The sequence below is a fragment of the Allobosea sp. 05L423 genome (genome assembly GCF_056397745.1).
This window is the reverse complement of sequence record NZ_JBFTOA010000019.1, coordinates 1-55796: the sequence shown is the minus strand read 5'-3', so window position 1 is coordinate 55796 and position 55796 is coordinate 1. Positions and strand designations below refer to the sequence as shown.

52 protein-coding genes and 6 pseudogenes are annotated in these 55796 nt (G+C 62.7%); 30 read left to right on the top strand and 28 right to left on the bottom strand.

The annotated features are described in order from the left end of the window. Positions 1-558: 558 nt before the first annotated feature. From AC1DNE_RS25740 to AC1DNE_RS25725, 4 genes and pseudogenes are all read left to right on the top strand, one after another. Positions 559-709 (top strand): annotated as a pseudogene (locus AC1DNE_RS25740) (IS3 family transposase); the annotation flags it as partial. A gap of 717 nt (positions 710-1426) precedes the next feature. Further along, on the top strand, positions 1427-2962 hold the full coding sequence (locus tag AC1DNE_RS25735; RefSeq protein WP_476766499.1) for an OpgD/OpgG family glucan biosynthesis protein: 1536 nt from the start codon (positions 1427-1429) through the stop codon (positions 2960-2962). A 67-nt stretch (positions 2963-3029) separates the two neighbouring features. Then, complete coding sequence (locus tag AC1DNE_RS25730; protein ID WP_476766491.1) at positions 3030-4955, top strand: AI-2E family transporter; 1926 nt, start codon at positions 3030-3032, stop codon at positions 4953-4955. A gap of 90 nt (positions 4956-5045) precedes the next feature. Then, on the top strand, positions 5046-6302 hold the full coding sequence (locus AC1DNE_RS25725) for a phospholipase D-like domain-containing protein (protein ID WP_441473560.1): 1257 nt from the start codon (positions 5046-5048) through the stop codon (positions 6300-6302). A 143-nt stretch (positions 6303-6445) separates the two neighbouring features. Here the strand turns inward: AC1DNE_RS25725 and AC1DNE_RS25720 are convergent, their stop codons facing one another. Next, positions 6446-6781 carry a type II toxin-antitoxin system RelE/ParE family toxin gene (locus AC1DNE_RS25720; RefSeq protein WP_441473561.1) on the bottom strand — a complete coding sequence of 112 codons (336 nt, stop codon included), beginning with the start codon at positions 6779-6781 and terminating at the stop codon, positions 6446-6448. Then, complete coding sequence (locus tag AC1DNE_RS25715; RefSeq protein WP_441473605.1) at positions 6778-7056, bottom strand: type II toxin-antitoxin system Phd/YefM family antitoxin; 279 nt, start codon at positions 7054-7056, stop codon at positions 6778-6780. The genes AC1DNE_RS25720 and AC1DNE_RS25715 overlap by 4 nt, the downstream gene beginning before the upstream one ends. A 901-nt stretch (positions 7057-7957) precedes the next feature. Here AC1DNE_RS25715 and AC1DNE_RS25710 point away from each other — a divergent pair. Beyond that, complete coding sequence (locus AC1DNE_RS25710) at positions 7958-9655, top strand: FAD-dependent oxidoreductase (protein WP_441473562.1); 1698 nt, start codon at positions 7958-7960, stop codon at positions 9653-9655. Further along, positions 9655-9954 (top strand): annotated as a pseudogene (locus AC1DNE_RS25705) (UBP-type zinc finger domain-containing protein); the annotation flags it as partial. The gene AC1DNE_RS25710 and the pseudogene AC1DNE_RS25705, both read left to right, overlap by 1 nt. Positions 9955-10214: 260 nt before the next feature. On the opposite strand, the gene AC1DNE_RS25700 reads toward AC1DNE_RS25705, so the two are convergent. Further along, a complete protein-coding gene (locus AC1DNE_RS25700; RefSeq protein ID WP_441473563.1) occupies positions 10215-11147 on the bottom strand; it encodes a helix-turn-helix domain-containing protein in 933 nt (310 codons plus the stop codon). 152 nt (positions 11148-11299) lie between these two features. On the opposite strand from AC1DNE_RS25700, the gene glcF reads away from it, so the two are divergent. From glcF to AC1DNE_RS25685, 3 genes are read left to right on the top strand one after another with little or no spacing between them, the layout of a single operon-like run. Beyond that, positions 11300-12679 (top strand): glycolate oxidase subunit GlcF, encoded by a 1380-nt coding sequence (gene glcF / locus AC1DNE_RS25695; protein ID WP_441473564.1) that lies wholly within the window; start codon positions 11300-11302, stop codon positions 12677-12679. A gap of 38 nt (positions 12680-12717) precedes the next feature. After that, complete coding sequence (locus AC1DNE_RS25690) at positions 12718-14226, top strand: FAD-binding oxidoreductase (protein ID WP_441473565.1); 1509 nt, start codon at positions 12718-12720, stop codon at positions 14224-14226. A 29-nt stretch (positions 14227-14255) separates the two neighbouring features. Beyond that, a complete protein-coding gene (locus AC1DNE_RS25685) occupies positions 14256-15434 on the top strand; it encodes an ABC transporter substrate-binding protein (protein ID WP_441473566.1) in 1179 nt (392 codons plus the stop codon). A 65-nt stretch (positions 15435-15499) separates the two neighbouring features. Here the strand turns inward: AC1DNE_RS25685 and AC1DNE_RS25680 are convergent, their stop codons facing one another. The 3 genes from AC1DNE_RS25680 to AC1DNE_RS25670 are packed head-to-tail and all read right to left on the bottom strand — an operon-like array spanning position 15500 to position 17318. Then, a complete protein-coding gene (locus AC1DNE_RS25680; protein ID WP_441473606.1) occupies positions 15500-16114 on the bottom strand; it encodes an NADPH-dependent F420 reductase in 615 nt (204 codons plus the stop codon). Between the two features lie 53 nt (positions 16115-16167). Continuing rightward, the gene (locus AC1DNE_RS25675) at positions 16168-16599 is read right to left on the bottom strand and encodes an ester cyclase (protein WP_441473567.1); all 432 of its coding nucleotides are present in this window, start codon (positions 16597-16599) and stop codon (positions 16168-16170) included. Between the two features lie 53 nt (positions 16600-16652). Continuing rightward, positions 16653-17318 carry a hydrolase gene (locus tag AC1DNE_RS25670; RefSeq protein WP_441473568.1) on the bottom strand — a complete coding sequence of 222 codons (666 nt, stop codon included), beginning with the start codon at positions 17316-17318 and terminating at the stop codon, positions 16653-16655. 116 nt (positions 17319-17434) lie between these two features. Here AC1DNE_RS25670 and AC1DNE_RS25665 point away from each other — a divergent pair, with 116 nt between their 5' ends. Continuing rightward, positions 17435-18364 carry a LysR family transcriptional regulator gene (locus AC1DNE_RS25665; protein ID WP_476766489.1) on the top strand — a complete coding sequence of 310 codons (930 nt, stop codon included), beginning with the start codon at positions 17435-17437 and terminating at the stop codon, positions 18362-18364. A 133-nt stretch (positions 18365-18497) separates the two neighbouring features. Here AC1DNE_RS25665 and AC1DNE_RS25660 read toward each other — a convergent pair whose 3' ends face one another. Beyond that, positions 18498-19013, bottom strand: coding sequence for a MarR family winged helix-turn-helix transcriptional regulator (locus AC1DNE_RS25660; protein ID WP_441473570.1), 516 nt, complete (start codon positions 19011-19013; stop codon positions 18498-18500). Positions 19014-19159: 146 nt separating this feature from the next. Between AC1DNE_RS25660 and AC1DNE_RS25655 the strand changes: the two genes are divergently transcribed. Continuing rightward, entirely contained in the window at positions 19160-19918 is a 759-nt protein-coding gene (locus AC1DNE_RS25655) for an alpha/beta hydrolase (protein WP_476766488.1), read from the top strand. Between the two features lie 99 nt (positions 19919-20017). Here the strand turns inward: AC1DNE_RS25655 and AC1DNE_RS25650 are convergent, their stop codons facing one another. Together AC1DNE_RS25650 and AC1DNE_RS25645 are read right to left on the bottom strand one after the other, a co-directional pair. Continuing rightward, complete coding sequence (locus tag AC1DNE_RS25650) at positions 20018-21220, bottom strand: CynX/NimT family MFS transporter (protein ID WP_441473572.1); 1203 nt, start codon at positions 21218-21220, stop codon at positions 20018-20020. After that, positions 21217-21894 carry a FadR/GntR family transcriptional regulator gene (locus AC1DNE_RS25645; RefSeq protein ID WP_441473573.1) on the bottom strand — a complete coding sequence of 226 codons (678 nt, stop codon included), beginning with the start codon at positions 21892-21894 and terminating at the stop codon, positions 21217-21219. Before AC1DNE_RS25645 ends, AC1DNE_RS25650 begins: the two co-directional genes overlap by 4 nt. Before the next feature lie 462 nt (positions 21895-22356). On the opposite strand from AC1DNE_RS25645, the gene AC1DNE_RS25640 reads away from it, so the two are divergent. Further along, a complete protein-coding gene (locus tag AC1DNE_RS25640) occupies positions 22357-22962 on the top strand; it encodes a peptidase S14 (RefSeq protein ID WP_476841266.1) in 606 nt (201 codons plus the stop codon). Between the two features lie 403 nt (positions 22963-23365). After that, positions 23366-23575, top strand: coding sequence for a hypothetical protein (locus tag AC1DNE_RS25635; protein WP_441473575.1), 210 nt, complete (start codon positions 23366-23368; stop codon positions 23573-23575). Positions 23576-24411: 836 nt separating this feature from the next. Here the strand turns inward: AC1DNE_RS25635 and AC1DNE_RS25630 are convergent. From AC1DNE_RS25630 to AC1DNE_RS25610, 5 genes and pseudogenes are all read right to left on the bottom strand, one after another. After that, positions 24412-24618, bottom strand: a complete 207-nt coding sequence (locus tag AC1DNE_RS25630) for a hypothetical protein (protein WP_441473576.1) — start codon at positions 24616-24618, stop codon at positions 24412-24414. Between the two features lie 686 nt (positions 24619-25304). Continuing rightward, positions 25305-26786 carry a sensor histidine kinase gene (locus AC1DNE_RS25625; protein WP_441473577.1) on the bottom strand — a complete coding sequence of 494 codons (1482 nt, stop codon included), beginning with the start codon at positions 26784-26786 and terminating at the stop codon, positions 25305-25307. A gap of 668 nt (positions 26787-27454) precedes the next feature. Continuing rightward, positions 27455-27607, bottom strand: a complete 153-nt coding sequence (locus AC1DNE_RS25620; protein ID WP_476766498.1) for a LuxR C-terminal-related transcriptional regulator — start codon at positions 27605-27607, stop codon at positions 27455-27457. A 47-nt stretch (positions 27608-27654) separates the two neighbouring features. Further along, a pseudogene (locus AC1DNE_RS25615) lies at positions 27655-27927 on the bottom strand (integrase core domain-containing protein); the annotation flags it as partial. Positions 27928-28127: 200 nt separating this feature from the next. Further along, positions 28128-28622 carry a YciE/YciF ferroxidase family protein gene (locus AC1DNE_RS25610; RefSeq protein WP_441473578.1) on the bottom strand — a complete coding sequence of 165 codons (495 nt, stop codon included), beginning with the start codon at positions 28620-28622 and terminating at the stop codon, positions 28128-28130. A 178-nt stretch (positions 28623-28800) separates the two neighbouring features. Here AC1DNE_RS25610 and AC1DNE_RS25605 point away from each other — a divergent pair. Next, a pseudogene (locus AC1DNE_RS25605) lies at positions 28801-28917 on the top strand (IS3 family transposase); the annotation flags it as partial. 391 nt (positions 28918-29308) lie between these two features. Here AC1DNE_RS25605 and AC1DNE_RS25600 read toward each other — a convergent pair. Then, positions 29309-30622, bottom strand: a complete 1314-nt coding sequence (locus AC1DNE_RS25600; protein WP_441473579.1) for an NRAMP family divalent metal transporter — start codon at positions 30620-30622, stop codon at positions 29309-29311. Between the two features lie 159 nt (positions 30623-30781). On the opposite strand from AC1DNE_RS25600, the gene AC1DNE_RS25595 reads away from it, so the two are divergent. Together AC1DNE_RS25595 and AC1DNE_RS25590 are read left to right on the top strand one after the other, a co-directional pair. Then, positions 30782-31069: a PepSY domain-containing protein gene (locus AC1DNE_RS25595; protein WP_441473580.1), complete on the top strand. Its 288-nt coding sequence runs from the start codon at positions 30782-30784 to the stop codon at positions 31067-31069. Positions 31070-31086: 17 nt separating this feature from the next. Beyond that, positions 31087-31623 carry a hypothetical protein gene (locus tag AC1DNE_RS25590; protein WP_441473581.1) on the top strand — a complete coding sequence of 179 codons (537 nt, stop codon included), beginning with the start codon at positions 31087-31089 and terminating at the stop codon, positions 31621-31623. A 419-nt stretch (positions 31624-32042) separates the two neighbouring features. On the opposite strand, the gene AC1DNE_RS25585 is transcribed toward AC1DNE_RS25590, so the two are convergent. The 4 genes from AC1DNE_RS25585 to AC1DNE_RS25570 all read right to left on the bottom strand — a co-directional run bounded on the left by AC1DNE_RS25585 (position 32043) and on the right by AC1DNE_RS25570 (position 35558). Then, entirely contained in the window at positions 32043-32711 is a 669-nt protein-coding gene (locus tag AC1DNE_RS25585) for a trimeric intracellular cation channel family protein (protein ID WP_441473582.1), read from the bottom strand. A gap of 94 nt (positions 32712-32805) precedes the next feature. Then, positions 32806-34086: a M20 family metallopeptidase gene (locus AC1DNE_RS25580; protein ID WP_476766487.1), complete on the bottom strand. Its 1281-nt coding sequence runs from the start codon at positions 34084-34086 to the stop codon at positions 32806-32808. A 36-nt stretch (positions 34087-34122) separates the two neighbouring features. Then, the gene (locus tag AC1DNE_RS25575; protein ID WP_441473584.1) at positions 34123-34728 is read right to left on the bottom strand and encodes a lipocalin-like domain-containing protein; all 606 of its coding nucleotides are present in this window, start codon (positions 34726-34728) and stop codon (positions 34123-34125) included. A gap of 74 nt (positions 34729-34802) precedes the next feature. Further along, the gene (locus AC1DNE_RS25570) at positions 34803-35558 is read right to left on the bottom strand and encodes an SDR family oxidoreductase (RefSeq protein ID WP_441473585.1); all 756 of its coding nucleotides are present in this window, start codon (positions 35556-35558) and stop codon (positions 34803-34805) included. A 177-nt stretch (positions 35559-35735) separates the two neighbouring features. Between AC1DNE_RS25570 and AC1DNE_RS25565 the strand changes: the two genes are divergently transcribed. Both AC1DNE_RS25565 and AC1DNE_RS25560 read left to right on the top strand, forming a co-directional pair. Then, positions 35736-36485 carry a helix-turn-helix transcriptional regulator gene (locus tag AC1DNE_RS25565; RefSeq protein ID WP_476841265.1) on the top strand — a complete coding sequence of 250 codons (750 nt, stop codon included), beginning with the start codon at positions 35736-35738 and terminating at the stop codon, positions 36483-36485. 330 nt (positions 36486-36815) lie between these two features. Next, on the top strand, positions 36816-38345 hold the full coding sequence (locus tag AC1DNE_RS25560) for a PAS domain-containing protein (RefSeq protein WP_441473587.1): 1530 nt from the start codon (positions 36816-36818) through the stop codon (positions 38343-38345). Here AC1DNE_RS25560 and AC1DNE_RS25555 read toward each other — a convergent pair. Together AC1DNE_RS25555 and AC1DNE_RS25550 are read right to left on the bottom strand one after the other, a co-directional pair. Beyond that, positions 38342-38698 (bottom strand): response regulator, encoded by a 357-nt coding sequence (locus AC1DNE_RS25555; protein ID WP_441473588.1) that lies wholly within the window; start codon positions 38696-38698, stop codon positions 38342-38344. The two genes, AC1DNE_RS25560 and AC1DNE_RS25555, sit on opposite strands and share 4 nt — an antisense overlap. A 20-nt stretch (positions 38699-38718) precedes the next feature. After that, positions 38719-39069: a DUF6894 family protein gene (locus tag AC1DNE_RS25550; protein WP_441473589.1), complete on the bottom strand. Its 351-nt coding sequence runs from the start codon at positions 39067-39069 to the stop codon at positions 38719-38721. 823 nt (positions 39070-39892) lie between these two features. Between AC1DNE_RS25550 and paoA the strand changes: the two genes are divergently transcribed. The 3 genes from paoA to paoC are packed head-to-tail and all read left to right on the top strand — an operon-like array spanning position 39893 to position 43687. Further along, entirely contained in the window at positions 39893-40528 is a 636-nt protein-coding gene (paoA, locus tag AC1DNE_RS25545) for an aldehyde dehydrogenase iron-sulfur subunit PaoA (protein WP_441473608.1), read from the top strand. Next, positions 40525-41475 carry an FAD binding domain-containing protein gene (locus tag AC1DNE_RS25540; RefSeq protein WP_441473590.1) on the top strand — a complete coding sequence of 317 codons (951 nt, stop codon included), beginning with the start codon at positions 40525-40527 and terminating at the stop codon, positions 41473-41475. The genes paoA and AC1DNE_RS25540 overlap by 4 nt, the downstream gene beginning before the upstream one ends. Before the next feature lie 4 nt (positions 41476-41479). Then, positions 41480-43687: an aldehyde oxidoreductase molybdenum-binding subunit PaoC gene (gene paoC / locus AC1DNE_RS25535; RefSeq protein ID WP_441473591.1), complete on the top strand. Its 2208-nt coding sequence runs from the start codon at positions 41480-41482 to the stop codon at positions 43685-43687. Between the two features lie 167 nt (positions 43688-43854). Here the strand turns inward: paoC and AC1DNE_RS25530 are convergent, their stop codons facing one another. Together AC1DNE_RS25530 and AC1DNE_RS25525 are read right to left on the bottom strand one after the other, a co-directional pair. Beyond that, complete coding sequence (locus tag AC1DNE_RS25530; RefSeq protein ID WP_476766483.1) at positions 43855-44379, bottom strand: putative immunity protein; 525 nt, start codon at positions 44377-44379, stop codon at positions 43855-43857. A gap of 146 nt (positions 44380-44525) precedes the next feature. Then, positions 44526-45452 carry a LysR family transcriptional regulator gene (locus tag AC1DNE_RS25525; RefSeq protein ID WP_441473593.1) on the bottom strand — a complete coding sequence of 309 codons (927 nt, stop codon included), beginning with the start codon at positions 45450-45452 and terminating at the stop codon, positions 44526-44528. A gap of 131 nt (positions 45453-45583) precedes the next feature. Between AC1DNE_RS25525 and AC1DNE_RS25520 the strand changes: the two genes are divergently transcribed. The 3 genes from AC1DNE_RS25520 (at position 45584) to AC1DNE_RS25510 (ending at position 48425) form a co-directional block, all read left to right on the top strand. Beyond that, entirely contained in the window at positions 45584-46771 is a 1188-nt protein-coding gene (locus tag AC1DNE_RS25520) for an MFS transporter (RefSeq protein WP_441473594.1), read from the top strand. Between the two features lie 23 nt (positions 46772-46794). Beyond that, positions 46795-47886, top strand: a complete 1092-nt coding sequence (locus tag AC1DNE_RS25515) for an alpha/beta hydrolase (RefSeq protein ID WP_441473595.1) — start codon at positions 46795-46797, stop codon at positions 47884-47886. A gap of 125 nt (positions 47887-48011) precedes the next feature. Continuing rightward, the gene (locus AC1DNE_RS25510) at positions 48012-48425 is read left to right on the top strand and encodes a cyclophilin-like fold protein (RefSeq protein ID WP_441473596.1); all 414 of its coding nucleotides are present in this window, start codon (positions 48012-48014) and stop codon (positions 48423-48425) included. 325 nt (positions 48426-48750) lie between these two features. On the opposite strand, the gene AC1DNE_RS25505 is transcribed toward AC1DNE_RS25510, so the two are convergent. Beyond that, on the bottom strand, positions 48751-49455 hold the full coding sequence (locus AC1DNE_RS25505) for an IS6 family transposase (RefSeq protein ID WP_441473597.1): 705 nt from the start codon (positions 49453-49455) through the stop codon (positions 48751-48753). Between the two features lie 498 nt (positions 49456-49953). Between AC1DNE_RS25505 and AC1DNE_RS25500 the strand changes: the two are divergent. Beyond that, positions 49954-50154 (top strand): annotated as a pseudogene (locus AC1DNE_RS25500) (P-loop NTPase fold protein); the annotation flags it as partial. 132 nt (positions 50155-50286) lie between these two features. Next, the gene (locus AC1DNE_RS25495; protein WP_441473609.1) at positions 50287-50496 is read left to right on the top strand and encodes a cold-shock protein; all 210 of its coding nucleotides are present in this window, start codon (positions 50287-50289) and stop codon (positions 50494-50496) included. A gap of 30 nt (positions 50497-50526) precedes the next feature. On the opposite strand, the pseudogene AC1DNE_RS25490 reads toward AC1DNE_RS25495, so the two are convergent. Together AC1DNE_RS25490 and AC1DNE_RS25485 are read right to left on the bottom strand one after the other, a co-directional pair. Further along, positions 50527-50751, bottom strand: a pseudogene (locus tag AC1DNE_RS25490) (SMC-Scp complex subunit ScpB); the annotation flags it as partial. A gap of 48 nt (positions 50752-50799) precedes the next feature. Beyond that, the gene (locus AC1DNE_RS25485; RefSeq protein ID WP_441473598.1) at positions 50800-51369 is read right to left on the bottom strand and encodes an inorganic diphosphatase; all 570 of its coding nucleotides are present in this window, start codon (positions 51367-51369) and stop codon (positions 50800-50802) included. A 744-nt stretch (positions 51370-52113) separates the two neighbouring features. Here AC1DNE_RS25485 and AC1DNE_RS25480 point away from each other — a divergent pair. After that, positions 52114-52506 carry a hypothetical protein gene (locus tag AC1DNE_RS25480; RefSeq protein WP_441473599.1) on the top strand — a complete coding sequence of 131 codons (393 nt, stop codon included), beginning with the start codon at positions 52114-52116 and terminating at the stop codon, positions 52504-52506. 239 nt (positions 52507-52745) lie between these two features. On the opposite strand, the gene AC1DNE_RS25475 is transcribed toward AC1DNE_RS25480, so the two are convergent. Further along, a complete protein-coding gene (locus AC1DNE_RS25475; RefSeq protein WP_476766480.1) occupies positions 52746-53042 on the bottom strand; it encodes a PRC-barrel domain containing protein in 297 nt (98 codons plus the stop codon). Between the two features lie 84 nt (positions 53043-53126). On the opposite strand from AC1DNE_RS25475, the gene AC1DNE_RS25470 reads away from it, so the two are divergent. Then, the gene (locus AC1DNE_RS25470) at positions 53127-53294 is read left to right on the top strand and encodes a hypothetical protein (RefSeq protein ID WP_441473601.1); all 168 of its coding nucleotides are present in this window, start codon (positions 53127-53129) and stop codon (positions 53292-53294) included. 608 nt (positions 53295-53902) lie between these two features. Here the strand turns inward: AC1DNE_RS25470 and AC1DNE_RS25465 are convergent. Next, on the bottom strand, positions 53903-54031 hold the full coding sequence (locus tag AC1DNE_RS25465; RefSeq protein WP_441473602.1) for a MucR family transcriptional regulator: 129 nt from the start codon (positions 54029-54031) through the stop codon (positions 53903-53905). 184 nt (positions 54032-54215) lie between these two features. On the opposite strand from AC1DNE_RS25465, the gene AC1DNE_RS25460 reads away from it, so the two are divergent. Together AC1DNE_RS25460 and AC1DNE_RS25455 are read left to right on the top strand one after the other, a co-directional pair. Next, positions 54216-55145: a helix-turn-helix transcriptional regulator gene (locus AC1DNE_RS25460; RefSeq protein ID WP_441473603.1), complete on the top strand. Its 930-nt coding sequence runs from the start codon at positions 54216-54218 to the stop codon at positions 55143-55145. 445 nt (positions 55146-55590) lie between these two features. Beyond that, a partial coding sequence (locus AC1DNE_RS25455; RefSeq protein WP_441473985.1) for a hypothetical protein occupies positions 55591-55796 on the top strand: 206 nt, incomplete at its 3' end.

The following is a 55796-nucleotide window of genomic DNA, read 5'->3' as shown; positions in this document are numbered from 1 at the left end:
AAGCCGGAGACATTGTTCGCGAGGAAGCAACGCCGGCAATGATGCAGAGGATCGCCCTTCTGAGCTTTCCACCCCGAGATCCGGTACTCGGCGATGACGGACCAGTGCGCCGGCTTTGGGCTGACGCCAGCGTCTCCTCATGATCGCAAATCTCCCGGCGGTAGACTCTCATCGCGAGCTCTCGCGCAATTGCGAAGCACAGCAGTTGATGTTGAACGCAAATGATCGACAGGAACCTTGTGCCCTAGCCAGCCGCGTGAATGGACAGTGTAAACCGGCGCCATGAAATGACCCTACCATGTTATTGAATTTCCATGGCTGCCACGCCGGTCGGCACTGAAACCCCACGCCGATTCACACGCAAGGTAAGATCGAGCCCATTGATGCAGCGGACGTTGCCGCACATCTAGCGCCGAAGGGCCACTCTGTTGTTTTTCATCCGCCGACAAACCGGGACATGCTCCGATACCCCGGCCAAACCTCAAAGGCAACTGCCGGGAAAGCGGCTCAAGCTCCCTTCAGACGAGCATTGCATTGGCTGTAGTAGCCGCCACCCTTCTGGATCCACTTCAGGCTAACCCCGAAGAGATAGTCGCGAAGCTGCGACAAGTCTATGTACTGGTCTCTCAGGTCCAGTCCGTCGCAGACGCGACCCTCGTCAATCGGCGTGACAGAGGTTAACTACCACCGTTGGCGCCATGAGTTTGGCGTTTACTTTGCGGGCCCGAACACTGGCAACCCCATTAAAACCGTCGAAAAATAGACATCCGATTTGACGTAGGTCATGTCTTTTGACGGGCCATCGGCCTTTATTTTATGCTTCTATTCCCTCCTACGACTACGCCGGCCCGTCTTGAACCACTTTTAGTTGCGTGGGGCCACCATGAGGTCAGACCTAAGTCGCGAAAATCTCACTTCGAGCTATGACCAATGTATGGTTTTCTTGAAAAGTGCATTCCTTTGCGCAATCGGCGAAAAGGAAGAAGATCTACGTCTGAGAGATTCCATTCGGAACGCATTTGACAATCTAGATGCGGCACGAAGCGCCGCCAATTCTTCGAATATCGTCCCATTTCGCCGCAACGCAGTGAAGGCCCTCGATTAACAGTGTGTCGCGCGCGCATGAGTCCTCATAGGATTTTTGGGTGATAGGGACGTGCTCGATTTTTCGCTTCGTGGCCCCTTGAGGCTCCGATTGCCGACTGATCAGACCACCTGCTGGAAGCTTGCTATGACTTTGTTGGCCGGCACGACGACGTGAAATCCAGTTGATGGTGCCGCTACCGATGATGCGGGAACCCCGACACTTTACCGGCGTTCTAAATCTGCTCGACCGAAGCCAGATCGGCAGCGGTTCTTCGGCTTGGGGGCAGCATTGTACGAACCGTCTCGCCGTGCGATTCTCGCTCTGCTCTCCAGCACCTGCGTGCTTGCGAGCCGCGCCCAGGCTCAGGCGCCCGCAGGCCCAGCGAAGAGCTTCGACTATGAGGATGTCATCGAGCGGGCGACGGCCTTGGCAAAGCAGCCTTTCGATGCCGAAAGCGCCAAAATTCCAGCCGAACTGTCGAAGCTGACCTATGACGGCTATCGCGAGATCCGATTTCGCCGCGACAAGGCTGTTTGGCGCGACGGCGGGTCGGATTTCCGCCTGCTGCCCTTCCATCTCGGCTTTCTGCACGACAAGCCAGTCCAAGTTCACATCATCAACCACGGCAACGCGATCCCGATCCCTTTCACGACCGGCCTCTTCGAATACGGCAAGGTCCCCGTCCCGAAAGGCCTCTCGCCGGCGCTGGGCTTCGCGGGTTTCGCCGTAACGACCAACCTGAACAGCCCGAAGGTGCAGGACGAGGTCATTTCGTTCCTGGGCGCGAGCTATTTCCGGTTGATCGGGCGAGGACATCGCTACGGGCTTTCGGCGCGTTCGCTGGCGTTGGATGTTGGCGGCAAGCAGCCCGAGGAGTTCCCGTTCATGCGGGCGCTCTGGGTGGAGGAGCCGTCGCGCGACACGACCGAGCTCGTCATCTACGCCCTGCTCGACTCTCCATCGGTCGCCGGAGCCTATCGCTACGTCGTCAGCCCGGGCCGCGACACCTATGTGGACGTCACCGCGACGATCCTCCCGCGCAAGGAGATCGAGCGGATCGGCATCGCACCGCTGACGTCAATGTTTCAGGCCGGTGAAGGCGATCTCGGTCAGCGGACCGATTTCCGCCCGGAAATCCATGATTCGGACGGGCTGATGATGCAGTCCGGCAGCGGAGAATGGATCTGGCGACCCATTCGAAATCCTAAGGCGCTGCGCATATCGAGCTTCAGCGACAAGAACCCGCGCGGCTTCGGTTTGATGCAACGCGACCGTAACTTCGGCAGCTATCAGGATCTCGAAGCACGCTACGATGCCAGGCCTGGCTACTGGGTTCAGCCTCAGGGCGACTGGGGAGAGGGCCGGATCGACCTGATCGAAATCCCGACGGTGAACGAGGCGTTCGACAACATCGTCGCATGCTGGACCCCGAACGCGCCGTTGCCCGCCGGAAAAGCGGCAGAGTTCCGCTACCGAATCTCGGCGATCTCGACGACCTGGCACCTGCATCCCTACGCGCAGGTGCAACAGACCTTCAACGGCTCGGACATCGAAGACGGCGTCGTCGATGGGAACGGCACGAAGCGCTTCATCGTCGATTTCGCCGGTGGCGATCTCGCCTATTACCAAAGCGAGCTCGATCGCCTGGAGCTGGTCGCGACCACAACAAGCGGCACGATCTCGTCCAAAATCCTCGCGTTCAATTCCCCCTTGAAAGGCGTGCGCGCCATCGTCGATGCGACGCTCCCCGACGGTCAGTCGGCCGAGCTTCGCATGTTTCTTAGAGCGCGAAATCGAATCCTGAGCGAGACCTGGACGGCGACCTGGTCGGTTCCGTCCGGCGATTCCACCCGCCCGCAGCCGTCAAAGAAATGACTTCCGACGACGGCCGATCTTCCGTCGACGGATTAACGCCGGCGTCAAGATTGAAGGAAACCGAAAGATGCCCGCGATCGAGGCTTCATCCACTGTCGCGAGTCCAGCGGTAAGATCACCTATCGACGGCGTCGCGAATGCGGCGCTCGGAGCTTTCATTGTCGCCGCGCTATATTTCGGGCGTGAGGTTTTCGTCCCCGGGGCACTCGCAATCCTGCTCAGCTTCGTGTTGGCGCCGCTGGTCAAAGGACTGCAGAAGGTACGTGTGCCGCGAGCACTGGCGGTTTTTACGGTTGTCCTGATTGCATTCGCGACGTTGGCTGCCTTGGCGATGGCTATGGTTGGACAGGCGACACAATTGGCAAGTGAGCTGCCAACCTATCAGAGCACCATGCGGGCCAAGATTGCCGCGTTGAAGGGTTCGGAGGCCGGGAGCGGGGTTTTGAGCCGCGCTGCGGATATCCTGCAAGACCTGGGCAAAGAACTCGACCGCCCCAAGGCAGAGCCTCATGCTCCGAGTGAAACGCCCGGCGTTGCGCGAGAGGGACGCCCGATACCGGTTGAAGTCCATCAACCGGAACCTGGCGCGATCGAAACGCTGCAGGCGTTTCTGTCGCCGCTGATCCATCCTCTGACTACGACGGGTATCGTGCTGATCTTCGTGGTTTTCATCCTGCTAAAGCGCGAAGATCTTCGAAACCGGTTCATCCGATTGACCGGCACTTACGACCTGCAGAAGACAACGGCTGCGTTCGATGATGCGGCCAGACGTCTCAGCCGCCTATTCCTCACGCAGCTCATCGTCAACGCCGGCTTCGGAGTGGTGATTGGTTGCGGTCTCTGGGCCATTGGCGTTCCCAGCGCGCTGCTTTGGGGCATCCTGGCCGCAATCCTGCGGTTCATACCCTATCTCGGAGCCTTGCTGTCAGCCGTCTTTCCGATGGTGATCGCCGCATCGGTCGATCCCGGTTGGATGATGCTCGCATTGACAGCCGGTTTGTTCGTGATCGCAGAACCGCTTGCCGGGCATGTGATCGAGCCGTTGGCCTATGGCCGCTCTACCGGGCTATCGCCTGTCGCCATTGTGGTCGCCGCAACATTCTGGACCTGGCTATGGGGCCCCATCGGGCTGGTCTTGGCGACACCGTTGACTGTGTGCCTCGTAGTTCTCGGTCGGCACGTCGAAAGACTCGAATTTCTGGACGTCATGCTGGGGGATCGACCTCCACTTTCGGCTCCGGAAATATTCTATCAGCGGATTCTCGCGGGAGATCCCGCGGAGGCAGCCGACAAGGCCGAGGAAGTACTGAAGGAACGCTCCCTATCCGCCTATTACGACGAGGTCGCGCTCGAAGGTTTGCGGCTCGCCGCAGCGGATGAGGCGCGCGGTGTTCTCGATGCACCTCGGCGAAACCAAATCCTCGCGACGATCCGCGAGGTCGTCGAGGATTTGTCCGACCGTGACGACGGCCGCCCCTCGCTCGGCGCAGCAACGACGGATCCCGAGTCCGAGGCTGCCGTTGAACAGACCAACGAAAGTGAAGGCACCTCCGATCTGCCGGTGCTCGCCGAGGCTGAGCTGAGCGAGAGGTTTCGGGGCCGAGATCGCGTGGTCTGCATAGGCGCGCGATCGCAGCTCGATGAGGCGGCCGCGCTGATGCTGAGCCAGATCTTGGAAAAGCATGGATTGGCGGCGGATGCGTTACCGCCGACCACGCTGTCGACCACCGGAATGGAGCGCCTTGCCGAGCGAGGCCCGGCTCTGATCTGTCTTTGCTATATCGGCCCGCACAATGCTGCTCACGTGAAGTATGCCCTGAGGCGCCTTCGTCGCCGCGTGCCGATGGCGATCCTCGTCTTTGGGCAGCTGTCGGAAGTCTCCAGTTCCCTGGCGGATATCCAGGGCCCCTTGCTTGCTGACGAAGTGGAAACTTGTTTTCGCAGCATCTGCCGGGTCTGTCTGAAATTTGCGGAGAAAGGGGACTCGGCATGATCGGAGACCGAAGATACTCGCGCCGGATCCTCTCCACAGCCGCAAGCCCCTATTTCTAAGTTGGCAATGAACCTCCAACGACATCCCTTCATGATCGGATTAATCTCGGCCGCCCTTGGCGTCGCAGGCTGCCTCCTGGTAGGCAACCTGCTGCCGGAGCCGCAGGAGCTAAGGCAACCGCTTCCGCATAATCTGGCCTCGTCGGATCGCCAGCTCAAGACGTCCATGGGCGCGCTTTTCGGGTCGAACTATGTGCCCGGAAACCGAGTGGAGACGCTCGTAAACGGCGTACAGATTTTCCCTTCGATGCTGCGCGCCATCCGCGAGGCGCGGCAGACGATCAGTTTCGAGACCTACATCTATTGGCGCGGCGCCATCGCCGAGGAGTTCGCCAATGCGCTCTCGATCAAGTCCCAAGAGGGGCTGAGCGTGAAGGTGCTGCTCGACTGGGCGGGCAGCCTCCCGATGGACGAGCGGCTGATCAAGCGGATGCAGGATGCGGGCGTCGAGGTCGTGCGGTTCCGTCCGGTCGCCTGGTACACGATCGATCGGGTGAACAACCGAACCCATCGGAAACTGCTAATCGTCGATGGGCGCGTGGGCTTCACCGGTGGTGTCGGCATCGCCGATGAGTGGAAGGGCGATGCGCGCTCGCCAAACGAATGGCGTGACAATCACTACCGCGTGGAAGGGCCGGCTGCAGCGGAGTTCCAGGCGGCGTTCGCGGAGCACTGGATCGAGGCGACCGGCGAACTGCTGCTCGGCGATCGTTTCTTCCCCGAGATTGGGCCGGCGGGTGATCGCGCCACTCAGGTCGTGATCAGTTCGAACCTCCAGCGCAATGTCATGCATCTGATGCTGATGACCGCGCTCGCCGCCGCGCAGAAAAACATCCGCATCGCTACACCCTACTTCGTTCCCGACGAACTGACGCGCCAGCAACTTCTTGAGGCTCGCAAGCGTGGCGTCGACATTCAGATCATTGTCCCCGGCCCCCAGACCGACGCGCGCATTGTCAGAAAGGCGTCCCGGCATCTGTGGGGGGAGCTGCTTCAGGCAGGCGTGAAGATCAGCGAGTATCAGCCCACGTTCTTCCACTGCAAGCTGGTGATCGTAGACGATATCTGGACCTCGGTGGGCTCGACGAACATCGACGACCGCGCCTTACGACTTAACGACGAAGCCAACATCAATCTGTTCGATCAGAAATTTGCCAGCACCCAAATGGCCCTGTTCGAGAAGGATGCGGCAGCCTCTCGGCCCTACAGTTTTTCGGATTGGCAAAACCGCTCAGCCAGCGAAAAGGTCTCGGACTGGGTATCCAGTCTCGCTCGGTCGCAGATTTGACCACCGAACAAAAAAGGCGAGATACTGCACCGCCCCCGCTCCAACTCGTCCGTCGCTTCGGCGGACGACGTCAGCGCACTTAAAGGTTCGTCCGTTCGCGCTCAGCGCAACAGCGGTCGAGAACCTGCGGAGCAGGCCTGTGATCACCGGCCAAGTAGCCGGCGTTCAAGCAAAGCCTGCATGTCGCGGCGGCCATCGGCGATGACGAAGATGACGACTCTACTGCCAATGACGCGGTAGATTAGGCGATACGGATCGAGCAGAATCTGCCGGAATTCCCGAACACCTAACGCCTCAAGCTCCTTGGGAAAGCTGCCCCGTTCCGGGTAACGCTCCAGTGTGGAGATCTTCTCGATGAATGCATCGAGCAAAGACTCGGCCGCTTTCATCGAACGGTGCTGCGCAAGGTAGGCGTGAATGGCTTCGAGATCGTCCTCCGCGCCTTGCGTCAGCTCGACCTCAAAGCGGCCCTCCTTCACCGGCGATCGGCCGCTTTTCCGCGCAGTCTTTCGACGACAGCGCGAGCTGGCTTGGTCTTGCCTGCCTCGACGTCCTGATTTCCGAGGGCCAGCAGCTTCAACAGCGCGAGCATCTCTTGCGTCTGCTCAAAGGAGGCAACATCCTGCAGCACCGCCTTGGCCTCGCCATTCTGCGTGATCACCAGAGGCTCTCGCCTTTCGGCGAGGTTGAGGAGGATTTCCGCTGCGTTGGCCTTCAGATAACTGATCGGCTTGACTTGGGCAGAATACCGCAAAGCGACCTCCCGAACTAAATTCGGCCCTAATATAGTCCAGGCGTCAGCGCGGTGCAAACTGCCTAGGCAGCAGCCTCTAACGAAGCCGACCATTGAGCGAGACGAACGTATCGGATACCCGCCATGAAGGGCGAGGCTCGGCGGATGAGATCCAGCGCGCGCTCGCGTTGAGCTCTGTGCTTGGCCGGTTCCGATACGTCACTGTCAGTGAAAGACCGCCATCGACGCTGCCGCGATGCCATTACCAGCGTTGCACTCCAGCCCAGGAGGCGCACGAACCTGTTCGTCACGAAGCGGCCCATATTGTCGCACTGAGACCCAACCCACATCATCGCAGCCATCACCGGCACGGCCACGAAGCCATTCACGACTGCGCTAATTCCCAGCTTGCTCGTGCTGCCAAGCGAAGCCGAGGACATACTCTCGATCTCCTCCCGCGAGCGGCAAAAGTGGATAGGCGACGGTCGACTCCAAAGCGCCGGAACGAGAACAGTGAAGCTTCGTGGGCGCTCCAAGCCAGTGACCTTCCAAGTATTCGGACCACGACATATCGAACGGACAGCAATCTGCCCGAAATCTGGCGCGCGGAGGTGTTGCCACTTCCGCCGAGCTTCGCCGGCGCGCCGCGAGCAAGGCCGCCCTGAGGCGTGCGGGAAATCGGCGGGCAAAATCGACAGCCGATCCTGCCGCCCGGAATGAGATATCCGAAGCCCAACTCGAAGATTGTGAGGAATACGCCGCGGAAGGGCTGCTGAGTGAGCGGCGCCCCGACGGTTTTCGGCACGACCAATAACCTTATCCGGCTGGCTCGCCTCCTGTGCTTGCATGCGGCCAGATAGATGGCGGCGCGACGATCAACGAACCACTTCAAACCTCTGGTTGACGGGGATACGATCAACCGATGGCTCCGATCGTCAGCTCGACCCTGACCGCACGCCGCGATCAGATGTTTCCGATCCTCGCAGAGACGGATATCGAGCGCATGCGGCGCTTCGGCGAAGAGCGCGACTATGCCGCCGGCGACCTGATCGTCCAGGCCGGCGAGATCTCGCCGGGCCTAGTCGTCATCCTCTCGGGTGAGGTCGACATCACGCAGTCCGGCGTTCTCGGCCAAAGGGAAGCGATCACCACTCACGGCCCCGGACATTTCATCGGCGAGCTGGCGCAACTGTCGAGCAGGCCTTCCCTGGTCAATGCGGAGGCGATCGAGCCGGTGCGGGCGATCATCGTCGCCTCGCCGCGGCTCCGGGACCTGATGGTGCAGGAGGCAAACCTCGGCGAGCGCGTGATGCGCGCCCTGATCCTGCGGCGCGTCGGCCTCCTGGAAAGCGGCGTAAGCGGGCCGATCATCATCGGCCCCTCCGGCAACGGCGACGTCCTGCGGCTGCAGGGGCTCCTCGCCCGAAACGGCATCCCGCACCGCGCGCTCGATTCCGATACAGACCCTTGCGCCAAAACCCTGATCGGGCGCTTCCAGATCGATCCGCACCACCTGCCGATCGTCCTGTGCCCGAGCGGCAAGTTGTTGCACAATCCCGGAGATAGCGAGGTCGCGCGCTGCGTCGGCCTGCTGCGGCCCGTCGACGGCGATAAGATCTATGATGTGGCGATCGTTGGCGCCGGTCCGGCGGGGCTGGCTGCGGCGGTCTATGCGGCATCGGAGGGGCTTTCGACGATCGTGCTCGATTGCCGGGCCTTCGGCGGGCAGGCCGGGGCCTCCTCGCGCATCGAGAACTATCTCGGCTTCCCGACCGGCATTTCGGGAATGGCGCTGATGGCGAGAGCCTATAATCAGGCGCAGAAGTTCGGCGTCGACATGGCAATCCCCGACGAAGTAAAGCTGCTTGCCGCCGCCGACGACGGATCCGATGCCCGCTACGCGCTGGCCGTCGGCGACGGCGAGACCGTGCGGACGCGCACGGTCGTGATCGCCAGCGGTGCACGCTATCGTCGCCTTGATCTCGCGAACCTCGCGGAATTCGAGGGGACATCGGTGCATTACTGGGCCTCCCCGATCGAGGCGCGGCTGTGCCAGGATCAGGAGGTGGCGCTGGTCGGCGCCGGCAATTCGGCCGGCCAGGCGGCAGTCTACCTGGCCACGCAGGTGAAGAAGGTCACGCTGCTGGCGCGACGCGACAGTCTCGATGCGACGATGTCACGTTATCTGGTCGAGCGCATCAAGGCCCAGCCGAACATCGAGGTGCTGACCGAAACCGAGATCACGGCGCTGGAAGGCAACGACGGCAAGCTCGAACAGGTCCGCTGGTGTAACCGTTCGACCGATGCCGAAACCCGGCGTCCCATCCGGCACGTCTTCCTGTTCATCGGTGCCGACCCCAATACGGACTGGCTTGCGAATTGCGACATCGCGCTCGACGGCAAGGGCTTCGTGCGCACCGGGCCGGATCTCGCGCCGAACCGTGGCTTGTTGGAAACCAACCACAGCGGGGTCTTTGCGATCGGCGATGTTCGCCGCGGCTCGGTCAAGCGTGTCGCCGCCGCCGTCGGCGAAGGTGCTCAGGTGGTGGCGGCGCTGCATGCCTGCCTGGCTGAGAATAGCGACCACGCCGCCACCTCCGAACCGGCGAGGAGACCGTGATGGACGAATGCCGGCACACCAGGGGCATCCGCGACGTCACGCCGAGCGCGCTCGGCTGCGAGGAATGCCTGAAGACCGGATCGCCGTGGGTGCATCTTCGGCTTGGCCGGACCTGCGGCCATGTCGGCTGCTGCGACGATTCACCCAATCGCCACGCCACTAGGCATTTTCATGCGACCGGCCATCCGATCATCGAGGGCTACGACCCGCCGGAAGGCTGGGGATGGTGCTATGTCGACGAGGTATTCATCGATCTCGGCGACCGCACGACGCCGCAGAACGGACCGATCCCACGCTTCGTCGAATTTGACCGGCAGGTACGAAGCGGAGCACCTCATTTGCTCTTACCGCCCCGTTCAAACGAGACATGGCATTTCCTCAAACCAAGGGGGCGAGCCCCCCGTAAATCGCCAAGGGGCGGCCGCCATTGCCCTATCGTTGGTGGGTTCAGCGGTGTGGTGTACACTGAGCACCTGCTCGGATCCTGATTGCAGACATTCGCCGATCCCGCTCCCACGTACGGAGGAAGCCAGCGATCTGTGGTTCGGATTTGAATTGCCTAAGTGTCGCATCTACCCCGATGCTGGCGCGGGGCGGCACCGAACCGATTGCGAAAGGCCCGGTTGAATACCGACAGGTCGCCGAACCCGACTGAGTAGGCGATGGAGGCGATGCTCTCGCCGGTGCGGCGGGGATCGAGCAGTGCGCGCCGGCTCTCCTCCAGCCGCGTGGCCAAGAGCCAGCGGCCGAAGCTCTGACCGGTTGCGGCGAAGCGCGCATGCAACGTACGCAGCGAGATGTTGAAATGCGCCGCGACGGTGCCTGGCGAGAGCGTCTCGTCGCCGAGGCGCCCGCGACAGAAAGCGAGGATCGCCTCATGGAGGTTGTCTCGGCTGTGGCCGGCGGCGTCGCTGGAAAGCCCAATTAGATTGCACAGATTGTCGGTAAGCAGGCTCGCCGACATGTCGTCGAGGACCTCGCCGTGCCGGGCCAGTTCCAGGATGTGCTGCCGCGCGAGCGAGATGAACCGGGATGCGAGCGGAATTCGGTGCGGGCGGCCGCGCACAAGCCAGGGCGCCTTGAGCAAAAGCGTCCGACGCGGCAGCACGGCAACGACGCGCCGAACTTCCTCCGAGAATGACAAGCGAAATGGCCGCGCGCCGTCTACAAGTCCGATCTCGCCGGGCTGGAGCAGCAGCCGCTCGTCGCCCTGAGAGAGCCGGCATTCGCCACATTCCTGCAGGCTGACCAGAACGCTGTCATCGCCTTGGGCAACATGGCGCGGGGTGCGCACGACGTCGTGCCGCGAGGAGCGGAAGCTCGCGATCCTGACATCGCCGAAACTGCGCCCGACGAGGGAACCGTGGAATGCCTCCTGCGGGTCGGGCGCTTCGGTCGAAACGCCGAGCACAGCGCGGCACACGGTTTCGCGCCAGTAGTCGAAACCGGAATCGGGCTCCAGGCCTTCTGTGCGCCAGACGATGGTCCCCATGCCCCTCTCCACCCCGCAGCCGACAGAACATCCCGAGGCGCGGCCAGCTTTTCATAAGAATGGTTTGCACTCAAAGCCGGATTTTTCTGCACGCAGCGCCGAGACCTCGCGCGGCCTGGGTCCCTAGCTTTCCAGTCGGAGGGCAGACGGGAATGCAGACGAATTTCAGCGCCGACCAGTTGCGCGATCCAGCGATCCGGGAAGCCGCCGACATCCTCGGCACCTGCGTGCATTACGGCTTCTGCACCAATACCTGCCCGACCTATGTGCTCAGCCGCGACGAAAACGAATCCCCGCGCGGCCGCATCGACCTGATCCGCGAGATGCTGGAGAGCACGGCGCCGCCGAAGGCGCAGACCGTCGCGCATCTCGACAGCTGCCTCTCCTGCCTGTCCTGCATGACGACCTGCGCGGCGAAGGTCGATTACGCGCATCTGATCGACCGGGCCCGGATCCATGTCGAGCGCCATCATCGCCGGCCCGCCGCCGATCGCGCCCTGCGAGCCCTGCTCGCCTTCGTCCTGCCGCGCCCGCGATTGTTCCGTGCGGCGCTGGGGTTCGGTCGTCTCGGGCGATCGATGCAGCGGATGCTGCCGCAGCAGCTCCGGCCCCTGCTCGCGATGATCCCGGAGCGCACGCAGGCCGAGATCCTGACGCCGCAGGTCTTCCCCGCGCAGGGCGAAAGGCGCGCGCGCGTGGCGCTGCTCGCCGGCTGCGCCCAGCAGGCTCTCGACGGCAACATCAACGCCGCGACGATCCGCTTGCTGACCCGGCATGGCTGCGAGGTCGTCGTCGCCGCCGGAGCCGGCTGCTGCGGTTCGCTGACGCTGCATATGGGCCGCGAGGCGCAGGCCGCTAAGGCCGCTGCCGCCAATGTCCGGGCCTGGATGCGCGAGCGCCGCGGCGAGGGGCTCGACGCGGTGATCGTCAACGCTTCCGGTTGCGGCACCACGGTCAAGAATTACGGCCATCTCCTCGCCGGGGCCGAACGCGCGGCCGAAGCGAAGGAGATTGCCGGCATCGCGCGCGACGTCACCGAATTCATCGCCGGTATCGGGCTGCTGCCGCCGGCGGCCGAGCGTCCCCGCCTGCGTATCGCCTATCACGACGCCTGCTCGATGCAGCACGGCCAGCGCGTAACGCGGCCGCCGCGGGACCTGCTGCGCGCCGCCGGGTTCGAGGTCGCGGACGTGCCGGAGAAGCATTTCTGCTGTGGCTCCGCCGGAACCTACAACCTGCTCCAGCCCGCCACGGCCGAAATCTTGGGCCGGCGAAAGGCGGGTCATATCGATAGCACCGCGCCGGACGTCGTGGCGGCCGGTAATATCGGCTGCCTCACGCAGCTCAGGCGCTATGTCGCGGCGCCGATGGCGCACACCGCCGAGCTTCTGGACTGGGCGACGGGCGGTCCTCTGCCGCCGGCCGTGGCCGGTGCGGCGCTAACGAGCCGGCCCGCCCCGGAGCGGGAGGAGGCGCCGGCCAATCTCGTGTCGACCGCCCCACCGGCGAGCGACGATGCGGGCTTCTGGTGAGACGAATGCAGGAACGGATGGCAGAAGGGAGAGCCGGCATGGCGGAAGCATTCTTCAACGAGGTCGCGGCAGCGATCGGGGCCGAATGGATCAACCGCAGCGAGGAGACGCTACGCCGCTACGGAGAGAACACGATGCCGGGTGGCGATCGGCGCCCGCTCGGCGTGGTCTATCCCGGCAGCACGGCCGAATTGCAGGCGATCGTGAAGGCGGCGAACCGCCATGGCGTCGCGCTCTACCCGGTCAGCACCGGCAACAACATCGGCCTCGGCAGCCGCTCCGCGGTGCATGCGGGCCAGGTCGTCGTCGACCTCGGACGCAGGATGAACCGCATCCTCGACATTGACGAAACGCTGGCCTTCGCCGTGGTCGAGCCGGGCGTCAGCTATCAGGCGATGTATGACGAGCTCGTCCGGCGCGGCGACAAGCTCATGGTCGACGTCACCTCAGGTCCGCCCCAGGGCGGCATGCTCGGCAATGCGCTCGACAAGGGCGCCGGCTACGGCCCCTACTTCGACCATTTCGGCTTCTCCTGCGGCATGGAGATCGTGCTCGGCAATGGCGAGGTGCTGCGCACCGGCGACGGTGCCTTGCAAGGCTCCGAACTGCCGAACTGGCATGTCAGCAAATACAGCTTCGGCCCGATCCTCGACGGTCTGTTCGCCCAGTCGAATTTCGGCATCGTCACCCGCATGGGCATCTGGCTGCTGCCACGTCCACCGGCGATCCGCAGCTTCCACTTCACCTATCCGGACGAGGACGATCTTGCCGAGATCGTCGACATCTGCCGCGCGCTCAAGCTCTCGAACTTCGTGCCGACATTGCTGCGCGTCGCCAACGACACCTATCTGTGCGGCTCCGAGCATCCGAGCCCGGATTATCGCCCGGGCAGCCGCGCCTCGATCTCCGATGAGGCCCGACGCGCGTTGCGGGAGAAGGACGGGCTCGGCGCCTGGACGGTCTCGGGCGCCTTCTACGGCCCCAGCATGGCCGCGCTCGAACCGCAGATCGAGCGCGTGCGCGCCGCCTTCGGCGAGTCAGGCAAGGCGACCTACATCCCGCATGAGGAGGCATCGTCCTTCCACGCCCTACGAGTAGCCATGGACGCCTGCTCGGGCGTTCCCGGCGTCGGCGAGCTCGGCTTGCTGAAATGGCGCCCTGGCGGCGGCAATCTCTGGTTCCTGCCGGGCACGCCGATGGTCGGCAGCGTCGCCAATGACTGCCAGCGCATGGCGCGCCGCATCTATGCCGAGCACGGCATGGACTACATGATCATGAACGTCTGCAGCGCCCGCTTTGCGCGCGGGCTGCACGTCATCGCCTTCGATCGCGAGAACCCCGACGAGAACGCCCGTGCCAATGCCTGCTACGAGGCGCTGGCGCGTGCCTATGCCGAGCGGGGCATCTTCGTCGGCCGCGCGCCGCTCGATTATCACGCGCTGCATATGGGCCAGGCCATGCCGGCCTTTCGCGAGAGCTGCACGGCAATCAAGGCCACGCTCGATCCGGCCGGCGTCATCGCGCCCGGACGCTACGGCATCGGCTGATTTCGAACGAAGCAATGAGGGGAAGCAGCATGCACAGGACCACAAGGATTGCTCCGACGGCGCTTGCGCTGCTCGCAGCACTATCAGCCCCAGCCTCGGCCGAGCCGGTCAAATCAGTGAAAATCGGCCTGGTCAGCACCCTGACCGGCCCGCCCGCCGTACTCGGCCAGCACACCCGCGACGGCTTCCAGCTCGCGATCAAGCAGCTCGGCGGCAAGATCGGCGGCATTCCGGCAGAAGTCGTGGTTGTCGATGACGAACTGAAGCCCGAGATCGGCATCCAGCGCGTGGAATACCTGATCGAGCGCGAAAAGGTCGACGCCATCGTCGGCATTGTCTTCTCCAACATCCTGATGGCGACGGCCCGGCGCATGGTCGACAGCAAGACCGTCTTCATCGGCACCAATGCCGGCCCCTCGCCGCTGGCCGGCCGGAACTGCAGCCCGTATCTCTTCTCGGCCGCGTATCAGAACGACCAGAACGCTGAGGCGATGGGGCGCCACGCCACCAGCAGGGGCTACCGCAAGATCGTGGTCGTCGCCCCCAACTACCAGGCTGGCAAGGACGTCGTCGCAGGCTTCAAACGGGAATACAAAGGCGAGATCGTCGACGAGATCTTTGTGCCGCTGGCGCAGCCAGATTTTTCCAGCGACCTCGCCAAGGTCGTGTCGTCGGGCGCAGATGCCGCCTTCGTCTTCATGCCCGGCGGCCTCGGCGTCACCTTCGTCAAGCAGTGGAGGCAAGCGGGCGTCGCGCTGCCGATGCTGTCTGCCCACACCATCGACGAGACCAACCTACCCGCGCTGCAGGAAGCGGCGGTCGGAACTTCGGGCGTGACCAACTGGTCACCTGCGCTGGATGTGCCGGCAAGCCGCGCCTTCGTCGAGGCCTTCAGGGCCGAGTACAAATACACGCCCGCCAACTATGCAGCGCACGCCTACGATGCCGCGATGTGGCTGAACGCTGCGGTAACCGCATCGAGAGGCGAGATCGCCGACCGGGCGAAGCTGATCGACGCCCTGCGCAAGACAAAATTCGAATCCGTGCGCGGGCGCTTCGAGATCGGCACAAACCAGTTCCCGATCCAGGATTATTACCTCGTCGCGGTGACGAAGCGCGATGACGGCAGCTACGCCACCGAGATCGATCGCAAGATTGTCGAGGGCCTCCCCGACGCCTATGGCAAGGATTGTAAGATGCCGTTCTGACAGACTCCGTTGTGCACCGGCCCGGATCGGCACCACGTGCTCGGTGACGGCACTCGTCCTGGCTCTCACCCGACCTTGATGAGGTTCTGGTTCGGCAGAGGACCGCCGGGGAACTGCGCGAGCTTGCCGCCGACCGCGAGCGAACCGAGGTCGATTCCGGCGAACCCGAGGCGCTCGATCAGGGCAGCAACCTCGGATTTAGCTGCGGCGTCGTTGCCGGAGTAGAACAGCACGCGCCGCCCGCCATCCGAGCGGGGATCGGTGGCCAGCAGCTCCGCGCGAAGATGGTTGAAAGCCTTCACGACGCGGGCTTCCGGAACGAGATCGGCAACGACCTCGCTCGATGCACGGCCATCAAGGTCCACAGGCTTGAACAGCGGCGCTTCGATCGCATTGTTGGCGTCGATGACGATCCGCCCGTTCCAGGCAGGAAGTCTCGCCAGCGCGGCCGGAAGTTTTGTCCAGTTCACGGCAACGAAGACGATGTCGGCGCGCGCGGCTTCCTCGCGGCTGACCGCCGTGATGGATGGTCCGAGCTCGCGGACCAGATCTACGAGAGAATCCGGACCGCGGCTGTTCGAGATGCCGGCCTCGATACCTGCGCGTGCCAGCGTCCGGGCGAAGGCCGTGCCGATGGCGCCCGAGCCGATGATGCCAATGGTCATGTGATGTTCCTTCAGGGTCGGCGCCGGCGGCAGTCAGCGTGCCGGCGCGCTTGATGTCACGATCGGTGTCAGACGGCTGGTGCAGCTCCGAGTTGCTGCATCAGCGAGAAGAGGTTGGCGACGCCCCAGTGCTCCGCGATCTTCCCTTCACGGACGCGCATGACGTCGACGGTCTCGAACTGGATTTTTCGGCCCGTCGGCTTGATCCCGAAGAGCTCTCCCCGATGCGTGCCGTGATAGGTCTTGTAGGTCGTCACACGGTCGCCATCGGCGAGCTGCCAATGGATCTCGGCGTGGAAATCGGGAAAGGCGGTGCGAAGCACCTTGTACAATTCCCTCGCACCGGCCTTGTCCGGGGTGCGACCCGGCTGCGGCGTGTGGTCGAGGAAATCGTCGGCGAACAATTCCTCGAACACCGCGAAATTGCCTCCGCCCTGTACTTCTTCGGTATTGCGGCGAACGACCGCCTTGGCGGCTTCGCTTGGGTTGCTGCTGGTCATGACACGCTCCGATGAGTTGAGAGGTCTGGGCTACGGTTGCTCGCGAGGGCGGCTCACGCCTTGCCGCCGGCCGCCTGCCCCAGCAGTTGCAGTTCCCAGGCGAGCGCGATGCCGGTGCCGCCGCCATGCTCTATGAAGATCTCCCCGCCCTTCCCGGCCGTCTCTTCGCGAGCCCAGTCGCGCTGCAGCTCGCCGGCGACCGCCATCCAGGTGATCGGAACGACGCCCGCCATCACCATGCGGCGCACCGCCATGTCGTGCGCTTCTGCGCTCACGCCGCCCGACGCATCGGTGACCGCATAGACCTCGTAGCCTTCGCCCGCCGCCTGGATGGCCGGCATGGCCAGGCAGATCTCGGACCAGAGCGCCGCGATGATGAGCTTCTTGCGTCCCGTCTTCTTCACCGCATCGACGACGCGGGCATCCTCCCAGGTGTTGATGAAGGTGCGGTCGATCGGCTTCTGATCGGGGAAGACATCCTGCAGGCCCTTGATCAGCTTGCCGCCGCGGTCCTCGAGGACGGTGGTCAGGATCGTCGGCACGCCGAAGAGCTTGGCCGTCTTGGCCAACGCGATGACGTTGTTCACGATCATTGTGGGTTCGTGGCTGTGCAGATTGGCGAACTGGAAGGGCTGGTGGTCGATCAGCACCAGCACCGACTCTTCAGGGGTCAGCAGGGCGTTGAGGCCGTTCTTCGGGGCGGTGGACTGGGTAGCCATGGGCGTTTCTCCGATTGGTTCTGCGTTGTCCGCCCCACAGCAATCGCCCGTTTATTCGGCTATGATTAGTCGGTAATGGCTGATAATTCTTACAAGTATTGCTTGAAGGAAGGCGCTTGGAGACACTGGCCAACCTCGAATCCTTCACACGCAGCGCCGAAGCCAGCAGCTTCTCGGTCGCGGCGCGGAGGCTCTCCCTGACGCCGGCGGCGGTCAGCCGCAACGTCGCGACGCTCGAACGCAATCTCGGTGTCCGGCTGTTTCACCGCAGCACGCGAAAGCTGACGCTGACCGACGCAGGGGAGCGTTTCCTGCTGGAGATCAGGGACAACCTCGAAGGGCTCCAGCAGGCCATTGCGAGCGTGGCGACGAATAGCGGAGAACCGGCCGGCGTGCTCAAGGTCAGCATGGGCCTCAATTTCGGGGCCGACTACATTCTGCCGATGCTGCCCGCGTTCCTGGCCCGCTATCCCGGCATCCGGCCCGATTGGCAGTTCACGACGCGGCAGACCGACCTGATCGCCGAGGGTTTCGATGCCGCGATCGGCGGCGGCATCGAATGGGGGCCCGGCGTCGTCTCGCGCACGCTCGCACCGCTGCATCTGATCGCGGTCGCGTCGCCCGCATACATGAAGAAGCACAGGCCGCCGACCGATCCCACACAGCTTTCCGCGTTCGATGGGATCGCGTGGCGCTCATCAAGGACGGGCCGGATCCGGGAACGCATCATGCGCGACGTCGAAGGCACCGCGATTCCGGTCAAGCTCAAGGAGACCATTGTCCTTGACGACCCCGAAGCGACCTGTCGCGCGGCGCTGCTCGGGCTCGGCGTGACACTGAACGCCGTGTGCCATGTGCTGCCGCATCTGGAGAGCGGCGCGCTCGTCCGCCTGCTGCCGCAGTGGTACATCGACGAAGGGCCGATCTCGATCTACTACGCAAGCCGCACCCTGCTCCCATCAAAGACCCGTGTCTTTGTCGATTTCGTCGCTGACGCGTTTCGGCGCCAGCGGCTCGCCGAGAAATTTGCCGGCAGTCTTGGCTAGCCATAGATATGCCTCAAGGAGCACATGATCCGAGCTTCTAGCGGCGTCATCATAGGCCTCGTACCAATGTCGAGACCATTGAAGACACCGTCATAACCAACAATGGCGGACTTCCATCGCGGCCAACCCGGTTTCACTCAGTAGCGTCGGCTTTTGTGGGGTCGTCCGGGCTCACGGCGTTCCGCATGCCCCGTCTCAGCGCCTGGACAAGCTGGTTGAGTTCGATCATCTGAGGCACTTCGAAACCGGAATGGCGCAATAGCGCGTCGGTGAGGCAGCCGGTTTGGGGATGGAGCTCCCTACCCTTCTCGGTAAGATGCACCTCGACCAGGCGCTCGTCCGTGGTACTGCGCCGGCGACTAAGAAATCCTGCCGCCTCCAGTCGCTTGACGGCGGGCGTGATCGTGCTCGGCTCCAGCGCGAGCCGTTCAGCGATGGCCCCGATCGTCAGCCCGTCCTTTTCCCAAAGCGTGCTTAGGGCGAGATACTGCGTATAGGTCACGCCGAGCCCGTCGAGCATCGGCTTGTAGACCCGCTGGATCGCCAGCGAGGCCGAATAGATTGAGAAACAGAGCTGGCCGTCGAGCGGCAAGGTCGGCCCCGCAGGCGCAGGCGCAGGCGCGGCGGAAGGCTTCTGGGCGTCGGTCATGTTGAACTCCGGAATCGGCTGGCGGGTCGATGTCGAGAAAAACGATATCGCGATAAAGAAAGCGCTTTACAAGCTCCGAGGGGGTGAGTATGAAGTACTTATCGCGATAATAATTGCCGCGAACATGTTAACCCAAGGAGCCCGCCATGACCAAGTCCATCCTCGCCGCTGCCGCCCTTGCCCTCTCCACCACCGTCTCGCTGACCTCCGCCCAAGCCGCCCCCGCCGTCAAGAACGTCGTCCTCGTCCATGGCGGCTTCGTCGACGGCTCGGGTTGGCAGGGTGTCTACAACGCCCTCAGGGCCAAGGGCTACCACGTCACCATCATCCAGAATCCGACCACCTCGCTCTCCGACGACGTCGCCTTCACCAAGCGCGCCATTGCGCAGCAGGACGGCCCGGTCGTGCTCGTCGGCCATTCCTATGGCGGCGTCGTGGTCAGCGAGGCCGGCACCGATCCTAAGGTGAAGTCGGTGGTCTACATCGCCGCCTTCGCGCCGGATGCCGGTGAATCGGTGATGTCGCTGATCGCCAACCCGCCTGCAGGCGCGCCCGTCCCGCCGATCCTGCCGCCAGTCGAGGGCTTCCTAGCGCTTGACAAGACCAAGTTCGCAGCTGCCTTCGCTGCCGATGTCGACGCGAAGACCGCCACCTTCATGGCCGACTCGCAGGTGCCCTGGGGCGTCGCGGCTGCCGGCGGCACCGTCACCAGCCCGGCCTGGAAGACAAAGCCGAGCTATTATCTCGTCGCCACCGACGACCACATGATTCCGCCCCCCGCCCAGCGCCAGATGGCCAAGCGCGCCGGTGCGACCGTAGCCGAGACCAAGGGCAGCCATGCCGTTTACGTCTCCAAGCCCAAGGTCGTCGCGGAATTCATCGAACAGGCCGCTCGCCAGAAGTGAACGGCGCGGCCGGCAAGCTCGCACCGCCGCATCGATCAGACAGGCCGGGTTCGATCAGAGCCCGGCTCTGGCACGAACGCTCCCATCAAAGCCGCGCCATTACGGTTCGACATGAACGGCCCGGCCGGCAAACCAGCCATTGACTGCGGTGCCCACCCCCAGAAGCACGAAGAGCACCGCGCTCCAGGCGAAGCTGCCGGTCCAGCTATGGATCAGGCCGACGACGAGCGGGCCGATGGCGGCCAGCAGATAACCGACGCATTGCGCCATGCTGGAAAGCTGGGCCGCGACATGCGCGTCGTGAGCGCGCAGGACGATCACCGTCAGTGCCACGGCGATCAGGCCGCCCTGCCCGATGCCTTGCAGCACCGCCCAGAACCAGATCGACCAGAGCGGCGCGAACAGGAGACCGAGGAGAGCCACGACGGCCAATCCGCTGAGCGCGACGTTGATGGCCCGCTGGTCCCGGCCGCGCACGGCGATATGCGGCGCGATCAGGCAGGCAGCTGCCTGCATCATCACCGACACGGAGACGATCGCCCCGGCTGTGAAGCCTTCCAGGCCGCGTTCGCGCAGGATCGGCACCAGCCAGCCGAAGACGCAATAGGCTAGCGCCGACTGCAGCCCCATGAACAAGGTGACGTGCCAGGCCAGCCTGTTCCGCCACAAGCCCTGCACGTTCGGCCGAGCCCCCGTGACCTGGAAGCGGCTCGAAAGCACCTGGGGCAGCCAGAGCAGGCCCGCCACCAAGGCAAGAAGCGCCCAGACCGCGAGCGCCCCGCCCAGCGACAACTGGAGCGACTGTTTGAGGGGCAAGGTCAGGCCGGCAGCACCGGCCGCCCCCGCACAGAGCGCCATCGTGTACCAGCCCGTCATCAGCGCCGCTCGATCGGGGAAGTCCCGCTTCACGACACCCGGAAGCAGCACGTTGCCGATGGCGATGCATGCTCCGGCAAGGGCCGTGCCCAGGAAAAGCAGCGGAATCGATCCAAAGCCGCGCAGTGCTGTGCCGCAAGCGAGCAGTAGCACGGCCACGAGCAGGGTCCGCTCCGTGCCGATCCAGCGCGACAGGCGCGGCGCCAAGGGCGAGAACAACCCGAGACAGACCACGGGAAGCGTCGTCAGGACGCTGGCTCCCAGCGAGGAAAGGCCCAGCGTGCTGCTGATCTCCGGCAGCAAGGTCGAAGCGCTGGAGAACACTGGCCGCAGATTGAACGCGATGAGCACCAGGCTCGCGCCGAGGAGAAATCGCGAAAGCGCGGTCGAGGTCGTGCCCGAGGCAATGGCGGCTGGCTGGCTCATGACAGCAGCGCCTTGTCGAGTGCAGCCAGAACGGGCGCCATGAAGCGACGCACGGCCGCGTCAGCTCGGTCGGGATCGCCGGCTTCGATGGCGTCCACGATTGCGCGATGCGCCGCCATGTCCGGCTCGGGCAGATCGTCTTCCAGCGTCGCCGCGATCGTTTCCGCGATCAGCCGCGAGGAGAAATCGTACAGTCCCGTCAGCACGCTGTTGCGGGATGCCGCGATCACCGCCCGGTGGAAGGCGAAGTCGCGGGCGACGAAAGCGGCCTTCTCACCACCGGCATACTCTCCGCGTTCCGCCAGGAGCGTACGAAGCCGCTCCACATCGACAGGGGAACAGCGCAATGCCGCCAGGCGCGCCGCCTCGACATCGAGCGCCAGCCGCGCCTCGAACTGCTCTCGAAGACCGGCTCGCTTCGCCGTGGCGAGCGACAGGCTCGTTCCGGTCGTCGACAGCACATAGGTGCCGGAACCCTGCCGGGTTTCGAGGATGCCCTGCGACGCGAGGACCCGCACGGCCTCGCGCACGGTGCCGCGGCTGACCGCAAGCGCGGTCGACAAGGCCGCCTCGTTCGGCAATTTCTCACCGATTTCCCATCGCCGAGCGAGGATTTCGCCACGGATCGCTTCGACGGCCGTTTCGGCCAGGCTCGGCCTGCTCAGCGCACGCATGCAAATTCACCAAATCATTAGATGACTTGGCGAATACCGCATCGTGCCTGCTACGTCAAAACTGGGCGGCTCGACGCAGCGCGAGTGCGAAGCCTGCTCCGGGAGACCCCACCGGCAATCGCGGGATAGCCCGACTACATTCGCGATGTGGGCGTTTTCGAAGCGGGTCGTGATGGCTGTTCGGGCGTATCGATCAGTGGCTCGGCTTTGACGCCGCAATCGGCTTGAATCCAGCGTCGAACGTTTTCCCGAACCAGCCGCTGCTCGCTAGGTTCCCCCGCTTGGGCTGCTCGGCGCGATCGATGCTGGGCAGCGGGATGGATGTGGCTCGCACTGTCGAGGGCCGCATCTCATCGAGAGCTAAGGACCGACCGCGAGACATCTCACGCGCGGTCCGCCGTTCAGGAACCGCCATATCGCCCGTGAGTTTTGCCGCCAGACCCACCCGACTGATGGATGCCCATGAACCTGCCCTCGCCCGCCGACGGCGCCCAGCCCGATCTTTTTCGCGCCTTGCAAGCCAGCGATTTCCTGAACCCGCCGATTCTGCTGGCAGGGGTTGTCGATAATATGATGTACGCCTTCTTCCGGGACCGCCCCATGACGGCTCCTCTGGAGGGCGTCGTCGTCATCGAGCTCAGCACCCTGGGAGGCGATCCCGAAGTGGCGCGGATGATGGGCGAGGACGTTCGGTTTCACAGCGAGCAGGAACCGGGCCGGCGCTTCGTCTTCCTCGGCAAGACCGCCATTTACTCCGCCGGCGCGACCTTCATGAGCTTCTTCGCTCGCCCGAACCGCTATCTGACGCGCGGTACGCGGCTCATGATCCACGAGCGCAAGCTCCAGGCCAATGTCATCCTCGATGGCCCCTTGACCATGTGCATCGCCAATCTGAAAGCCAAGCTGAACGAGATCGAGCATTCGATCCAGATCCAGAACGAGGGGTTCCAGAATCTTATCGCCGGCTCGGCGGTGACCATGGAGCAGGTGCTGAGGCTGGCGCCGGAAAATTGGTACATAGAAGCCAATGAGGCCCATAATCTCGGGCTTATCGAAGGCGTGATATAGCTCTGTCTGCCTTGACCGGCAGGCTGACTGGCAAAGCGTGCTGCCGGCGGCAACCAAGACGCAGCGCTGCTGTTCGCTTCGCTGCAGACGCCACCTCCGGCTTCATGAAACACGTCATCACGGTGTCCACAAAACCGGCAGCAGGACAGATGGCGAAAAACCTTGACCCAACTCCCTTTGAGCTGCGCAGATGTTAATTGGCGATGCATTTGAAACGGCAAACCCCGCCATGGGGTGGCGGGGTTCACTTGGGCCTCCAGCCCATTGCTCGACCTGAGATCGAGCACTTCTCTGAAATCCGGCCTGGAAACCCGACCTAGCGACATTAGTTCCGAAATGGAAAGCCTAGCCCCCGCCGAAGCGGGATCGGGCCTGATGGACAATACGCTGAGAGAGTCAAGTGATGTCCGAAAAGCCAACCATTGAGAACCCGGTGATTCAGCCGACAATGATCCAGTTGAGCAGCGACGTGCGCGGCGATGCCGCAGTGAAATTTGAGACGGCGGGCGATTCCGACGTGCTGCTCGTCCTTCCCATGACTGCGCTCGCCCAGCTTGAGGCGATGCTAGCCCGCGCCAGCCTGGAGCAGGCGAAACACCAGCCGAATCAGTGAAATGCAACTCCCTATAAAATTGACCGGCAGGCAAGCGCTGCTACGGTAGACCCCTCAAACGGCCTCGTGGCGGCCATCGCCCCGCGCGCGCCTAGCGAACTCGATGCTCGCAGCCTGCGAGATAGCGACAAATACTGAGCTCAAGCTCTGCCCTCTCGCGCCCTCTGGGAGAGTCTTCAGCCTCGCATTCTAGGAACCGCAAGCGCTCAAGAGCCTCGCGGAACTGTTCGGGAGTTTCGATAAGTTCTGCGGTCGGGAATGTGCGGCTTTTTGTCAGGTACGGCATCGTCATCCTCCAGCGAGGACTCGGCATTTGGCGGTCCGGCGAGCTTACGACTGCCCCAGGCCAAGAACTGGTTCTCGTTAAAGAAGTTCCAGCTTGCGACACGTTCGGCACTTCGAAAGCTAACCTCGGCTGATCCTGCTACCTGCACATGGCGAACTAGTCAGCGCCTCCACGAGGTCCCATGAACGCTAACTTTGACCGCGCCATCACAGCGCAGGGCGATGCGGTCAGAGTGGGGCCAGAACGTTGCGCTACCGCCGCAGATCAGCAAGGCTGGTCTGCGGGAGGGCTTGTTATGCGTGCGCCCAATACCTCAGAGGCCTCAATGGCCCGCATTCACGGCGTTTTGATCCGGACGGCTATCGTGGTTGCTCTAGCCGCGGTTGTGGTGCTGCCCCTGGCCCTTCGTTGAGAGCTATCTGCCGTCCGCGGCACACGAAAAAAGGCCCGCCCGCCGAAGCCAGCGGGCCTAAATCATTTGGCGGATGGTCGTCGGTATCGTTCGGCCGCGGGGCGTCCTTGTCTTCCGCGATGCAAGAGGCATAATGGTTCAGCGCGTCGCCCGCCGCGTCTCCCGCACGACCGTTGGCGCTGTAACAGCACCTGCTGCTCCGCCGACAACCGCGCCAACCGGGCCGCCCACTGCGGCGCCCGTGCCGGCTCCGACCGCGGCTCCGCCGACGCGCTGCTCGGTCGTGCTACAGGCTGTCGTGGCGATCGCGACTGCGAAGAGCAGAGCTAAAGTCAGTGCATTCATGGCGTATCCTCCTTGGGCCATGAACACACGCCGAGGGGCGCAGTTCCTCAAATGACAGATGGCCCGATCGCCTTCGGAGATCGGGCCGATCATCGTTGTCGCACGCAGGGGAACGGTCGCTTCCAAATTCGTTGGTCCCGGCCGATCGGCCGCCGCTGGCACATCCGCGGCGTGCTCCTGATCGGCGGTATAAGAAGGGAACCGGGCGGCTGGGGGGCTGCACCGGCTCCCTTCGATGGTCATCTTAGCAGAGTAACCATCGTCACTATCGCGGCTGACGGAGCGGTAGTGGCGCAGCGAGAACGTTCAGACCGTTGTTTGGTTCCGCTCCGTGCGCCTGTTACACATCAGCTTATTGTCGGTATCGATCGAGGGCCTTTTCCTTCAGGTCTACCTCATCTTCTGCGGCCGTGAACAAGGCCGCCACTAGGTAGGCCAACCTGGTCCTCTCCTTCTCAGCAATCGCATTGGGAATGGCCGATCTGACATCGTTCTACGCGGCATCCAAAGCCGCCTGTGCCCGAGCGAGGTCAATGGGTCATTCCACGAGGAGAATGGCATCGCTCCTTCCTTCGCCAGGATTCTGCGGTAAAAAATCTAGCTCGCTGGCGGGTCGCTTCAAGAGCCTTTGCATAACGAAAAAGGCCCCGCCAGCGGGAGCGACGGCTGGCATCGGCGCCCGAGTGTCAAGAGCCGGCTTCACTGGCTCCCCCGTCGAGCGAGTGGAGGGGCGCGTCGAGCGTGAAGATCAACCCAGCGGGCAGATAGACGCTGGCGGTGCCGGTCCGCACGGCCGGGAAGGAGCGTTCGATAAGCCGGGTGCCGAACCCCTTGCGCGATGGCGGTGTCACGGGCGGACCGCCGCTCTCCTGCCAGCGCAGCCGGAACTGCTTGACGCCCTCCATATCATCCACGCCCCAGTTGAGCGTGACGATGCCGGTCTGATTGGAGAGCGCGCCGTACTTCACGGCGTTCGTCGTCAGCTCGTGCAGGATCAGCGTCAGCGCGAGAGCGGCTTTCGGCCCGAGCACAACTTCGCCTCCCTGGATCCGGAAGCGCGCCGCATCGCCCTGAAGCGCTATGACGCTCCGCGCAATGTCGGCCACCCTCGCATCGGCGCGCCGGCCACCGACCAGGAGATCATGGGCGCGCGCAAGCGCCGCCAGGCGGGCGCCGAAGATCTCGCGCGCCGCTTCGAGCGAGTGCGCATCACGGAAGGTCTGGGAAGCCAGCGCCTGGATCATGGCCAGGGTATTCTTAACGCGATGCGCCAGCTCCTGCATGAGCAGGCGCTGCTCGGCCTCCGCCTCCTTGCGCTGGGTGACGTCGAGATGCGCTCCGACGAGACGTATCGCCTTGTCGTCTGCATCGCGCTCGATCTGCGCGGTCGCCGAGATCCAGCGCACCGCCCCATCGGAAGGCCGGATGATGCGATACTCCGCCTGATATTCGGTGTCTGTCCCTTGCACCGCCGCGCGGAAATGGCTTTCGACCGCCTGCCGTTCCTCGGGATGGATGCGCCGGACCCAATCTTCATGCGTTTCCTGGGCCGCCTCGGGCGGCAGGCCATGGATCAGCAGATATTCCGGCGAGCGGCGGTTGCGGAAGCCCGAGCGCAGATCCACCTCGAGCCCACCCACACGGCCGATTTTCTGGACCTGCGCCAGTTCCTGCTCGCGCCGCCGCAGCGCCTGCTCTGCGTGCACGCGCTCCGTCGTCTCGGTGACGAGCGCAAGCACGCCCGCGACCTTGCCTGTCTCATCCAGCACAGGGCTGTAATCGACGTTCAGCCACACTTCTTCGGCCGCGCCGGTCCTGTAGAATACAAAGGGCAGGTCGCGATAGGAGGACGATTGCCCGGCGAAAACCTCCGCCATCACTGCCCGGTTGAATGCCTCGACCTCGGGCCAGGCTTCGAAGACGCTCATCCCGAGCGTGGCCGGGTGCCTGGCACCGGCAATGACCGAATAGGCGTCATTGTAGAACATCAGCCCCCGCTCTCCCCAGAGCAGCGTTATCGCCGATGGCGACAGCAGGATCAGTTGCAGGGCATCGCGCAGATGAGGCGGCCAGCCGGATGGCGCCCCGAGCTCGGTTTCCTGGCCTGTCCAGCGCCGCAGCATTGCCACGATCTCGCCCTGTCCGACCGGCCAGGCTCGCTGCTCCATGGTCGTATCCCCCAACCGACCAGAAATGCGACGTCGCAAACCCTATCCGGCCCGCAGCCGGTTGTGGCGGACATTCCAAGCCGCCACAAGCGGCCTTCGAGCCCTCTCCAGAACGAGTAACAGGCACGACGGTTCCCGAGCGTGTCAAAAGACATTCCGGCCTGTCGATCTAGGGACCTCCGCGGCAAAAGCACTGGCGGCGACGGGCATCGAGGAGGTCGCTCGCTCGGCGCTGAGCAAGATCTGCGTCTGGTAGTCCCGGGCGAGCTCGGTTCGCTCGCGCCGGCCACACAACAGGTCATCGCGCGTAAACGTCTGCTTCCGGGCGATCATACAATGTCTGGAGTTGGCGCATTCACGCGGAAGCTAGCGAGCAGATTTCCCGGAACTTGCTCACATTAGTAAGGTTTTAAGGTCGGCCTACTGAGAGTCGTTCGCAATCCGGGGGACTATCTGTGTATGCACACTTCGCAGAAGGACGCTCTGCAGGGCCGGAATATGTCCGCACCGTCCCTGATGGATCACGACAGCCGCGTCTGATCGAGCTCCAGATGAAGATAGCCAATACGGCAATACGGGACGGGCACCTGAACCGGCCATCATTTCCAAACTAGGTCGCTATTCCGGTAGGGTGCGTATTGAGATCGACCTCACTCGGAGCTTCAGGCCTATAAATGGCCTGCCGAGGCAGCCAGCAGCGCAGCTTCCGATAGAGTCTCAGCGCCCAGCCGCTCCATGACATGTGCGCGGTGATTTTCCACTGTGCGGGGGCTAATGCCAAGCCGTCGTGCGATTTCCTTGTTCGTCTCGCCCGCGACCAGGCCAAGCAGGAACTGATCCGCCCCCGCCGAGAGGTCCGGCTTGATCGTTAGTGCACGGTTGGCCTCGGCGCTAGCGCGGGCGGCGTAGCCGGTCTGGTTTGCGCAGCCGCCCGCGCGGTCATGGCTGGGATGAAGACCTCTGGCGCGCGAGGCTTGTAGCCGAGCGAGCCGTGTGGGCGCAGCGTGTTGAAGTGGCGCCGCCAGCTTTCGACGACGGTCTTCGCCTCCGCGAGTGAGTAGAAGATCTCGCCGTCGAGGAGTTCGTCGCGCAACCGGGCATTGAACGACTCGATGAAGCCGTTCTCCCAGGGACTCGATGGCCCTTCTCGTCGGCTCGGCCATGTGAGTGACCGTGTCGCCGTCATCGAGCGCCCACTGCGCTCCCAAACGGCGAATTTCGAGCGCTGCTGTCATCTCCCGATCCTGGCGAGGTCCGCCCTGATTTCAGGGCGGACGATGATGTGAGGGGGATCGCTTGGCGTCGCCGGGGGAAAAGCCGCCGAGAGGCCGCGGGCGCGGCTCAAGCCGCTTTCTTGTTCGCCGCCGAGACGCCGATCTTCGAGAGAAGCTGATCCGTCTTGGTTTCCTCGCTTAGCGTCTGGTCGAGCAACGTCACTGCGTCCTTCAGTCCCAATTGAGCGGCCCAGGCTTTGAGCGTGCCATAGCGGGCGATCTCGTAATGCTCGACCGCTTGCGCTGCGGCAACCAGACCTGCGTCGAGGGCTGGGCTACCCTCGAACTCCTCGATGATGCTCTTGCCCTCGTCGATGATACCTAGGATGGCGTCGCAGGTCTTGCCGCGCGGGGCCTTGCCCAGGATTTCGAAGATTTCAGCGAGCCGCTCGACGTGGGTTTCGGTTTCGTCGCGGTGGGTCTCGAAGGCCTTCTTGACCTCGGAGGACGTCGCCGCGCGCGCCATCTTGGGCAACGCCTTCAGGATCTGCTTTTCGGCATAGAAAATGTCCCTAAGGGTATCGAGGAACAGATCGTCGAGCTTCTTGGGTTCGGTCGCCATTGGAGCCTCCTTAAGTGGGTGAGACTCTCTCAACAGAAGGAGGATGCGTAGGTTCCTCCATCGACACGAAGTCAAAACCGGAACGATCCTCTCGAAGAATTGCTCGCCAGCATTCTGATCCACCCCCGTTGAATTGGTCCACCCTGAAGTATGTCTTTTGGCAGACAGGAGGACCGAGATGCCGAAGAAGCGCCACAAGCCCGAAGAGATCGTCGCGAAGCTACGCCAGGTCGATGTGTTGGTCTCGCAGGGGCAATCCGTTGCCGACGCGATCCGCTCGATTGGCGTGACGGAGGTTTAGCCCTGGTGGGCGAGGCGATAGCGCCTACTGAGATCGGACGGATCAGGAGGCGTTTTGGCGGGGGCGTTTCGGTTCCCGCGGATCGAGCTCTTGCGGGCGGGCGACGCTACTAAAATCTGACTTCGCCGTACCTTTTTTTTTGGGAGGAAGACATGCCGTTTTCGACCCTGAGCGACTCGGCCGATCCGCTCGTGCCTATGCGGCGCTGGACGCGATTTGGAAAGAAATTAGAGATGCGCGTCCGGAAGAACAGCGGGATGCTGAGGGAACCAAGATTGCTTACCTGGTCGGAGCATTCGCTCCAATGGCCTTGGATTAAGAGGATCTGAAGCGAAACGTCCTGCTGCACTACCGACAATCGCGAACTGCATGATCGCGACCAACGTCAGTGAAAGACAGCCATCGATGCGGCGGCGGCAGCCATCACCAACGTGGCGCCCCACCCTAGGACGCGCACGAAACCGTTGGTGACGAAGCGTCCCATGCTGTCGCGTTGCGAGCCAACCCACATCATAGCTGCCATCACCGGAACGGCGACGTAGCCATTTACGACAGCGCTCCAGAACAGCGCCTTCATCGGATCGAAGGGGGTGAAGTCGAGACCAACGCCGAGGACAGTCGCGACCGCGATGACCGAATAAAACCCTACCGCTTCCCACGGCTTGTTTTCGAGACCGCATTTCCACCCTTGGGCCTCACCCAGCGCGTAAGCAGCCGATCCCGCGAGCACCGGGAGCGAGAGCAAGCCAGTTCCGATGATGCCGAGGCTGAACAGTTCGAAGGCAAAATCGCCCGCGACGGGGCGTAGCGCCTCGGCGGCATCCGATGCGCTTCCGATTTCGGTCTTGCCGCTGGCATGGAGCGTCGCCGCGGTACTGATGATGATCGCAATCGCGACCAGGTTGGAGACGGCCATTCCGACGAAGGTGTCCAGCCGGATCCGCTGCAGTTGCCGATCTGCTTGCTCCGGCGCCTTACGCAACGGTTCGTCTTCGTCCTTTCGCTCGATCTCCTCAACCTCCTGGCTGCTTTGCCAGAAAAGGAGATAGGGGCTGATGGTAGTGCCGAAGATCGCGACGATCATCGTGACCGTGTCTCCGGAGAGCGTCAGCTTTGGCGCGACGAAGCCGGAACCGACTGCGGCCCAGTCGATCTTCACGACGAAGACCACCGCGACATAGGCCAGCAGTACCAACGTCAGCCATTTGAGATAGTTGGCGTAGGTTTCATAGGAGATGAAGAGCTGCAGGGTCAGCGAAACGCCTGCCAGAGCGACGGTGTAGAGCAAGCTGGGCCCGCCGATTGCCAGCGAGCCGGCTGCGCCCATTGCTGCCAGGTTGGCGCCGATGTTGATGGTGTTGGCAATGAACAGCAGCCCGACTAAGCCGAGCAATGCCCACTTTGGCAGCACGTTCTTGAGATTCCGAGCCAGGCCGGAGCCGGTTACCCGGCCGATCTGGGCGCTGACAAGTTGTACCGCCGACATCAGGGGATAGGTCAGCGCCATAGACCAAAGCATGTTGTAGCCGAACTGGGCGCCGGCTTGCGAATAAGTCGCGATGCCGGACGGATCGTCGTCTGCGGCGCCAGTGATCAGCCCGGGGCCGAGCTGCTTAAAGACTGCGGCGCCGCGCCATCCTCTCCATGTGATCGGCCTCGGCGTCGGGGGCGAAGAAGTCAGGTCGGAGATATTTGACATTGCGACATTCCCGGAGGGCGCGGGAACAACGGCCCGCCGGGATCTTCGTTCCGCCGTAGGCTGACGACGGGAACAGAATCATCGTGCAAGCGGTTCGAGAGGCATTCCAGCGGCACATGCCGCGTCAAGTTAAGGGCCTCTCCGATGAGAAAACACCTGATGGTGCTCAGCGTCCTGGCGGCGATTACGTCGTTCGGCGCGCACGCTCAAACGTCGACCACCTCCCCCATGCCGGCGCCGAAGGCGGATGCCGACAGGAATGCGCCGCTCCCGGGCGCCAACAGCTTCACCGAAGGCCAGGCCAAGAGCCGCCTCGAGGCGAACGGCTACACGAACATCGGCGAGCTCAAGAAGGACAACAATGGCGTCTGGAAGGGCACTGCGACACACAGTGGCGCGACGGTCACCGTCTCTGTCGACTATCGCGGCAACATTACCCGTAACTGATCCGAGGAGCGACTATCATGACCCAGACCCTGACCCGTTCCTACGAAAGCTACGAGACCGCTCGCTCGGTTGTCGAAGCCCTTGAAGCCGGGGGCGTGAGTTCCGCGGACATCAGCGTAGTTGGCCGCCATGCCGAGGCCGATGACAGCAACGCGGGCGAAGGAGCTGGCATCGGTGCTGCCTTGGGTGGCGCGGCTGGCCTCTTAGCCGGCATCGGGCTGCTGGCCATTCCCGGCATAGGTCCCGTCGTCGCGGCCGGGTGGCTGGCGTCCACAGCCGCAGGTGCGGCCGCCGGCGGCGTCGCAGGGGGCATCGTTGGCGCCCTGACCAGCGCCGGCCATAGCGAGGAAGATGCAAACTACTACGCCGAAACCGTTCGCCGCGGCGGCACCGTGGTTTCGGTTCGCGTCGCCGACGACCAGGTGCCGGCCGTCGAGGCCATTCTCGACGGTGCCACGCCCATCAATCGCGATCAGCGCCTTGCCGAGTATCGTGCCGGCGGGTGGAACCGATTCGACGAAGCAGCGGATCCCTATCGCCACCCCGTGATCTGATTTTGGATTGATATCCTGACTTCGAGCAGGTCGGCTGGGTATCTGCCGGCCTGCTCCACCGTTCCGAGAGATTTTGCAACCGCGTGCGCCAGCGATGGCGGCGCCTCTGAATTCCATTGTGTTACGCATCCGCCGATGTCCTCGATGTCATCGAGGTTGAACCGGACGGCGCGCGGCTTGTTCGCGTCATGGGCTGAAAAGCACGATCTTCTCGCGCCCGACGTCGTTGCGTTAATCGGAAGCCGAAGGGAAGGTTCACGGGTCACGTCTGAAGTGAGCCCGGCTCCGCACAAGCGGACCGGGCCACATTTTCAGACCAATCATGGAGGCAACTCGCGGAAGTACCTATAGTGGCGGCCCGGTTGTGGGCGGGCAACTACCTGAAAATGGGAAGATGATTGTGCACTAAATTGGGGTGTTCATCGCCGTCGATCGTCGTCCGAATTATCTCTTTCGGCGCGCCGCTGCGCGGAGAGATGCGCGATCGGAAGATGCCAACCACGCGTGATCGCCATGAAGCGAAGGCCGAAGCACACGGCGGCTCCAGCCAGCGCTGAAACGCCATAGGAAAGGCCGAGCACATGGCCGGTAACAACGAAAGTCGCGGCGGTCAGCGCTGCGACGGCGTATAAATCGGAACGCAATACCTGTGGAATCTCCGCAAGCAGAACATCGCGCGTCATGCCGCCGCCGATTCCGGTCAGCATGCCCAGAAGCGCTGACATCACCGGGTTTAGTCCGAACACAAGCGCCTTCTGTGCACCGACCACCGCGAAAAACGAAAGGCCCACCGCGTCGAACAGGAGGACGGGGCTACGCAGCTTATCGACGCCGGCATACCAGAAGAAGGTGATGAGCCCGGCCAGGACTGAGACCAGCAGATACCGCCAATCCGTCAGAGCGGCAGGCGGGATGGCGCCGATGAGGACGTCACGAGTGATGCCGCCAAAATTGCCGGTAACGAACGATAGGACGAGGATACCGAAGATGTCGAGGCGGCGATTGACTGCGGCAACCGCCCCGCTGATCGCGAAAACGAAGGTGCCGCCCAGGTCGAGAATTCGCACAAAGGTTTCGATGGCGATCATGACGAATCCGCCCGCGAAATCCTAGCGCATCCGGACGAAAGGACCGAACAGCATTCAAATGAGACTGATCTCCGACGCAATCGGTTAGAGCAGTTCATTTTGTGTTCGCGCCCAGCCAAGCGAGCGCTCCGACGACCAGCGCCTCGACGCCCGTTTCCAGCGTGGGATGCAGAACCGGCGCGAATTGCGGGCTGTGATTGACTGGCAGTTCGTTCAACCTGCCGGCCGCTTTAGCCTCGGCATAGACCTTGGGATCGTTGCCACCCACGAACCAGAATACCGAAGGCGCCTGCCATGCGGTGCCGAAACAACCAAAATCCTCGCTCGCAGGGGCGGGACCAGTATGCTTCACCCGATCGGGCGAAAAATAGCCGCGAAACGCTGCGGCGATGCGGTTGCTGGCGGTTTCGTCGTTGACGTTCAAAGGGTAGCGATCGAGCGGCGTGATCTCCGGTTTGCGCGGCGCGCCGGAGGCTTCGGCCTCAGCATTGACGATCCGCTCGATGGCGGCGAGCACATGCTTGCGCACGCCTTCGTCGAATGTGCGCACATTGAGCTTGATGACGGCGTCGTCAGGGATGACGTTTTCCTTGGTGCCAGCCTGTAGCACGCCCACAGTGACGACTGCCGCGTCGTTTGCGGCAACCTCGCGGGACACGATAGTCTGGAGCCGCAGGACCACGGATGCCGCCATGACGACGGGATCGATGCTGGCCTGCGGCATCGACCCGTGCGCGCCGCGCCCGAACAGGCGGATTTGCAGGCTGTCCGCAGCGGACGTGATCGGTCCAGCGCTTCCGGCAACGCTGCCGGCGGGGCCGACCATGACATGCTGGCCAAGTACGACATCGGGCGTTGGGAAACGTTGAAGCAGACCGTCATCGATCATCGCCTGAGCGCCTTGCGCGGTTTCCTCGCCCGGCTGGAAGACGGCCATCAAGGTGCCCTTCCAGGCATCGCGCTTCTGCGACAGCAACGTCGCCGCGCCAACGAGCCAGGCGACGTGCACGTCATGGCCGCACATATGGCCCACTGGGACGGTGCTGCCTTCGGCGTCCTTCCCTGTGACCTTGCTGGCATAGTCCAGGCCAGTGTTCTCGGCGATCGGCAACGCGTCCATGTCGGCGCGCAGCATGACCGTCGGCCCCTCGCCGTTGCGAAGCAATCCGACCACGCCCGTCTTTCCCACGCCAGTTGTCACCTCGAAACCGGCTTTCCTGAGCTTGTTCGCGGCGAGACTCGCCGTTCGCGTCTCCTGCATCGACAGTTCGGGGTGTGCGTGGACGTCCTTATAGAGCGCCTCGAGATCGGGCATCAGCTTGTTCAGATCCGTCAAGACAACGGATGCGGTTTCGGAAGAGGCGTGCTCAGCCATGATGATCTCCTTGCTGTGCTTTCCCTCGGCAGTCATTCAGACCCGGACGATCCCCGAAGTTTGGGCAGTGGTCATGAGAACGCGCTGAAGGCTCAAATCGATCCGGCGGAGATCAGGAGTGGGATGTTTGGTGCAGGTTCGGCTAATGCCGTGCAGGCTCGGTCTCCAGCTTGACATTTGCATGGTCGAGATATCGGCTCGCCGCCAGGCGAGGTACGAATTGACGGTCCTACCCACCGACGAGATCGGGCTCGCCGTGCTGAGAAACAATCGATCACCCTCGATCCGGACGAGGCGGGGCTGGGTCTGGCCGGCCCAGTTCGGTAACAGAGAAATGAACATCGAATGGGTGAGTTGCTCCCTTTCCTCATCGACCTGGAATGGGCCGGTATAGGCGATGTAGCTGGACGCCTCGTCCCTGAATTCAGTATCCGAGGCCTGGAACCAGTCGCCGGAGGAGAACGGCTTGCGGTCGGGCTTGGACAATTGCGCCGACATGAAGCCATCCGGCGTGTACATGATGATCCCCTTCGGCGAAGTGCCCATGGGATAAAACGATGGCGAACCGTCGACCGGCCGTTCTTCGTAGGATACCAGGCTCCAGGCGCCGATCAGGCGCTCGCGCAGACTTCTGCTCCGCATGGTCATTCTCCTTACGCCAATGGAGCGCATCCGCTTCAAGGTGAGTGATTGCGCCGATAGAGGCGGCGCCGAGTTCAGTTTCGTTGCATGTCGCCGTCGATCGGCACGATCTGGCCGGAGATCGACCTGGCGGCGTCCGAGGCAAGAAAGACAGCCAAAGCCGCAATGTCCTTCGGATCCACCAGATATTGGAGCGACTGGTTGGACATGGCTTCTGCCTTGATTGTGTCGAGCGATTTTCCGGTTGCCTCAGCCCGGCCCTGGAATACCTTTTGGATCCGCTCGCCATCGACAGCGCCAGGCAGGATGGCGTTCACCCGGATACTGTGGACACCGAGTTCCATCGAAAGCGTTTTCATAAAGCCGATCAGGCCCCACTTGACCGTCGAGTACGGGCTTCGGTTGGGATATCCGAAACGTCCGGCCGCCGACGACATGATCAAGATGACGCCATCCCTCGACGCGATCAGATGCGGAATTGCGGCCTTTGTGACGAGGAATGTTCCCGTCAGATCGACCTTCAGGACCGCTTCCCACTGGTCGGGATCGACATCCTGTACCCGCGCGGTCGGCCCGGCGATCCCGGCATTGTTGATGAGGATATCTATGCCGCCGAGTTGCGAGACCGCGTCCGCCACCATCGCTCCGATTTGGTTGCGGTCGCCCACATCGCATAACCCGTGCTTTAGACCCGGTAGCTCGCGTACCGCAGCTTCCAGCACGGTCCGGTTGATGTCACAGGTGTAGACGCTGTCGCCGGCCGACAGGAAGGCCGCGGCTATCTCCTTGCCGATGCCCGAGGCACCCGCCGTGACCAAAACCCTGCGCATGACGTGTTCTCCAAATCCTGCGGACGCAGAGTATCGGAGCCAGCCGGTCGACAGGCCACCGACCTGATCAGAGGAGAAACAGACGGAGAAGCGGCGGCAGGACAATGTCGGGCTCAAATTCGCTCTTTTCGACTGCCTTAGATGGGGATGATTGACGCTTTTACGGGGAAATGACCGATGTTAGCGTCTCCCGCACTTCCGCTAGATGCGTTCAAGGTCGCGGCGCAAGGAATCGCGTCCGCGCTGTCCGAAGCCGGGAACTGTGCCGAACTCGACCTCATTTTCGCGGGCCGGATCGAGAGGCTGGGGTACCATAGCGCCGGGTATCTTAGAGTCTTCGGCGAGGGCCAGTTCCACGGGGCCGGGTATCTATTTGGGCAGACGACGCCCGGTTGGGCCGAGCGATACCAGAGTCAGCACTACTCGCTCGACGATCCCATCGTAATGGCAGCGTGCCATATGAGCGCAGCCTTCACGCTCAATGAAGTTGCCGCTCCCTCGCGCAACGGCGCTTCCATCCTTGCGGATAGTCGCAAGCACGGGCTGGTGGACGGGCTTTGCTCGCCAATCCGCGCCGGGTACGACGAAGTGGGCCTTGTTCTCCTGGGAGCTGACCACCTGCTGGAGCTCGCCGACTATCAGCGCTTCCTTTTGCAGGGCATGTGCGAAGCCTATGCTCGTGCCGGTCTAGCGCTTCTTCCCATGCGCGCCGAACCGCCGTCGCTGACCCAGCGCGAAGTTGAATGCCTCAGGTGGGTCGCGGCAGGTCGCAGCGCCCCACAGATCGGCATGATCCTCGGCCTGTCGCCGAACACTGTGCACGCTCATGTCGAGGCGGCGAAGTCGAAGCTCGGCGCCAATTCTCGTGCGCAACTCGTCCTGCGCGCCGTGATGGCGGGCATCCTGAGGTCGGGCCCTTCACGATAGCCAGCGGGGCTGCGCCCGCTTCCGGGGAGCGAACTCACCCGATCAAGGGACTACTGCCTCATTGTCTTACGACCGAAACTAGGAGCGTCGTTTAAACGCGGCGCATTTCACCCAACGCGGTTCGCAGCCGCAGCACATTTTACCGCTCTATTGGGCGAAGCGGGAACCGTCCGCGTCCTGCCCGATTTTATTCCCTCAAACTCACTGAGGCATCACGGGGCCGCTCCGCTTTGAGACGCTCCATACCGGTACGAGGCAGGACAGCAAAAGACATGTAGCCTCGCTAACAGCTCGGATAAAAAGGCAATGCATGAGGAGATCACGCGATCAATGAGCGCCGAGACCGAACACGATCGTATCGACGCAGAGATCATGAGGGTCACAAACTCGTCCGATCCCTTCGCCGCGGCGGTCCGTGCCACGCGAATGCCAATGCTGATTACGGATCCCAACCAGCCGGATAATCCGATCGTCTTCGCCAACGACGCGTTCCTGCGCCTCACAGGCTATACAAGAGAGGAGGTCGTCGGCCGAAACTGTCGGTTTCTTCAGGGGCCTGACACCGATCCGGCCGACGTCAAGCGGCTGCGTGATGCGATAGCCCGGCGATCGCAGATCGAGACGGAGATCATCAACCACCGCAAGGACGGCTCGCGTTTTCACAACCGCGTGCTGGTCTCTCCGGTGTTTGATGAGGATGGGCATCTCACCTATTTCTTTGCGTCGCAGTTCGATGTGACGTTGGAGCGCGACCGGTTGGTTCGCCTGCAGGAGGAACACGATAAGCTCGAAAAGGACGTCGATAGGCACAGCCACGAGCTTCGCCTGTCGGAAGAACGTCTCCGCTTCACCATGCAGGCGGCACGGCTCGGGTCCTGGACACTGGACCTGGCAGAAATGCGTTTGAGCTGTTCGGATATCTGCAAGCGCAATTTCGGCAGGGAGCCTAGCGACCCCTTCACCTACGAACAGCTGATCGAGTCAATCGTGCCCGCCGAGCGCGAGCGGATGCAGCTCTCAATCAGGGAGGCCGTCGAGAACCACTCGGACTACGAACACGAATTTCGCATTGTAACACCGGCTGGCGAGAGCCGCTGGATGTTGGCCMGAGGGCGGGTTCACTACGGTTTCGATGACAAGCCGATCAGCATGTCGGGCGTCACGCTCGATATGACGGAAAATCGTCGAAACGAGGAACAGCGCCTTTTGCTGACGGCGGAACTGAAGCACCGGGTCAAGAATTCGATGGCGACGATCCAGTCCATCGCGACGCAGACGCTGCGCAACGCCTCGTCGCTGAAGGAGGCATCCGAGGTTCTCACCGCGCGCATGCAATCGCTGGCGTCGGCACACGATCTTCTGACGCGGGAGGAGTGGCAGAGCGCCACGATCGCCGAGAGCGTGGCCATCGCCCTGCAGTCCTTCGAAGTGCCCGGAGCTAACAGGTTCCGTGTCGGCGGCCCGAACGTCAGCTTGGGCCCTCGCGCCGCCATGGCGATGGTGCTCGCCTTACACGAGCTCAGCACGAACGCCGTAAAATATGGAGCGCTCTCTGTTCCAGAAGGGCACGTGAATGTGGATTGGCACGTCACCAGGCATGGCGCGCAGGAGATGATCGAGTTCCGTTGGCAAGAAGTCGCCGGGCCGTCAGTCAAGGGGAAGCCTTCGCGCAACGGCTTCGGCACGCGACTGATTGAAAAGGTCCTGGCGGCAGAACTGAACGGCAAGGGAGAGATTCGCTATCTACCCTCAGGTCTCGTCTTCACCATCATCGCGCCGATGCCTGAGCAGGACAAGATCAGCGGCACCCCCGACGACGAGGAGCTGTTCCGGCGCAACATTGGGTCCTTCATGGATTAGCCAATGAGGGCGAGCGCGTCGTGCATCTGCTTGTCGCTATAAGGCTTCGACAGGAATGCGATGTCGTCGGGTAGGTCGCCCTTCTTTGGCTTCACTTGTCCGGAGACCACGATGATGAGCACGGGAGGCCATCGGTCTCGAACGGCTCTTGCGAGCTTCAGCCCGTCCATAGACCCGGGCATCTGCACATCAGTGACCACAACCCGAATGTCGTCTCGCCTTTGGAGGATGGAGATCGCTTCGTCGGCGTTCCGGGCTTCAAGGACTTCAAACCCCGCGTCCTCGATCACGGTTACCGCCTGGATCATGAGGATCGGCTCGTCCTCGACGACCAATGCAATAGGCGGTGCCATTGAGCATACTCCGCTCGCGCTTACTCGCGAGGTCTCGATCTTTGTTGACAGGAGACATCGGTCTTCGCCGAATCGGGTTCTGTCGGTTCTTTATTTTCCGACAAATCCAATGAACCCTTGTAGATGCGCCGCCCCGCTTCGTTCTCGACTTCCACGCTGAAATGTGTGTCTCGGTCCAGCGGCATCCTGTCCCTGGCCATCTCAGCGAGCGCTTTTTGCGCGTCTTCGCGAGCGGCCTTCTCATGCGGGAATTCGATCGAGTCGCCGGTGTCATCCGGACCGTCGCCATTGTCCGTACGGATCTTGAATCTTGGCATGAGCTCTGGACCGGTTGTCCCCCGATGAGGACCGAACGGGCTGGAGACCCTCATGTTCCGTCATCGTGCGGGTGCCGCCAAGAAAAACGCTTGTTATCTTGCTTCTTCAATCCTTTTTGGCAGCGCCGGGCGATCTAGGACTGGCGGTCCGCGGAGCGCCAGTCCTGCAGCCATCTTGGCCGGATCGGCCTGACCAAGAAAAAGGCCCCGGTGAACCCAGGGCCGTCTCTTAATTGCAGTCGATCATACCGCTGGTAAGGCACGGCGTTCTCGTCGAAGCGTTCCCACCACCGGCGCGGTACTCTGACTCTCGGGTCGTACGATCGATGGGAGTCGCGCCGTCGAGAATAGCCTCGACGGTGCCTCGTGCTCCGGCTCGGGGCGCACCGAAAAGACCGAACCGCCGCGGCGAACAGTCTCGGCGTAGTACGCGGCCTCGTCTTTGTCGTGGCCTTCCTTCGCAAAGGAGCCGACCAGTCCGCCAGCAGCACCCGCGACCGCACCTGTGGTGGTCGAGGCAAGCCAGTCCGCGGCGACGACGAGGCCGATGCCAGGGATGGCCAGCATGCGGAGGCCGGCGAGCTTGCCCGCGCGCCGCCGATGCCTGCGCCTTCAGCTGCGTTGGTCTCGTCTGTGTTACCATCGCGGCCGACGATGCTGACATCGCTGCTGGAGACCCCACGGCACTCTTGGGCTGGGTAGGAAGCCGGACCGCGATCGGCGCCCGAGCAGCGCTACAGACCCAGCGACCTGACGATCACGTGAGCGGAACATCTTAGAACGATAATGAACTAGTCGCTCTTTCGGTTGTTCTCTTTCGCGACGCGGCGTGCGGGAGGCCAGCCTTGGCCGCGGTTTGCCAAAATCAGAGGCTGATATGCCAACTCCCGGAGAACTGGACATGAAACGGCGTGACTTGATGGTTGTCGCTGGCGCTTGTGCCGCCTTTCCCGCCACGGCGACGGGCACGCGGGCGCAGCCGGCGCCGAGCGGAAAACCAGTGCTGAGCGAGGTCTCGTTTAGCGTAAATGGACAAAGCCACCAGCTTGAACTTGATACGCGCACGACGCTGCTGGATGCGCTGCGCGAGCATCTTCACCTAACGGGCACCAAGAAGGGCTGCGACCACGGTCAATGCGGCGCTTGCACTGTGCTGGTCGATGGGCAGCGGATCAATTCCTGCCTGACGCTGGCGATCATGAACCCTGGAGCCGAGGTCACGACCATCGAAGGACTGGGCGGCGTCGACGACCTGCACCCGATGCAGGCGGCGTTCGTGAAGCATGACGGCTTCCAATGCGGCTACTGCACCCCTGGGCAGATCTGCTCAGGCGTTGCCGTGCTCGACGAGATCAAGGCCGGCATCCCGAGCCATGTGAGCGCCGATCTCACCGGCGCGATGGCTGTCACCGAAGCCGAGATCCGCGAGCGCATGAGCGGCAACATCTGCCGCTGCGGCGCCTATTCCAACATCGTCGAGGCGATGATCGAAGTCGCCGGGAGGCGCGCGTGAGAGCTTTTTCCTACGAGAACGCGGCTTCGCCCGCCGATGCCGCAGCGGCTGCTGCCAAGCACCCGGCAGCGAAGTTCATTGCCGGCGGCACAAATCTGCTCGACTTGATGAAGCTGCAGATCGAGACGCCCGCGCATCTGATCGATGTTAACGGGCTCGGCCTGGACAAGATCGAGCCGACCTCGGAAGGCGGTTTGCGTATCGGCGCGCTGGTGCGCAACACCGCTCTGGCGGCCGATGACCGGGTGCGGCGCGATTACGCCGTGCTGTCGCGGGCTTTGCTGGCAGGCGCATCCGGCCAGTTGCGCAATCGCGCGACGACCGCCGGCAACCTGCTGCAGCGGACGCGCTGCCCTTATTTCTACGACACGGCGCAGCCCTGCAACAAACGCCAGCCGGGCAGCGGCTGCTCGGCGATCGGTGGGTTCTCGCGCCAACTTGCCGTCGTCGGCGTCAGTGATGCGTGCATCGCGACGCATCCCTCCGACATGGCCGTCGCGATGCGGGTGCTCGACGCCACCGTCGAGACGGTCAAGGCGGATCGATCGACGCGTTCCATCCCGGTCGCGGAACTGCACCGTCTGCCGGGCAAGGCCCCCAATCTCGAAACTATTCTGGATAAGGGCGAACTCATCACGGCGGTAAAGCTGCCGAAGCCCGTTGGCGGCACGCAGATCTATCGCAAGGTGCGCGACCGGGCCTCCTACGCTTTCGCGCTGATCTCTGTCGCGGCGATCGTACAGCGCGACGGCAGTGTGCGGATCGCGCTTGGCGGTGTCGCGCCCAAACCCTGGCGTGTCGGAGAGGCCGAGGCCGAGATCAGCCGCGGGGCGAAAGCGGCGACGGACGCGCTTCTGGCCGATGCAAGGCCGACCCATGACAACGCATTCAAACTGCCGCTGGTCGAGCGCACGCTCGGCGCGGTGCTGGCTCAGGCGAGGGGCTGAACTTATGAAATTCGACAAGCCCGCAACTGACAACCCGATCGACCGACAGCAGGTGGTCGGCCGGCCGTATGACCGGATCGACGGTCCGCGCAAGGTCACCGGCACGGCGCGCTATGCCTATGAGCAGCACGATGTCGTTCCGAACCAGGCCTATGGCTATGTCGTGGGCGCCGGCATCGCCAAGGGCCGGATCGCTTCGATCGACTACGAGGCCGCGCGCAAGGCGCCGGGCGTGCTCGCTATCGTGACGGCGAAAGAGGCGGGCAACCTGAAGAAAGGCAAGCGCAACACGGCCCGCCTTCTGGCGGGGCCGGAGGTGGAACATTATCATCAGGCCGTCGCGCTGGTCGTGGCCGAGAGCTTCGAGCAGGCCCGCGCTGCGGCCTGCCTGATCAAGATCGACTATGCGGCCGCCAAAGGCGCCTTCGATCTCAAGGCTGCAAAAGATAAAGCTGCCAAGCCCGAGGGCGACGATCCCAGCCTCGACGACACCCATGTGGGGGATTTCGCGGGGGCTTTCGCGAGGGCGGGGGTGAAGCTCGACGAGACCTATACGACGCCTGATGAGAGCCATGCGATGATGGAGCCGCATGCCACGCTCGCTGCCTGGGAAGGCGAGAAGCTAACGCTATGGACCTCCAACCAGATGGTTGCCTGGGGCGTCACCGACATGGCGACGATGCTAGGCATTCCGAAGGAGAACATCCGCATCGTGTCGCCCTTCATCGGCGGCGGCTTCGGCGGCAAGCTTTTCCTGCGCGCCGACGCGCTGCTGGCGGCACTCGGAGCGCGCCTCGCCAAGCGGCCGGTCAAGGTGGCCCTGACGCGTCCGTTGATAATCAACAACACGACCCATCGACCGGCCACGATTCAGCGGATCAGGTTGGGTGCGACGAAGGAGGGAAAGCTCACCGCGATTGGCCATGAGAGCTGGTCGGGTGACCTTAAGGGAGGTGGGCCGGAGCTCGCGGTGCAGCAGACGCGGCTGCTCTATGCCGGTGCCAACCGGATGACGGCGATGCGCCTTGCCGAGTTGGACCTGCCTGAAGGCAATGCCATGCGCGCTCCGGGCGAGGCTCCGGGCCTGATGGCGCTGGAAACGGCGATGGACGAGATGGCCGAGAAGCTGGCGCTGGATCCGATCGCCTTCCGCCTGCTCAACGAGACGCAGGTCGATCCCGAGAAGCCGGAGCGACCCTTCTCGATGCGGCGGCTCGACGAGTGCTTGGGGATCGGGGCCGAGCGCTTCGGTTGGTCGCGCCGCCCCCCGCGCCCGGGGCAGATGCGCGAGGGCAACTGGCTGGTTGGCTTCGGTGTCGCGGCCGCTTTCCGCAACAATCTGGTGATGAAATCCGGAGCGCGGGTCAGCCTCGACGCTGGGGGCGTCGTCACGGTCGAGACCGATATGACTGATATTGGGACCGGCAGCTACACCATCATCGGCCAGACCGCCGCGGAGATGCTGGGTGTCGAGCTGGACAAGGTTGTCGTGAAGCTCGGCGACTCAGCCTTTCCTGTTTCGGCCGGATCCGGTGGTCAATGGGGTGGCAACAGCTCGACGGCAGGCGTCTACGCGGCCTGCGTCAAACTGCGCGAGGCCGTGGCGCGGAAGCTCGGGGTCAATTCGGACGAGGCGGTGTTCGCCGATGGCGAGGTCAGAGCCGGCAACCGCAGCCTGCCTCTGGCAAGCGCGGCCGAGGGCGTGCCGCTGACCGGGGAGGATACGATCGAATACGGGGATCTCGACGAGACCCACCAGCAGTCGACTTTCGGTGCCCATTTCGTCGAGGTCGGCGTGGATGTGGCAACGGCCGAGACGCGCATCCGGCGGATGCTCGCCGTCTGCGCAGCCGGGCGCATTCTCAATCCGAAGACGGCGCGCAGCCAGGTTATCGGCGCGATGTCGATGGGTGCTGGCGCGGCGCTGATGGAGGAACTGGCGGTCGACAAGCGCCGCGGATTTTTCGTGAACCATGACCTCGCCGGCTACGAGGTACCGGTGCATGCCGATATCCCGCATCAGGAGGTCGTGTTCCTGGACGAGACCGATCCGATGTCCTCGCCGATGAAGGCCAAGGGCGTTGGCGAACTCGGCATTTGCGGGGTTGGGGCGGCGGTTGCGAACGCCATCTACAACGCGACCGGTGTGCGCGTGCGCGATTACCCAATCACGCTCGACAAGCTGCTAGCCCGCATGCCCGACGCCGCCTAAGTGCCGCTGCGCCAGCGTCTGCAGCGGTCGGGTGGCACCTGCCCATAGGGACTGCGCAACAGCCGATTAGGCATGTTGCGCCACATTCGGACATTGAAGTTTCGCCCGGAAGCGGACGTACCGGACCGGATTAGGTGAGCCCTTTCGACCCAGTTCGGACCTGCCTACTATCGCTCCCGGAGTAGCCGATCCAGCTCACGTATCAGCTCTCCAACCCTGCCGCCGCCGGGTGGTGGTGCGGGGTAGCGTCGCAGTACGGTAATGGTCGCGGGTGATGCCAAGGTACAGGCGGTGCGGATCGCCTCAAATCCGGCCGCCGGATTTCCGCCAGACGACATCTCGAATGCGTGTGCGGCATATGAGGCGGCACCCAGGATATGCTTCACCTGCGTCGACATCGGCAAAGGATGGAGAAACGCCGCGCCCGCGGCGGCCATCGCGCCCCTGGCCGCACTTGTAGCCGCCAACAGTCCATCTTGTCGGGCTCGGTTAGCTGCGCGCTGGGCTCCCCAAGCGCTATTGCGCAGCGCAGCGCTCCGTTTTGCGCCGTCCACAAACTCCGCCGCCGCCTCAATAGCCAGACGCGGTCGTTTATCGTTCGAGTAGGCGTGCTCGAAGATCTCCAACGCGGGGAGCGCGCAGGAAATCGCGTAACCCGTGACCTCTCGAAGGTCCAACAAGCTGAGTTCCACGGCGGAGAGATTCGGGATCACCGCGGAACAATAGCATTCGTCGAGAGCTTCCGCCCCCGATCCATAGCGGTCGCCTCGAGCCCCGGAAGCTGCGGGGCAGCTCCGCGCCAACTCCGGACATTCGAGGCCTGCCGGAAAGCGGACTTTCAGCCCAGGCCGGAAGACCGTCCTGATCCTGCCTGGCTTCGGTAGCGCAAAGCGTCGACAACGACCTTGAAGGCGGGAAGGTTCTGGCGGCGGCTGGGATAGTAAAGGAAATAGCCGTCGAAAAAGGGCGACCAGTCGTCCAGCACCAGGACCAGTTCGCCCGACGCGATCTGCCGCTCCACTATGTCGTCGGGGACGTAGGCGATGCCATAGCCGTTCACCGCCGCATCGATCATGGCGTAGGAGTTGTTGAAGGTGAGCTGGCCGCTCACCCGGACACGCAATTCCTTTCCGGCTTTTTCAAACTCCCAAGCATAAAGCCCGCCGGCTGTTTCGTGGCGCATGTTGATGCAGACATGCCCGACTAGGTCCTGAGGATGGTCCGGCACTCCGTGCGCAGCGAGATATCCGGGCGAAGCGACTGCTACCAGCCGCCAGTCCCGGCCGATGCGGACCGCGATCATGTCCTTCTCGACGCTCTCACCCAGACGGACCCCTGCGTCGAAACCCTCCTCAACGATGTTGCGGAAGGTGCTGTCGAGGATGAGTTCGACGTGGATGTCGGGATAATCCCGCAGGACCGGCCTGAGCTTCGGCCAGACCACGCTTTCAAGCGCATGGTCGGATAGTGTCAGCCTGACCGAGCCCGACGGCTTGTCGCGCAACGCCGTCAGCTCCGCGATCTCGTCCTCTATCTCCGCGATCCGCGGCGCAATCGTCTGGAGCAGACGCTCGCCCGCGGTCGTGGTCGCGACATTGCGCGTGGTCCGGGTCAGAAGGCGAACGCCCATGCGATCTTCGAGCTGCTTGATCGCGTAGCTGAGAGTCGATTGCGCGACGCCGATCTTCGCCGCCGCCCGGGTGAAGCTGTGCTCCTCGGCCACGATCTGAAACCACCGGAGCTGGTTGAGATCGGTCTTGTCCATGAGAACCCTCGGTGCCTGCGCGCCGAGATTAATCGATCGCATCGATCAGTGCATTCCAATTTCGGCGAGTAATCGTTCCGAGCCTGAACCGCTATTTTGCACCGCATCAACAGATGCAGGAGCGACCCAACATGGCGGCTATCGCCGTATCTGAGGAAAGAACCAAGTCGACCGCCGCCTGGGGCGCCGTCCTCTCAATGGCGCTTTGCGTGGCGATGCTGATCGCTTCCGAGTTCATGCCGGTCAGCCTGCTGACGCCGATGGCCGAGGGGTTGCGCGCGACCGAGGGCCAGACGGGTCAAGCGATCTCGATCAGCGGTCTCTTCGCGGTGGTGGCGAGCATGGTCATCACCACGGCCGCCGGGACGCTGAACCGGAAATGGGTCCTGGTTGCGATGACGGCCTTCATGCTGGTCTCGCTGGTCCTGGTCGCGGCCGCCCCGAACTTCGCGGTGCTGATGCTCGGTCGCGCCCTGCTCGGGATCTGCATCGGTGGATTCTGGGCGCTTGCAACGGCCGTGATCATGCGCCTGGTTCCTGAAAGCGAGGTGCCTCGCGCGCTGGCCCTGATGTATGGCGGGCAAGCGATCGCGGCAGCCTTCGCCGCGCCCGTCGGCAGCTATCTCGGCGGTCTGTCCGGCTGGCGCGCGGTGTTCTGGGCGCTGACGCCGATCGTCGCCGTCAACCTCGTCTGGCATGTGATCGCCCTGCCGCCGCTGCCCGCGCGCCAGCCGCAGGATTTCCGGACCATGTTCGGCCTGCTGAAGCGCCCGTATTTCCTGCGCGGCCTGATCGCGTCGATGCTGTCCTGGGGCTCGGCCTTCACGATGTTCACCTACCTGCGCCCGTTCCTCGAACAGGTGACGGGAGCCGACGTGACGACGCTGTCGATCCTGCTGCTGGTTCTCGGCTGCGCTGGCTTCGTTGGAACCTGGGGCTCCAGCCGCTTGCTGCATGGCAACGTCGCTCCTCTCCTGAAGCTGCCCGCGCTGCTGATGGGCGGCTGCACGATTGGTCTCCTGCTGCTCGGCGGCTCGGTAGCCGCAGTGGGCCTCTTCCTGGCTGTCTGGGGTGCGATGAACACCGCCATGCCGGTGATCTGGATGACCTGGATGTCGCAGAACGTCGACGATGCGCCGGAGGCCGCCGGAAGCCTGATGGTGGCCGCGATCCAAGCCTCGATCCTGCTCGGGGCCGTGGTCGGCGGGATGCTGCTCGATGGCCTGTCGATCTTCGCGACCCTCCTGGGGAGCGTCGCTCTGGCCGCCATCGGCATCGCGCTGATCGGCAACGGAAAACGTCTGCTGAAGCCCGAATAGTCACAGAGAACGGGGAGATAACGATGGACACCTCCAACACGATCACAGCGTCGTCCGCACGACTGGACCGTCGCGACTTGATGAAGCTGACCGGTGCGGGCGTTGCCGCCTTGGCACCCGCATCACTCTTCAACCTCTCCAAAGCAAAGGCTCAAGGCATGGCAGCGGACTGGGACAAGATTTTCCCGAAGAGCGAGAAGGTCGATCATCGGAAGGTCACCTTCAAGAACCGATACGGCATCACCCTGGCGGGTGATCTCTATTTGCCCCAGGGCCAAGGCGATCGGCGGCTGGCGGCGCTGGCCGTTGGCGGGCCGTTCGGAGCGGTGAAGGAACAGTCGTCAGGCCTCTACGCGCAGACGATGGCGGAGCGCGGATTCGTCACGCTGGCCTTCGACGCCTCCTTCACGGGTGAAAGCGGTGGCGAGCCCCGCAACGTCGCCTCGCCGGATATCAACACGGAGGATTTCAGCGCAGCCGTCGACTATCTCGGCCTTCACCCGTCGGTCGACCGCGAGCGGATCGGCGTCATCGGCATTTGCGGCTGGGGCGGCATGGCCTTGAACGCCGTCGCCGTGGACAAGCGGGTCAAGGCTGTCGTCGCCAGCACCATGTATGACATGACCCGCGTCATGTCGAAGGGCTACAACGACAGCGTGACGCTTGAACAGCGCACGCAGACGCTGGAGCAACTGAGCCGGCAGCGCTGGGTGGACGCCGCGAACGGAACCCCGGCTTACCAGCCGCCCTACAATGATCTGAAAGGCGGCGAGGCGCAGTTCCTGGTCGACTACCACGACTATTACCGGACGCCGCGCGGCTACCATCCGCGCGCGGTCAACTCGGGCAATTCCTGGACCCGGACGACGCCGCTCTCGTTCATGAACATGCCGCTCCTGACCTACATCAAGGAGATCTCGCCGCGCCCGGTTCTGCTGATCCACGGCGAGAAAGCCCATTCGCGCTACTTCAGCGAAATCGCCTATGCGGCGGCCGCGGAGCCGAAGGAACTGATGATCATTCCGGGAGCCAGCCACGTCGATCTCTACGACAAGGTCGACGTGATCCCGTTCGACAAGCTGGCCAGCTTCTTCGGCCGGCATCTCTTCGCCTAATCTCGACCGGACACGAAGCGATGGGGCCGCCGCCCTCGGTGGGCGGCCAAAGGCTCGCAGGCCGAGCTCCCGCCGCTGGACCGGCGGGAGCTCGGTGAACGACAATCACTACGGAGGATCGGACAATGCCGCTCAAAGCCACTCGGATCGCCGGCGCCATACTCCTCGCAACGATCGGAACAGCAATGGCTCAGGAACGCATCAAGATCTCGTCGGAGTGGGGCTCCGTTACGGCGGAGCTCGCCGATAACGCCGCGACCAAAGCGCTGCTTGGCATGCTGCCCCTGACCATTCCGATGACGGACCACCTTCGTCAGGAAAAAACGGGAAGCTTGCCGTCGGGTCTGCCCGCCGCAGCGCGGCAGCGCGCCTTCAAGAGCGGGACGATCGGGCTTTGGGGCCCGGACCACTTCGTCGTCTACTATCGTGATGGCGAGGTCCCTCAGCCCGGTATCATCATCCTCGGCGAAGTGAAGGGCGGGGCTTCGATCTTCGACCGACCCGGCTCTATCTCGATGCGGGTCGAGGGGGCGGATTAGATGGCTGGGAGGCGGCAGTGACCAGACTGATGGCTTGAGCTAGAGTTGCGGACAACCTTAGGCCACTCCGTAGCGCATCATCGAACGATATCGGCGGCCGAGCGCCAGAAGCGGACTCAGGCTCTTTGCCCGGGAGGGGACCTTGAGTAGCGCGCTGCGGCGGTATGACCGAAGGCGATCTGAGTCCGACATAGATAAACGGCAGTTCCAGGCGGACGCCCTCCGCAGCGGGGACGCCATCCGCGTTTACTTGACTGGTGAAAGGCGGCGTTGTCACGTTAACTGTCGGCCGGCGCCACGAGGTGCCTTCGGCCTGGTGGCAGGTTCAGGCGGTGAGGCCGGCGACGGCTTTCCAGTGCGCCATGGCGCGCAGACGATGCCGATGGGTGGCGAGGGCGGAGCGACGGGACCGGGGCGAGACGAACAGATTGCGGACGGCGGAGAAGACGGCGACGAACCGCTGCAGGCCTCCCGGGGAGCGAAAGCCTTGCATCATGCGCTCGCGCTTTCGGAGCGGCACGTGTGAGTTCTCGGCGCGGTTGTTGAGGCCCTTGTGCGCGCGATGCTCGATCGCCGGCATGATCTGGCGCCGGGCGGCGGCATAGGAACCGAGCTTGTCCGTGATCATGCGCCGGGGCGGGCAGCCTTGCTTCTTGAGAAGGCGTATCAACAGTCGCCGCGCTGCCTTGGTGTCACGCCGGGTCTGGACGATCTCATCGAGGATATAGCCGTCCTGATCCACTGCGCGCCACAGCCAGTGCTTCTTCCCGGCGATCGTGACCAAGACCTCGTCGAGATGCCAGATGTCGCGCGGGCGCGGCCTCTTGCGCCGGAGCCGGCGTGCGTAATCCCGCCCGAACTTCAGGGCCCAGCGCCGCACCGTCTCGTAGGAGACGACGATACCGCGCTCCAGCAGCATCTCCTCCACCAGGCGAAGGCTCAGGGGAAAGCGGAAATACAGCCACACCGCATGGGCGATGATCGCCGGTGGGAACCTATGGCGCTTGTAGCTGATGAGCGGAAGGATCATGCCAGCCCATCTACACGGCTCCACGCCACGCCGAAGTTAACGTGACAACGCCGGTCGACCACTATGAGAACATGATCAATTTCTACAAAAACGTAAGCATCATGGGTGGTTTCTTCCTGCTATACGTTACGGGAGCAGGTAAATACTCGATCGACGCGAGGTTGGGCGGCTTGGTTGGTGCGCCGCCGCTGCGGCCTCGATCTCCCTGAACGCGACCGGATTTGGCCAGCTTTGTCGATGCGCTGGCCGACACTATGCGCGCGCCGCCTCGGACCGGCTAATCAGACAGGGATTTCGATGCTGGGTCCCTGGGGAAGGACAACCTATGCCAAGACCCGGCTAACGCATGATGCAAGTTCTCTACGAACATGTGTCGTAAATCGTCGACGTGTCTCTTTTTCTTTGATGACGCTGGCCATAAGCTGACCCAGAACTGAATTTCGCCGATTCAGCCAAATTCGGTATAGTGATAAGCCTATCAGCCATCCCGCTGATGACATGCTGGGGCGTTCGGAATTCGCCCGTATTCTCGCTCGATCAATTGATCAGCTGCAAATATCCGGAGACGGGTTTGTTATCGGTCTAGTCGGCGAGTGGGGATCCGGAAAATCCAGCGTGATCGAGCTGACAGCGCGGTTTTTGCGCCATGAAGAGATGCTCAGAGTGGATCAAAGCGGGGAGCCGAGGACCCTGCAGGATCTGGACGACATGTCCGACGTCTTCACAGTGGCCGAGGCGAAGATCAAGCTGTTTAAGCGGCTCAGGCTTTGGGGATGGCTGTCAGCACGGCTGATGATGACGGCCCTTGCGCTGTTTTCAGGAGACGCGACTATGGCGACCGGTACCGTGAAGTGGTTCAACGCGACCAAGGGCTTTGGTTTTATCCAGCCCGACGAAGGGGGACAGGACGTCTTCGTGCATATCAGCGCGGTGGAGCGAGCGGGCCTGCGTGAGCTTCGCGACGGCCAGAAGGTTTCCTACGAGCTCGTTCAGGATAAGCGGTCCGGCAAAACCTCAGCCGATCGACTTCAAACCTTGTAATCTTGCCGCAAGGCGCCGTTGCGCCATTTATCACGCGTCGTCGCCGAGATCGGGCGGCGACGGATCGGTATCCAAGCTGCCAAACGCAATCGGAATATCGCCAGCGAGCAGCCTGTCCTTGCTAAGCAGTCCGGCATCCTCGAGCCTCTCGAAATCCGGCAGATCGCGCAGGGTCTCGAAACCGAACTGCGACAGGAACGCTGGCGTCGTCACATAGGTATAGGGCGCGCCGGGCTGCGGGCTGCGCGCAGCAGACCTCCCGACGTGAGGCCGACCGCGCTGTCATGAGTTGGGCGCGCCGTGCTACGGGCGCGCGCTTGGCTTCCGGCTCGCTTTGCGAATTAGCGCGAGGGCTCGTTTTGCTTTTCTCACTCCAAGAACTCGCAATTGCTTATGCTCAAGCTGAGCCTTGTTTTCCCAGAAAGATTCCAGATTCTTGATGAAGGTCGATTCGATGTCGCTCAGTTTGCGAATATTTTCATAGAGATACGACTCTGTCGCGACCCCTACGATGCGATCGTTGCGCTCGACGATACCGTTTTCAATCTCTTCGATCTCGAGAACCCCAAGTACCCTGATCTCCACCACGCCGCCGACGATGCCGGGTTCATCCATGAGGATCATCACATCCATCGGATCGCCATCGTCGCAATGAGTAGAGGGAATGAACCCGAAATCGAGTGGAAAACTTTGACCTTCAGGCAGCAATTTCTTCAACGAGAAGACGCCTGTCTTCCGATCGTAGTCGTATTTGCTTCGCCGTCCCTTTGGGGTCTCGATGACTGCGCGACAGGTGCGATGGGCCTTATCCAGAAGCTTCGGCAGTCGAGTCAAATCGTGTTTCATCGCAGCTTCTCCCGTCAGGCTTTGCATGGCTGCTCGAGTTTTGCCGGCTCGCTCGAGTGGGCAACCGGATTGTTCTGCTTGGCCTATTCGGTGCGAGACGCCTCAGCGGTATCTTGGATTAGGGCCTGCTCGTTGTTCGCCCTCGACGTCGAGGTGCCTGGGGCGAGGCTCTGTGTTAAGCCCCCCGCGCCGACGAGCGTCCGTCACCAACTGGGGTTTTTCTTAATTCCAACTCGTGGACTTCGGCGACCGGAAAGGCCCGCTCGATTGCTTCCGGAATGCCTTCTCTGACGTTCGAAAATTCCCAGACCCAAGGGGCTGATTACCGAGCTGTCGTGAGAGGCATATGAGTGTCCTCCGAAGCGTTGCTCGCATAATTCCCACCGCAGTCGGTCGGTTCGGCAGACAACTGAGGACGAAATTCTGGTGCACGTATTCAACGTAGTTCGCAACAGGCGGTTCCGTTGTCTGCCCCCGGTCTTGCAGCATGGCAGGAGCCGAGGTGCACAGTTGGCCGCGAACACATCCACGGCAAGGGCCCGCATCCACGGCGTTTTGATCCGGGCGGCTATCGTGTTTGTTCTAGCCGCGGTTGTGGTGCTGCCCTTGGCTCTTCGGTGACAGCTATCTGACACGCCGCGCCACGAGAAATTTGCCCGACCCGCCTGAGCGAGACCGGGCCGACCCTGTTTTCCAGATTGAGATTGCTGGATGACACGAACTCGCGTGGAACCCATCTTCGTCGACAGAAAGACCGCAGCGGCTAGGATCATGATCAGCGTCGACACGTTCGACACGTGGCTGCGCGCGGGGTTCATCCCTAGACCGCAGATCGATCGAGGACAGATCGTCCGCTGGCACTGGCCCTCTTTGGAAGGGAAGCTTGCGGGCCTCAATCAGGAGCCCACACAGCCAGACCCGTTTATGGAGGGCGTCGCGCGTGTCTTCGGGAAGAGAGACAAGGCCGGGCGCAGCGATCAAGCCCCGCCCCCCGCCGACGACTATGCTGAGATGGCGCGGCGTTACGCTGCGGCACAAGAACAGTGGAAGGCCGATCTGCCGAAAAGCCCGCTATCGAAACGAGAGCGTTACTGCCTAAGCCAGTTCGAAGGCGTGAAAGCGGGAGAGCAGGTCGGCTTCAAAGACATTAGAGGATCAGCCTAGGTACTGCAGAACACCTAGAGCTTCGTCGCTTCATCGAGCGCCGCCGCGATCTGGACCGGCCCGGCGAACTCGGTTGGATACTTACTCCCGCGGGAGAGTGGGCTGTCGAAGCCGTCCTCGCCGGCCGCGAGCCTGACCCAGCTCCTTGAATAGACGCGAGAGCCTTAGTCAGATTTCCGCGATACGATGGCCACAGCCAAGGCGCGGGGAGAGTGAGGCAGGAAACAAGCCCGCACGCGTCATCCTGTCTCAACGACCTTAGCGGTCGATATGCTCAGGCACTGCTCCTTGGTCCAGGTGGTGACGGCATGGACGTTGCCATCTTCGTCGCGCATGAACTCGAGATCGCTGATAGGTACCACGACGGGCTTGGCGCCAATGCCAAGGAAGCCGCCAACATCGATCACGACCTGGCTCCCGTGGAGATGTGACACGGAGCCGATCTTTTCATCGCCCGGCCCGTAGATCGTTGCCCCTTCGAGGATAACCGCGGTCAACTCGCTGCTGGCGAGACGGATATGGCTGGAGTGGTCCATTGTGTGCTCCTCGCGTTCGAGACTAATCGAACGTGCGGAGGCTCAGCGCGTTCCCCGCCGAAATCGGTTCCTAGGAGGTCAGGATTGATCGCCCTGATCCTTCACACACCACTCTTTCTCCGTACCGACGGACTGGCAGAGCATCTGCCGGCCGTCGCGCATCTCCGTGCTGAGATCGACCGCTATGCGGCGCTAAAGGCGAAGGGCTGGGTCACTCAAAGACGATATCTGCCAATTGTCTTTTCAGATTAGCTTGACCTGGCCATCGACGCTCCTCGCCATGACGCAAGAGCAAAAATCTGGACTAGCCCGACTGATTTGCCGGTTGCCTCAGCGGCGACGCGAACTTGAGAACGCCGCGGACGAATGGATTTTCGAAGTCTACGGTGATTACGAGCGAGCGACACGCGCCTACCTCCACTGGACTCAACGACTGGGGCCGAGTGCAGACGCTCTGGCTGATGCTTTTCGGCGCATTGTCGTCGAGCTCGAGGAAGAAATCTCCGCCGCTGTCGCCGAGTAGATTTCGGAAAAGACGCCGAGCCACACACGCCATGGGAGGGGAAAGACGGCAGCTCGGCGCCACGCCGCATCGAAGGCGCTTCAAGAGCTTGGCTGCAAATGATGAACGATGGGCAAATGTCGGCGTTCACCCAAAACAGCAAACCCCGCCATGGCGGTGGCGGGGTTCACTTGGGCCTCCAGCCCCTGCTCGATGAGCTCGAGCACTTCTCTGAAATCCAGCTTCGAAACGCGGCCTAGCGCAGTCCAAAATGCAAAAGCCCGGCCCCGCGCGAGCGGAACCGGGCCAAGCTTCAACAGGGAAGCACCAAAGCCGAATTGCTCAACAGCCCCGAAGCCTATCCTTGACCGATCCTCAGCAGCACCTGATGAACTGATTGGATCAGCGCAGGGAGTTGCGAGCTGGGGATGCGATTTTTGGCGACGTAGGCCGCCACGACCCGGGCTGACAGGCGTTTGGTCTTCACTTCCGTCCTCCACGCGAGCAAGCCGGATAGTTTCGTCGATGGATGGCGGTGCTGTAAAGCCGGCCGGCGGTTCAATTCCCGCAATAGCCGCTGGTTCTCCTTTTGCAGTCGGCGGTGCCTTGTCCCGCGGGCCTCATAGGAATAGACCGAATATTGCGAGATAGTTGGCTAGCGGAGGATATTGATGGCTAGCAATCAAATCAGTAATTCTGCGAGAGAATTTTATACTACCCGGCACCTGCCTATTCGCGATCAGATGGACGGATGGCGCCAACTGTATCGCAACACGTTCGACATTTCTTTAGGCGATGGGGTGCAGGCGCCGTTTCCGGCCGATCATACAACATGGCATATTTCCCTGGGCCTGAGGCTGACACGGGCAGCAATGCCAGAGGGGCTTTTGCGTCATTGGAAGCACTTCTCACCAACGCGGCTCGATGATTGGTTAGTCGTGGTTGTGCCTGAGAAAGCCGAGCGCCCCGTGCAGTTTCGATCTTTAACCAGCGCATTCGAGGGTGTCGGGCGAGATGGCGAAGTCCTGACTTTGTATCTTTCGCGGGATTCGTTTCGGCGCCATACGCGCGAGTTTGAAGCACTGCCCCAAGGAATTGAACGAAATGGCATGCTCGGTCTTTTCGCGGATTACCTCATAGCACTGGAGCGCATGTTCCCTACAATTCCCGCTGCCTCTCTTCCCTTAATAGAGCAAGCGACAAGGGATCTAATTCTGGCGAGCCTCGCGCCAACGAAGGATCGAATCACGCGCGCGGAGCGCCCCTTGGATCGGCTATTGCTCGATCGAGCGCGCGATCTCGCCCGATCGAATATCGGGGCATCGAGATTCGGACCAGACAAGCTAGGCGAAGCGCTCGGCGTTTCTCGCTCCCGCTTGTACCGAATGTTTGAACCGTTTGGGGGAGTGGCCAAGTTTCTGGCCGATTACCGGCTCGCCGAGGCGCGCCGGCGACTGTTGTCCTCGGATGCCCACGTGGCAATTCAGCAGATTGCTTTCGATGTCGGTTTCACCGATTACTCGACATTCAGCCGGGCCTTCAAAAGGAAATACGGCTATGCGCCACGCGATACACGTGAACAGGGCGATGCGGCCGATTGAGATCGAGAACCGTAAAGCCGCCTTCAGGTTTCGTCGTTGGATGTCCATCACCTACGGTGAAAGCAACCACTTGACCGTTATCGCGCCGCCCAACAAGCCGGCTGCACGCCGCTTCACTACGAGGATGATCAGCACGACTTCGGGTCAAACGCAAAAGGCCCCGCCAGCCGAAGCCAGCGGGGCCGAAATCAGGRAGCSGGCCTGGACGGCCCCCCCTGCCGCTTCGAGAGGGGACCAGAATCGCCTTTGAGGGAAATCATCGGCGCTCGAAAGCGGCAGAATAGAAACGGGATGGAACCGGAAGGGTTCCGTGTCGATCAGCTACCCGCTCAGTGGAASACGAAATGCGACTTGYCGCGGCCCGGCAACAGGCGCGTACTGCTGGGTTGTTGACCCCGTGGGGACGACGTCGGGAGGCCGGCGCCGTTGAGGTGGGAGGCGGGCGATGCACACCGGGAAAGGCCTGCTTGTCCTGCGGGACGGCCGGACGCTCCCGCTCACKTACCAATTCGGCAGCGACTGCGACGACACGCGCGCCGGATACCTCTTCTGCGATATTTCAGAGATCGATCCCGCCGAGCTCTTCTACCGGCTGCGCGTGATATGCGATGACGGCAAGCAGATACTTGTCGCCGTGATGCATTCCAGCGA

Excerpts from the sequence above, each read along its gene's own strand:
- AC1DNE_RS25730 (WP_476766491.1), top strand. The coding sequence starts at position 3,030 with ATGCCCGCGATCGAGGCTTCATCCACTGTCGCGAGTCCAGCGGTAAGA.
- AC1DNE_RS25725 (WP_441473560.1), top strand. The coding sequence starts at position 5,046 with ATGATCGGATTAATCTCGGCCGCCCTTGGCGTCGCAGGCTGCCTCCTG.
- AC1DNE_RS25710 (WP_441473562.1), top strand. The coding sequence starts at position 7,958 with ATGGCTCCGATCGTCAGCTCGACCCTGACCGCACGCCGCGATCAGATG.
- AC1DNE_RS25700 (WP_441473563.1), bottom strand. The coding sequence starts at position 11,147 with ATGGGGACCATCGTCTGGCGCACAGAAGGCCTGGAGCCCGATTCCGGT.
- glcF (WP_441473564.1), top strand. The coding sequence starts at position 11,300 with ATGCAGACGAATTTCAGCGCCGACCAGTTGCGCGATCCAGCGATCCGG.
- AC1DNE_RS25690 (WP_441473565.1), top strand. The coding sequence starts at position 12,718 with ATGGCGGAAGCATTCTTCAACGAGGTCGCGGCAGCGATCGGGGCCGAA.
- AC1DNE_RS25685 (WP_441473566.1), top strand. The coding sequence starts at position 14,256 with ATGCACAGGACCACAAGGATTGCTCCGACGGCGCTTGCGCTGCTCGCA.
- AC1DNE_RS25675 (WP_441473567.1), bottom strand. The coding sequence starts at position 16,599 with ATGACCAGCAGCAACCCAAGCGAAGCCGCCAAGGCGGTCGTTCGCCGC.
- AC1DNE_RS25670 (WP_441473568.1), bottom strand. The coding sequence starts at position 17,318 with ATGGCTACCCAGTCCACCGCCCCGAAGAACGGCCTCAACGCCCTGCTG.
- AC1DNE_RS25660 (WP_441473570.1), bottom strand. The coding sequence starts at position 19,013 with ATGACCGACGCCCAGAAGCCTTCCGCCGCGCCTGCGCCTGCGCCTGCG.
- AC1DNE_RS25655 (WP_476766488.1), top strand. The coding sequence starts at position 19,160 with ATGACCAAGTCCATCCTCGCCGCTGCCGCCCTTGCCCTCTCCACCACC.
- AC1DNE_RS25650 (WP_441473572.1), bottom strand. The coding sequence starts at position 21,220 with ATGAGCCAGCCAGCCGCCATTGCCTCGGGCACGACCTCGACCGCGCTT.
- AC1DNE_RS25645 (WP_441473573.1), bottom strand. The coding sequence starts at position 21,894 with ATGCGTGCGCTGAGCAGGCCGAGCCTGGCCGAAACGGCCGTCGAAGCG.
- AC1DNE_RS25640 (WP_476841266.1), top strand. The coding sequence starts at position 22,357 with ATGAACCTGCCCTCGCCCGCCGACGGCGCCCAGCCCGATCTTTTTCGC.
- AC1DNE_RS25635 (WP_441473575.1), top strand. The coding sequence starts at position 23,366 with ATGTCCGAAAAGCCAACCATTGAGAACCCGGTGATTCAGCCGACAATG.
- AC1DNE_RS25630 (WP_441473576.1), bottom strand. The coding sequence starts at position 24,618 with ATGAATGCACTGACTTTAGCTCTGCTCTTCGCAGTCGCGATCGCCACG.
- AC1DNE_RS25625 (WP_441473577.1), bottom strand. The coding sequence starts at position 26,786 with ATGGAGCAGCGAGCCTGGCCGGTCGGACAGGGCGAGATCGTGGCAATG.
- AC1DNE_RS25610 (WP_441473578.1), bottom strand. The coding sequence starts at position 28,622 with ATGGCGACCGAACCCAAGAAGCTCGACGATCTGTTCCTCGATACCCTT.
- AC1DNE_RS25600 (WP_441473579.1), bottom strand. The coding sequence starts at position 30,622 with ATGTCAAATATCTCCGACCTGACTTCTTCGCCCCCGACGCCGAGGCCG.
- AC1DNE_RS25595 (WP_441473580.1), top strand. The coding sequence starts at position 30,782 with ATGGTGCTCAGCGTCCTGGCGGCGATTACGTCGTTCGGCGCGCACGCT.
- AC1DNE_RS25590 (WP_441473581.1), top strand. The coding sequence starts at position 31,087 with ATGACCCAGACCCTGACCCGTTCCTACGAAAGCTACGAGACCGCTCGC.
- AC1DNE_RS25585 (WP_441473582.1), bottom strand. The coding sequence starts at position 32,711 with ATGATCGCCATCGAAACCTTTGTGCGAATTCTCGACCTGGGCGGCACC.
- AC1DNE_RS25580 (WP_476766487.1), bottom strand. The coding sequence starts at position 34,086 with ATGGCTGAGCACGCCTCTTCCGAAACCGCATCCGTTGTCTTGACGGAT.
- AC1DNE_RS25575 (WP_441473584.1), bottom strand. The coding sequence starts at position 34,728 with ATGCGGAGCAGAAGTCTGCGCGAGCGCCTGATCGGCGCCTGGAGCCTG.
- AC1DNE_RS25570 (WP_441473585.1), bottom strand. The coding sequence starts at position 35,558 with ATGCGCAGGGTTTTGGTCACGGCGGGTGCCTCGGGCATCGGCAAGGAG.
- AC1DNE_RS25565 (WP_476841265.1), top strand. The coding sequence starts at position 35,736 with ATGTTAGCGTCTCCCGCACTTCCGCTAGATGCGTTCAAGGTCGCGGCG.
- AC1DNE_RS25555 (WP_441473588.1), bottom strand. The coding sequence starts at position 38,698 with ATGGCACCGCCTATTGCATTGGTCGTCGAGGACGAGCCGATCCTCATG.
- AC1DNE_RS25550 (WP_441473589.1), bottom strand. The coding sequence starts at position 39,069 with ATGAGGGTCTCCAGCCCGTTCGGTCCTCATCGGGGGACAACCGGTCCA.
- paoA (WP_441473608.1), top strand. The coding sequence starts at position 39,893 with ATGCCAACTCCCGGAGAACTGGACATGAAACGGCGTGACTTGATGGTT.
- paoC (WP_441473591.1), top strand. The coding sequence starts at position 41,480 with ATGAAATTCGACAAGCCCGCAACTGACAACCCGATCGACCGACAGCAG.
- AC1DNE_RS25525 (WP_441473593.1), bottom strand. The coding sequence starts at position 45,452 with ATGGACAAGACCGATCTCAACCAGCTCCGGTGGTTTCAGATCGTGGCC.
- AC1DNE_RS25520 (WP_441473594.1), top strand. The coding sequence starts at position 45,584 with ATGGCGGCTATCGCCGTATCTGAGGAAAGAACCAAGTCGACCGCCGCC.
- AC1DNE_RS25515 (WP_441473595.1), top strand. The coding sequence starts at position 46,795 with ATGGACACCTCCAACACGATCACAGCGTCGTCCGCACGACTGGACCGT.
- AC1DNE_RS25510 (WP_441473596.1), top strand. The coding sequence starts at position 48,012 with ATGCCGCTCAAAGCCACTCGGATCGCCGGCGCCATACTCCTCGCAACG.
- AC1DNE_RS25505 (WP_441473597.1), bottom strand. The coding sequence starts at position 49,455 with ATGATCCTTCCGCTCATCAGCTACAAGCGCCATAGGTTCCCACCGGCG.
- AC1DNE_RS25495 (WP_441473609.1), top strand. The coding sequence starts at position 50,287 with ATGGCGACCGGTACCGTGAAGTGGTTCAACGCGACCAAGGGCTTTGGT.
- AC1DNE_RS25485 (WP_441473598.1), bottom strand. The coding sequence starts at position 51,369 with ATGCAAAGCCTGACGGGAGAAGCTGCGATGAAACACGATTTGACTCGA.
- AC1DNE_RS25480 (WP_441473599.1), top strand. The coding sequence starts at position 52,114 with ATGATCAGCGTCGACACGTTCGACACGTGGCTGCGCGCGGGGTTCATC.
- AC1DNE_RS25475 (WP_476766480.1), bottom strand. The coding sequence starts at position 53,042 with ATGGACCACTCCAGCCATATCCGTCTCGCCAGCAGCGAGTTGACCGCG.
- AC1DNE_RS25460 (WP_441473603.1), top strand. The coding sequence starts at position 54,216 with ATGGCTAGCAATCAAATCAGTAATTCTGCGAGAGAATTTTATACTACC.